The organism is Lacrimispora xylanisolvens, assembly GCF_002934545.1.
GTDB lineage: Bacteria > Bacillota > Clostridia > Lachnospirales > Lachnospiraceae > Lacrimispora > Lacrimispora xylanisolvens.
Genome location: NZ_PTJA01000012.1, coordinates 1 through 57,671 on the forward strand (window position 1 = coordinate 1; position 57,671 = coordinate 57,671).

General features: G+C 40.3%; 58 protein-coding genes (1 of these 58 running past the window's edge). 10 read left to right on the forward strand and 48 right to left on the reverse strand.

Going from position 1 to position 57,671, the window contains the following annotated elements:
* Positions 1-232: 232 nt before the first annotated feature.
* The 10 genes from BXY41_RS19470 to BXY41_RS19515 form a co-directional block, all read right to left on the reverse strand.
* Positions 233-1,990 (reverse strand): methyl-accepting chemotaxis protein, encoded by a 1,758-nt coding sequence (locus BXY41_RS19470; RefSeq protein ID WP_104438549.1) that lies wholly within the window; start codon positions 1,988-1,990, stop codon positions 233-235.
* 25 nt (positions 1,991-2,015) lie between these two features.
* Positions 2,016-4,070: a methyl-accepting chemotaxis protein gene (locus BXY41_RS19475; RefSeq protein WP_104438550.1), complete on the reverse strand. Its 2,055-nt coding sequence runs from the start codon at positions 4,068-4,070 to the stop codon at positions 2,016-2,018.
* Between the two features lie 613 nt (positions 4,071-4,683).
* Positions 4,684-6,372: a sulfate adenylyltransferase subunit 1 gene (locus BXY41_RS19480; protein ID WP_104438551.1), complete on the reverse strand. Its 1,689-nt coding sequence runs from the start codon at positions 6,370-6,372 to the stop codon at positions 4,684-4,686.
* Complete coding sequence (gene cysD / locus BXY41_RS19485; RefSeq protein ID WP_104438552.1) at positions 6,372-7,274, reverse strand: sulfate adenylyltransferase subunit CysD; 903 nt, start codon at positions 7,272-7,274, stop codon at positions 6,372-6,374. The genes BXY41_RS19480 and cysD overlap by 1 nt, the downstream gene beginning before the upstream one ends.
* 13 nt (positions 7,275-7,287) lie before the next feature.
* Positions 7,288-7,599 carry a ferredoxin family protein gene (locus BXY41_RS19490; RefSeq protein ID WP_104438553.1) on the reverse strand — a complete coding sequence of 104 codons (312 nt, stop codon included), beginning with the start codon at positions 7,597-7,599 and terminating at the stop codon, positions 7,288-7,290.
* Positions 7,580-9,268, reverse strand: coding sequence for an adenylyl-sulfate reductase subunit alpha (locus tag BXY41_RS19495; protein WP_104438554.1), 1,689 nt, complete (start codon positions 9,266-9,268; stop codon positions 7,580-7,582). Before BXY41_RS19495 ends, BXY41_RS19490 begins: the two co-directional genes overlap by 20 nt.
* Positions 9,269-9,303: 35 nt before the next feature.
* Positions 9,304-10,368, reverse strand: a complete 1,065-nt coding sequence (locus BXY41_RS19500) for an ABC transporter ATP-binding protein (RefSeq protein ID WP_104438555.1) — start codon at positions 10,366-10,368, stop codon at positions 9,304-9,306.
* A gap of 20 nt (positions 10,369-10,388) precedes the next feature.
* Positions 10,389-11,225: a sulfate ABC transporter permease gene (locus tag BXY41_RS19505; protein ID WP_104438556.1), complete on the reverse strand. Its 837-nt coding sequence runs from the start codon at positions 11,223-11,225 to the stop codon at positions 10,389-10,391.
* 12 nt (positions 11,226-11,237) lie between these two features.
* Entirely contained in the window at positions 11,238-12,089 is an 852-nt protein-coding gene (gene cysT, locus BXY41_RS19510; protein ID WP_104438557.1) for a sulfate ABC transporter permease subunit CysT, read from the reverse strand.
* 15 nt (positions 12,090-12,104) lie between these two features.
* Positions 12,105-13,136, reverse strand: coding sequence for a sulfate ABC transporter substrate-binding protein (locus BXY41_RS19515; protein WP_104438558.1), 1,032 nt, complete (start codon positions 13,134-13,136; stop codon positions 12,105-12,107).
* Between the two features lie 190 nt (positions 13,137-13,326).
* On the opposite strand from BXY41_RS19515, the gene BXY41_RS19520 reads away from it, so the two are divergent.
* From BXY41_RS19520 to BXY41_RS19540, 5 genes are all read left to right on the forward strand, one after another.
* Complete coding sequence (locus BXY41_RS19520; protein WP_104438559.1) at positions 13,327-14,208, forward strand: LysR family transcriptional regulator; 882 nt, start codon at positions 13,327-13,329, stop codon at positions 14,206-14,208.
* A gap of 83 nt (positions 14,209-14,291) precedes the next feature.
* Positions 14,292-15,002 carry a response regulator transcription factor gene (locus BXY41_RS19525; protein ID WP_104438560.1) on the forward strand — a complete coding sequence of 237 codons (711 nt, stop codon included), beginning with the start codon at positions 14,292-14,294 and terminating at the stop codon, positions 15,000-15,002.
* A complete protein-coding gene (locus tag BXY41_RS19530; protein WP_104438561.1) occupies positions 15,003-16,415 on the forward strand; it encodes a sensor histidine kinase in 1,413 nt (470 codons plus the stop codon).
* Between the two features lie 108 nt (positions 16,416-16,523).
* Positions 16,524-19,001, forward strand: a complete 2,478-nt coding sequence (locus BXY41_RS19535; protein WP_185140379.1) for an ABC transporter permease — start codon at positions 16,524-16,526, stop codon at positions 18,999-19,001.
* Positions 19,002-19,025: 24 nt separating this feature from the next.
* Complete coding sequence (locus BXY41_RS19540) at positions 19,026-19,712, forward strand: ABC transporter ATP-binding protein (RefSeq protein WP_104438562.1); 687 nt, start codon at positions 19,026-19,028, stop codon at positions 19,710-19,712.
* A gap of 97 nt (positions 19,713-19,809) precedes the next feature.
* Here the strand turns inward: BXY41_RS19540 and BXY41_RS19545 are convergent, their stop codons facing one another.
* Both BXY41_RS19545 and BXY41_RS19550 read right to left on the reverse strand, forming a co-directional pair.
* Positions 19,810-20,592 (reverse strand): CAP domain-containing protein, encoded by a 783-nt coding sequence (locus BXY41_RS19545; RefSeq protein WP_242980251.1) that lies wholly within the window; start codon positions 20,590-20,592, stop codon positions 19,810-19,812.
* A 147-nt stretch (positions 20,593-20,739) separates the two neighbouring features.
* On the reverse strand, positions 20,740-21,615 hold the full coding sequence (locus BXY41_RS19550) for a LysR family transcriptional regulator (protein ID WP_104438563.1): 876 nt from the start codon (positions 21,613-21,615) through the stop codon (positions 20,740-20,742).
* A 130-nt stretch (positions 21,616-21,745) separates the two neighbouring features.
* Between BXY41_RS19550 and BXY41_RS19555 the strand changes: the two genes are divergently transcribed.
* Both BXY41_RS19555 and BXY41_RS19560 read left to right on the forward strand, forming a co-directional pair.
* Entirely contained in the window at positions 21,746-22,468 is a 723-nt protein-coding gene (locus BXY41_RS19555; protein ID WP_104438564.1) for an AzlC family ABC transporter permease, read from the forward strand.
* The gene (locus BXY41_RS19560; protein ID WP_104438565.1) at positions 22,461-22,775 is read left to right on the forward strand and encodes an AzlD domain-containing protein; all 315 of its coding nucleotides are present in this window, start codon (positions 22,461-22,463) and stop codon (positions 22,773-22,775) included. The genes BXY41_RS19555 and BXY41_RS19560 overlap by 8 nt, the downstream gene beginning before the upstream one ends.
* A gap of 56 nt (positions 22,776-22,831) precedes the next feature.
* Here BXY41_RS19560 and BXY41_RS19565 read toward each other — a convergent pair whose 3' ends face one another.
* The 21 genes from BXY41_RS19565 to BXY41_RS19665 all read right to left on the reverse strand — a co-directional run bounded on the left by BXY41_RS19565 (position 22,832) and on the right by BXY41_RS19665 (position 40,753).
* A complete protein-coding gene (locus tag BXY41_RS19565; RefSeq protein ID WP_104438566.1) occupies positions 22,832-23,515 on the reverse strand; it encodes a flavin reductase family protein in 684 nt (227 codons plus the stop codon).
* Positions 23,516-23,584: 69 nt separating this feature from the next.
* On the reverse strand, positions 23,585-24,496 hold the full coding sequence (locus BXY41_RS19570; protein ID WP_104438567.1) for a helix-turn-helix transcriptional regulator: 912 nt from the start codon (positions 24,494-24,496) through the stop codon (positions 23,585-23,587).
* A gap of 140 nt (positions 24,497-24,636) precedes the next feature.
* Positions 24,637-24,801: a hypothetical protein gene (locus tag BXY41_RS19575; protein ID WP_341457866.1), complete on the reverse strand. Its 165-nt coding sequence runs from the start codon at positions 24,799-24,801 to the stop codon at positions 24,637-24,639.
* A gap of 46 nt (positions 24,802-24,847) precedes the next feature.
* Entirely contained in the window at positions 24,848-25,369 is a 522-nt protein-coding gene (locus tag BXY41_RS19580) for a folate family ECF transporter S component (RefSeq protein ID WP_104438568.1), read from the reverse strand.
* On the reverse strand, positions 25,366-27,225 hold the full coding sequence (locus BXY41_RS19585; protein WP_104438569.1) for a glutaredoxin domain-containing protein: 1,860 nt from the start codon (positions 27,223-27,225) through the stop codon (positions 25,366-25,368). Before BXY41_RS19585 ends, BXY41_RS19580 begins: the two co-directional genes overlap by 4 nt.
* 24 nt (positions 27,226-27,249) lie before the next feature.
* The gene (locus tag BXY41_RS19590) at positions 27,250-28,065 is read right to left on the reverse strand and encodes an energy-coupling factor transporter transmembrane component T family protein (protein ID WP_104438570.1); all 816 of its coding nucleotides are present in this window, start codon (positions 28,063-28,065) and stop codon (positions 27,250-27,252) included.
* A complete protein-coding gene (locus tag BXY41_RS19595; protein WP_341457867.1) occupies positions 28,059-28,967 on the reverse strand; it encodes an energy-coupling factor transporter ATPase in 909 nt (302 codons plus the stop codon). The genes BXY41_RS19590 and BXY41_RS19595 overlap by 7 nt, the downstream gene beginning before the upstream one ends.
* Positions 28,939-29,787, reverse strand: coding sequence for an energy-coupling factor transporter ATPase (locus tag BXY41_RS19600; protein WP_242980253.1), 849 nt, complete (start codon positions 29,785-29,787; stop codon positions 28,939-28,941). The genes BXY41_RS19595 and BXY41_RS19600 overlap by 29 nt, the downstream gene beginning before the upstream one ends.
* A 4-nt stretch (positions 29,788-29,791) precedes the next feature.
* A complete protein-coding gene (locus tag BXY41_RS19605) occupies positions 29,792-30,304 on the reverse strand; it encodes a folate family ECF transporter S component (RefSeq protein ID WP_104438573.1) in 513 nt (170 codons plus the stop codon).
* 16 nt (positions 30,305-30,320) lie between these two features.
* Complete coding sequence (gene ggt / locus BXY41_RS19610) at positions 30,321-32,078, reverse strand: gamma-glutamyltransferase (RefSeq protein WP_104438574.1); 1,758 nt, start codon at positions 32,076-32,078, stop codon at positions 30,321-30,323.
* Between the two features lie 39 nt (positions 32,079-32,117).
* Entirely contained in the window at positions 32,118-33,383 is a 1,266-nt protein-coding gene (locus BXY41_RS19615; protein ID WP_104438575.1) for a bifunctional folylpolyglutamate synthase/dihydrofolate synthase, read from the reverse strand.
* A 13-nt stretch (positions 33,384-33,396) separates the two neighbouring features.
* Complete coding sequence (locus tag BXY41_RS19620) at positions 33,397-34,176, reverse strand: N-formylglutamate amidohydrolase (RefSeq protein WP_104438576.1); 780 nt, start codon at positions 34,174-34,176, stop codon at positions 33,397-33,399.
* 23 nt (positions 34,177-34,199) lie between these two features.
* A complete protein-coding gene (gene folK / locus BXY41_RS19625) occupies positions 34,200-35,060 on the reverse strand; it encodes a 2-amino-4-hydroxy-6-hydroxymethyldihydropteridine diphosphokinase (protein ID WP_104438577.1) in 861 nt (286 codons plus the stop codon).
* 11 nt (positions 35,061-35,071) lie between these two features.
* Positions 35,072-35,884, reverse strand: a complete 813-nt coding sequence (gene folP / locus BXY41_RS19630) for a dihydropteroate synthase (RefSeq protein ID WP_104438578.1) — start codon at positions 35,882-35,884, stop codon at positions 35,072-35,074.
* A gap of 18 nt (positions 35,885-35,902) precedes the next feature.
* Positions 35,903-36,382 (reverse strand): HD domain-containing protein, encoded by a 480-nt coding sequence (locus tag BXY41_RS19635; protein WP_104438579.1) that lies wholly within the window; start codon positions 36,380-36,382, stop codon positions 35,903-35,905.
* A 40-nt stretch (positions 36,383-36,422) separates the two neighbouring features.
* The gene (gene folE, locus BXY41_RS19640; RefSeq protein WP_104438580.1) at positions 36,423-36,989 is read right to left on the reverse strand and encodes a GTP cyclohydrolase I FolE; all 567 of its coding nucleotides are present in this window, start codon (positions 36,987-36,989) and stop codon (positions 36,423-36,425) included.
* Positions 36,990-36,991: 2 nt separating this feature from the next.
* Entirely contained in the window at positions 36,992-37,483 is a 492-nt protein-coding gene (locus BXY41_RS19645) for a dihydrofolate reductase (RefSeq protein ID WP_170072472.1), read from the reverse strand.
* A gap of 313 nt (positions 37,484-37,796) precedes the next feature.
* Positions 37,797-38,228, reverse strand: a complete 432-nt coding sequence (locus BXY41_RS19650) for an RrF2 family transcriptional regulator (RefSeq protein ID WP_104438582.1) — start codon at positions 38,226-38,228, stop codon at positions 37,797-37,799.
* A gap of 58 nt (positions 38,229-38,286) precedes the next feature.
* A complete protein-coding gene (locus tag BXY41_RS19655; protein ID WP_242980255.1) occupies positions 38,287-39,489 on the reverse strand; it encodes a rhodanese-like domain-containing protein in 1,203 nt (400 codons plus the stop codon).
* Between the two features lie 20 nt (positions 39,490-39,509).
* Entirely contained in the window at positions 39,510-40,277 is a 768-nt protein-coding gene (locus tag BXY41_RS19660) for a tRNA threonylcarbamoyladenosine dehydratase (protein ID WP_104438583.1), read from the reverse strand.
* A gap of 131 nt (positions 40,278-40,408) precedes the next feature.
* Positions 40,409-40,753, reverse strand: a complete 345-nt coding sequence (locus BXY41_RS19665) for a metal-sensing transcriptional repressor (RefSeq protein ID WP_104438584.1) — start codon at positions 40,751-40,753, stop codon at positions 40,409-40,411.
* A 334-nt stretch (positions 40,754-41,087) separates the two neighbouring features.
* Between BXY41_RS19665 and BXY41_RS19670 the strand changes: the two genes are divergently transcribed.
* Positions 41,088-41,636: a GNAT family N-acetyltransferase gene (locus BXY41_RS19670; RefSeq protein WP_104438585.1), complete on the forward strand. Its 549-nt coding sequence runs from the start codon at positions 41,088-41,090 to the stop codon at positions 41,634-41,636.
* 122 nt (positions 41,637-41,758) lie between these two features.
* On the opposite strand, the gene BXY41_RS19675 is transcribed toward BXY41_RS19670, so the two are convergent.
* From BXY41_RS19675 to BXY41_RS19690, 4 genes are all read right to left on the reverse strand, one after another.
* On the reverse strand, positions 41,759-42,079 hold the full coding sequence (locus BXY41_RS19675; protein ID WP_104438586.1) for a DUF3784 domain-containing protein: 321 nt from the start codon (positions 42,077-42,079) through the stop codon (positions 41,759-41,761).
* 313 nt (positions 42,080-42,392) lie between these two features.
* Positions 42,393-42,902 carry an NUDIX hydrolase gene (locus tag BXY41_RS19680; RefSeq protein WP_104438587.1) on the reverse strand — a complete coding sequence of 170 codons (510 nt, stop codon included), beginning with the start codon at positions 42,900-42,902 and terminating at the stop codon, positions 42,393-42,395.
* Between the two features lie 131 nt (positions 42,903-43,033).
* Positions 43,034-43,510 carry a GNAT family N-acetyltransferase gene (locus tag BXY41_RS19685; protein WP_170072473.1) on the reverse strand — a complete coding sequence of 159 codons (477 nt, stop codon included), beginning with the start codon at positions 43,508-43,510 and terminating at the stop codon, positions 43,034-43,036.
* Between the two features lie 111 nt (positions 43,511-43,621).
* Positions 43,622-44,272, reverse strand: coding sequence for a class I SAM-dependent methyltransferase (locus BXY41_RS19690; RefSeq protein ID WP_104438588.1), 651 nt, complete (start codon positions 44,270-44,272; stop codon positions 43,622-43,624).
* A 462-nt stretch (positions 44,273-44,734) separates the two neighbouring features.
* Between BXY41_RS19690 and BXY41_RS19695 the strand changes: the two genes are divergently transcribed.
* A complete protein-coding gene (locus BXY41_RS19695) occupies positions 44,735-44,932 on the forward strand; it encodes a UDP-N-acetylmuramoyl-tripeptide--D-alanyl-D-alanine ligase (RefSeq protein ID WP_104438589.1) in 198 nt (65 codons plus the stop codon).
* Between the two features lie 173 nt (positions 44,933-45,105).
* On the opposite strand, the gene BXY41_RS19700 is transcribed toward BXY41_RS19695, so the two are convergent.
* Positions 45,106-47,697, reverse strand: coding sequence for a glycosylhydrolase-like jelly roll fold domain-containing protein (locus tag BXY41_RS19700; RefSeq protein ID WP_104438590.1), 2,592 nt, complete (start codon positions 47,695-47,697; stop codon positions 45,106-45,108).
* 2 nt (positions 47,698-47,699) lie between these two features.
* Complete coding sequence (locus tag BXY41_RS19705) at positions 47,700-49,088, reverse strand: PTS transporter subunit EIIC (protein WP_104438591.1); 1,389 nt, start codon at positions 49,086-49,088, stop codon at positions 47,700-47,702.
* A 178-nt stretch (positions 49,089-49,266) separates the two neighbouring features.
* Here BXY41_RS19705 and BXY41_RS19710 point away from each other — a divergent pair, with 178 nt between their 5' ends.
* On the forward strand, positions 49,267-50,304 hold the full coding sequence (locus BXY41_RS19710) for an AraC family transcriptional regulator (protein ID WP_104438592.1): 1,038 nt from the start codon (positions 49,267-49,269) through the stop codon (positions 50,302-50,304).
* A gap of 74 nt (positions 50,305-50,378) precedes the next feature.
* On the opposite strand, the gene BXY41_RS19715 is transcribed toward BXY41_RS19710, so the two are convergent.
* The 9 genes from BXY41_RS19715 to BXY41_RS19755 all read right to left on the reverse strand — a co-directional run.
* Positions 50,379-51,182 carry a ChbG/HpnK family deacetylase gene (locus BXY41_RS19715; protein ID WP_104438593.1) on the reverse strand — a complete coding sequence of 268 codons (804 nt, stop codon included), beginning with the start codon at positions 51,180-51,182 and terminating at the stop codon, positions 50,379-50,381.
* Positions 51,175-52,365 carry an N-acetylglucosamine-6-phosphate deacetylase gene (locus BXY41_RS19720; protein ID WP_104438594.1) on the reverse strand — a complete coding sequence of 397 codons (1,191 nt, stop codon included), beginning with the start codon at positions 52,363-52,365 and terminating at the stop codon, positions 51,175-51,177. The genes BXY41_RS19715 and BXY41_RS19720 overlap by 8 nt, the downstream gene beginning before the upstream one ends.
* A 17-nt stretch (positions 52,366-52,382) precedes the next feature.
* Positions 52,383-53,201: a PTS system mannose/fructose/sorbose family transporter subunit IID gene (locus BXY41_RS19725; RefSeq protein WP_104438595.1), complete on the reverse strand. Its 819-nt coding sequence runs from the start codon at positions 53,199-53,201 to the stop codon at positions 52,383-52,385.
* Positions 53,201-54,007 carry a PTS mannose/fructose/sorbose/N-acetylgalactosamine transporter subunit IIC gene (locus BXY41_RS19730; protein WP_104438596.1) on the reverse strand — a complete coding sequence of 269 codons (807 nt, stop codon included), beginning with the start codon at positions 54,005-54,007 and terminating at the stop codon, positions 53,201-53,203. The genes BXY41_RS19725 and BXY41_RS19730 overlap by 1 nt, the downstream gene beginning before the upstream one ends.
* 13 nt (positions 54,008-54,020) lie before the next feature.
* Positions 54,021-54,512 carry a PTS sugar transporter subunit IIB gene (locus tag BXY41_RS19735; protein ID WP_104438597.1) on the reverse strand — a complete coding sequence of 164 codons (492 nt, stop codon included), beginning with the start codon at positions 54,510-54,512 and terminating at the stop codon, positions 54,021-54,023.
* Positions 54,513-54,527: 15 nt separating this feature from the next.
* Entirely contained in the window at positions 54,528-54,935 is a 408-nt protein-coding gene (locus tag BXY41_RS19740; protein ID WP_104438598.1) for a PTS sugar transporter subunit IIA, read from the reverse strand.
* 129 nt (positions 54,936-55,064) lie between these two features.
* A complete protein-coding gene (locus BXY41_RS19745) occupies positions 55,065-57,038 on the reverse strand; it encodes a BglG family transcription antiterminator (RefSeq protein WP_104438599.1) in 1,974 nt (657 codons plus the stop codon).
* 120 nt (positions 57,039-57,158) lie between these two features.
* The gene (locus BXY41_RS19750; RefSeq protein WP_170072475.1) at positions 57,159-57,563 is read right to left on the reverse strand and encodes a hemerythrin domain-containing protein; all 405 of its coding nucleotides are present in this window, start codon (positions 57,561-57,563) and stop codon (positions 57,159-57,161) included.
* A gap of 42 nt (positions 57,564-57,605) precedes the next feature.
* Positions 57,606-57,671, reverse strand: the final stretch of a protein-coding gene (locus BXY41_RS19755; RefSeq protein WP_104438601.1) for a hemerythrin domain-containing protein. 483 nt of this gene lie beyond the right edge of the window; the window shows 66 of its 549 coding nt (coding positions 484-549); its start codon lies beyond the right edge, outside the window; its stop codon occupies positions 57,606-57,608.

Consider the following 57,671-nt stretch of genomic DNA (forward strand, 5'->3'; position numbering starts at 1 on the left):
ATGGCGAAGTCACACCTTCGCTCTTTTGCTATGCTATTTTTTATTTCAATACTATTATACACTATTTTTGACTATTTGCGGAATTTCCTATAAAGCAAAAAAGAGGGAGATCACTCCCCCTTCTTTTTTTACATCCAGTATATTCCTTTTTTTCCAATGTGTCAAAATGGTTTTGCAATTTTCGACAAAATTTTTGATAAGATCTATCAACAAAGGAGGGCAGGCATACAGTTTAATACTTGTCGCTGCTATAATCAATCTTTGCAGAGGTTACAAAAGCAGGTTTCTCAAACCGGTTTATTACAGGTTCATCGTCACTAAGGCTGAATCTTCCAACTGCCTGATTGAGCATTTCCGCCTGTGCCGCCATCTCTTCACTGGAAGCAGAACTTTCTTCGGCAGTTGCGGCATTGGTCTGGACGACGGAGGATACCTGGGTAAGACCCTGGTTAATCTCTCCTATGGCCAGAACCTGACTGGATGAGGCCTCTGAAATCTCATGAATGGCAGAAACCGCCAAAGATGCTTTTTCGGATACTACTTTTAAAATCACAGCTGTTTCCGATGCATATTTTTCCCCATCTGTAATTCTGTTGACAGACTGTTCAATCAGTTCTGCTGTCTGTCTTGCAGCCTCGGAAGATTTGGTTGCAAGATTGCGGACTTCATCCGCCACCACTGCAAACCCCTTTCCCGCACTTCCTGCTCTGGCAGATTCAACTGCCGCATTGAGAGCAAGGATATTGGTCTGAAACGCAATATCTTCAATTACCTTCGTAATGCTGGAAATCTTATGAGAAGAAGCTCCGATCTCTTTCATCGTATCATTGAGTTTCTGCATATGGATGTTTCCTTCATTTACACCATCCCCTGCTTCCCGGACATAGACAGTGGCTTTCTCCACATTTTCGGCATTCTGTTCCGCCTGTCTGGCCACACCAGTCACAGAGGCGTTTAACTCTTCTATGGTAGCCGCCTGTTCCGTTGCTCCGGAAGCAAGCGCCTGGGCACCGGAAGATACCTGTTCGGCTCCGGTGTGAACCTGCTGGGCAGCCGTTCGGATGGTAAGCAGTGTCTGGTTTAAATCATTTTTAATCCGTTCCAGTGCAAGTCCCAGGACATCGCCTTCTGATCTTACGGGAACTTCCCGGGTAAAATCACCCCGGCTGATGTTCTCTGCTGCAGCGGTCTGGCTGCGGATGCTCTCTAACATGCGTTTAAAAGATTCTGCCAGTTTTCCTGTCTCATCCTCTGAATCGATATGACCCAGATTCACATCTGTATAACCCAGTGAAATTCTGTCTGCTGCTTCCACCACATGACCAATTGGTTCACTGATCATTCTGGAAATCCTTATTCCAAGATATATGGCTGCTGCGGCTCCCATGATTACAAAAGCAATCAGAATAAAAGAGGCAAATGCGGCAGTCCGGTCATTATTTTCACTGGTAGAACGGATTCCGTCCATACGGTTGCTGATCAGGGTATTAAAGTTATTATAAATGGTCTGGATCTGATCAGAACTCTCTGTAAGTGCGGCAGATGAGGTTTTCTGATTTCCTCCCTTTGCAGCCTCCAGGCATTTTAAGACAGCTGGATCATAAGTATCCGTAAACAGTTTCACACCCTCGTCAATAATTCCGTGAGATTCAGAATCCGCCGGATCAATGGATTTTTTGTATGCTGCTGCATGATTTAAAAATTCTTCTTTTTGTGTCTTATAATTTTGCTCCAGTTCACTTAGCTTCTGGCTGTCTCCTGTCTGGATCACCATATCTCTGGAATCAGACTTTATCTGATATAAGTTCTCGATGGCAAGAATCAAATCATTCATGGGAGCAGTTTTTACCTGATACATGTAGGTATCCATTGCGTCAATGCGCGCCATCCCCAGGAGACCCACTGCACCAACTAAAAGCATGATAACAGTAACGGTCAGGAAGCCTGTAATGAGTTTTTTTGAAATACTGTAGTTTTTAAATTTTTTCATTTGTATCCTCACATTAGTAATATTCTCAGCTAAGTTTAAATTTTCCCACTTCATCCCGAAGTGTCTGTGCCTGAGCTGCCAGTTCCTCACTGGAAGCAGAGCTTTCCTCTGCAGTTGCAGCATTGGATTGTACCACTGATGATACCTGACTGAGGGCCTGGTGCATCTGGATTGCTGCTTCCGCCTGTGATCTGGAGGAAGCTTCAATTTCTCCAATAACCTTCTCTACAAAACCAGAGCTTACCGCAACATCATTTAACGTTTCTGCAGTAATAGCCACCAGTTTTTCTCCCTTTGATACGGTTTCTGAAGAATGTACAATAATGGCTGCCGTCTGCCCGGCTGCCTGGGCTGACTTTTCAGCAAGACTGCGGACCTCATCTGCCACCACTGCAAATCCCTTTCCTGCTTCTCCTGCCCTTGCAGCTTCCACCGCTGCATTCAGCGCCAGAATATTGGTCTGGAAAGCAATGTCTTCTATTACTTTTGTAATGCTGTTTATTTTATCGGAAGAGCTGCTGATCTCCCTCATAGCTGAGCTTAACTGTTCCATAAATTCATTACTCTTTAAAAGTCCCTGTGACGATACCTGGACAGAATCCGCAGCTTTCTTTACCTGCTCTAAATTCTGCTGTGCCTGATCAGACATCGATTCAATGGATGCACTTAATTCTTCAATGGTCGCCGCCTGCTCCGCAGAACCGGAGGCCAGGGTCTGGGCCCCCTGAGATACCTGATCTGCTCCGATTCCCACCTCATCTGCACTGGTCTGTATGATCTTTAATGTCCTGTTTAAAGACTGGGAAATGGTTAAAAGGGCTTCTTTTACAGGAGCAAACTCACCTTTATAATCCTGATGAAGTTCTATCTGCATAGTTCCATCCGCCATTACCTGAAGCACCTGAGTGATTTCATGGATATATCCGATATACCTGTTTAATTGGATCACGGTGCGGTTAAGTGCAAGAGCCATCTGCCCTGTTTCATCATTGGAGCTTACATCTGCCGATATATCCAGCCTGCCGTCTGCAATCAGGTTGGCCGTTTTTGTCAGCTTTTTAAGAGGTGCAACAATCATTTTGGAAATAATCAGAATCATGACGATTACCACAAGTAATGCAACCCCAAAAACTCCGATCATCGATGCCGTAATCGTCCTGTATCCTTCATAAAACTCTTTTACCGGAAGACCTGCGGCTACGGTCCAGCCGGTATCCCCTACCTTACGTACATATCCTTCAACCTCAGACTGATTTGACGTAAAGGAAAGAAATCCTTCTATAGAAGAAGAAAGGGCGTCTTTCATGTTCTGGGAAATAGTGAGATCTGCAATCTTTTTATTTACCATGTCCTTGTCCGGATGATAGATCACCTGTCCCTCTTTTGATGTCAGTATGTAAAATCCGGTTTCTCCAAGCTGGTATGAACCAATGGTTTTCACCAGTCCATCGAGAGAAAAGTCAATTCCTACTGCTCCAATCATTTCTTTCCCATCTGCTGCAAACACAGGTGCTATAATACTCACAATCTGAGCCTTAGTCGCAAAATCCTCAAAAGGCTCCGTCATAATGGTACTTCCGGAATTTACAAGAAGCTGATACCACGGACGTTCTTTCACACGATAGGTCTGATCTGACACAAAGCCATCGGACTGTGCCAGCTGGCTGGAATCAATATCAGCAACCCAGAATGCTACTACGGATTCCTTATCCTTCTCATATGACCGGACCATCGTCTGCTTGATATCATCAAAGCCCGACGCTGATGATATGCTTGTCCCAGGCTTTAAATCCTGAAAGAACTTTTGAAATGCGATTGTGTCTGATAACTGTCCGGTTTTCTGTTTATATTGATTAAAATAGCCTTCCATCTCCACAGCCGCTGCCTGTGTTCTTGCAGTCAGTTCTTTTTCTGTCATTTCTTCCACACTGGATTTAACCAGAAACAAGATGACAGCACCTACGATGCAAAAAGATAAAATGACAGGGATTCCAACAAAAAAAAGTATTTTAGTCAGCAGGCTTTTTAAACCATATTTGTGAACCTTTTTCCCGCTTTTTTCAGAAGTATGCTCCGACATAGTTTTCTCCTTTTTTTCAACTTATTTCTGGGCGCTCAGACATTATCTAATCCGGTTTTATTTAGAAAATTACTGCTAAACCATGATTGGAATTGATGTATAAAATGCACGCCTATCATATTCGCAGTATACTTGATACTGCGTAATATCAGATAAAACCCTTTTATTATCTGTATAATTCGTGTACCGGACGCGCGGAATGACGGAATTAAAAATTATTACTATGCATAGATATAAATTTTTTTAATATATTTATTCTCTATTTGGAGCATATAATTTTTAATTAAAATGACCAATGATTTGACGGCTTAACTCAATGTTTTTAATAAAACAACCCAGTTCAGGCTTGAAATCGCTGTAATAATTTTGATAATATACATATTTCTACATAATATACTAATATTTGACAAATAATTTCGTGTGATGTATAATAAAAAAATATTATATTTTCACAAATTTTCACCACGCAGTATCAAGTATACTGCGCCATTTTTGTACAATATGTCCAATCAAACTATTAAAAAAATATGTAATTAATACTTTTATATTTAAATATAAAAATAGCCTGCAAACTGTAAATTCTAAGTTTGCAGGCTATTTTTATTACTCCATTTTAAATAATCCAGAAATTTTCGTTACATACAATCCGTCTGTACGTTTCGAATTTAGACCATTTATTATGAAAAGCGATTTTATTGTCAGCTCCCAGATCATTAAATTCACGCAGACAGTTTGACAGATCTTCTTTGGAACTGATTTTTAAGGCAAAGCCTCTTTCATCGAGAATTGGTAACCCCGAATAACTATAATCATCAAGGCTTATGATATCCTGGATTGTCTGGTTTCGCACAAGAACTGCCACGGAGTCATCCAATGATATTACATCAAAAAAGTCGGGATAATGGAAGCTGTCTCCTGAAACAGAAACGACGTCGCCCTGACGATAGGTGGTCTCTTTTGTCTTCTGTCTGGAGAGGAACGCATTTTCCAGGTTAAAATAGAATTCTTCAAAAATATATCCGCCAGCCCGTAATCCGCCTTTTTCAAAATATGGTTTTTCGTCCCCGTTTTCCACCTGCTCCACCACTCCGCAGGCCGATGTCATATGACTCACCCGGTCTATTAAAATCAGCTCTCCCAGTGTTTTATTTCTTTTAAATTCATCAACCGGAATCCGTTGGGAAAATTCAAGCAGACAGGACGCAATTTCATTTTTACTAATCTCATGGGCAGGTAAATGCTCCCCTGTATTAATATCCACCTGGTACTCAATGCGTTTGACCACTGCCGGAAGCATTCTTGTTCCCAGTTTCAGCAGATAATCGTTTCCTTCCTTAAGCGGAACTTCATCCATCCATAAGATAGAAGCTTTTACTTCTTTGCTTACAGGCAGCTGATCCTGATCCGTCAGAACGTTTCCCCGGCTCACATCCACTTCTCTGTCAAGCTGTATGGTAACTGCCTGACCAACACTCGCCTGGTCAGAGGACCGGTCTCCCACCAGGATGCTCTTTACTTTTGCAGTTTCATTTCCGGGAAGTACCGTAAGGCTTTGTCCGACCGTGACGGTTCCTGATTCCACCTGGCCCTGAAATCCACGAAATTCATGGTCAGGGCGGCAAACTCTCTGGACTGGCATATAAAAACCGCTTCCTTCATCTTCAGTAACCTCTGTCTGCTCCAGACAGGAAAGGAGGGTTTCTCCCTGATACCAGGGCATATGATCTGATTTTACCGTTACATTATCTCCTTCCGTAGCGCTGACAGGAATAATCGTCACATGTTTTAAAGACAAATCCTCAGTAAGAACCCGGATGCTCCGGCTGATCTCTTCAAATCGCTTCTGACTGTAATCTGCCAGATCCATTTTATTCACTGCAAAAATGAAATGGCGGATTCCCATAAGGGAACAGATTCTTAAGTGGCGCCTGGTCTGTACCAGAACCCCCTGCTTCGCATCCACCAGAATGATTGCCAGCTGGGCGAAAGAAGCTCCCACCGCCATGTTTCTTGTATATTCTTCGTGTCCCGGTGTATCCGCGACAATAAAACTACGTTTCTCCGTTGTAAAATACCGGTATGCCACATCAATGGTAATTCCCTGCTCCCGTTCTGCCATCAGACCGTCTAAAAGAAGGGAATAATCAATCTCACCGCCTCTGGAACCTACCTTACTGTCAAGCAGCAGCGCTTTTTCCTGATCTGCATACAGCAGCTTGGAATCATAGAGTATATGACCGATCAAAGTGGATTTTCCATCGTCCACACTTCCACAGGTAATAAATTTCAGCAATCCGTTCATCAGAAATAGCCCTCCCTTTTTCTCTTTTCCATACTGGCGGCTCCGCCGTCTTTGTCAATCACCCGGCTGGTCCGTTCTGATTCTACGGAGCTTAACGTTTCATCAATGATCTGATCAATGGTAACCGCATCGGATAGAACGCCGCCAGAAAGGGGATAACAGCCCAGCGTCCGGAAACGAACCTTTTTCAGCTGTGGAACCTCTCCGGGATAGAGCCGCATACGGTCGTCATCCACCATAATAATATCATCATCCCGATAAACCACTGGCCTTTCTGCTGCAAAATACAATGGAACAATGGGGATATTCTCCTGTTTTATGTACTGCCAGATGTCCTTTTCCGTCCAGTTGGAGATAGGAAATACCCGGATGCTCTCTCCTTTATAAATCTCTGTGTTGTAAAGCTTCCACATCTCCGGCCTCTGATTTTTTGGATCCCAGGCATGGGCAGCATTCCGGAAGGAGAAGATCCGTTCCTTTGCCCTGCTCTTTTCCTCATCCCGTCTTCCTCCCCCAAAGGCTGCTGTAAATCCATACTTATTTAATGCCTGCTTTAACGCCTGTGTTTTCATGATATCCGTATAGGATGAACCGTGGTCAAATGGATTGATCCCCCGTGCAACGCCGTCTTCATTGATATATTCCAGCAGCTCGATTCCCAGTTCCCTGGCTGTTCTGTCCCGAAATTCAATCATCTCTTTAAACTTCCAGGTGGTGTTCACATGGAGAAATGGGAAAGGCGGTTTTTCCGGATAAAAAGCCTTTAACGCCAGATGAAGCATGACGGAACTGTCCTTTCCAATGGAATAGAGCATAACCGGCTTCTCACACTGGGCGGCTACCTCTCTGATAATATATATTGCCTCTGCTTCCAATTCATCCAGATGGGTTAATCTGCTCATAATCATCTCTCCTCTAATACTTATTCGAATTCTTACCGTTGACCTCAATGATGCGAACGGTACCATCGGGTCTTGTGACTTTCCAAAGAAGGAGATCACCATGTTCTGAAACGTTCATCACAGTACCATTTCCTCCCATATCGGCTCCTAAGTAAAAATCAATGGCTCCAAACCCACATTCCTTTACACAGGAAGCGCATCCCCAGCAGTCTCTGTCATATTTTATAAATGCTTTCCCGTCTTTTTCCTTAATCAGACTCCCCGGACACACTCTGGTGCATGCCAGACAACCCACACATGCTTCTTTAGATATCCGTATGCTCATAATCGCTCTCCTTTCCTATGTCACGGAGTCTTAAAACCAGCGCTCCATCTTTCATTGTGGAGTTAACAAATTTATGATAAGCCTCATCTGACCCGGGAAAATCCAGATTTTCCTGGAAGGAGTGCCACCTGGTCTCTTTTCTGAAACCTAAATGGGCAATCACTGACCGGCATACAACCAGGCGTTCCAGCAGCTCATACACAAACATCAGCTCATGCATGTCGGAGGCATTCAAATATCTGGTCAGCTTCGTGATTTCCAGTATTTTTTCTTCCCCAAGCTTCAGCTGCTTTTCATTATACTGATAATTGACTGAAATCCCTCCTGCATACTCATCCATCACCTTCTGCATGGCTTCTTCCAGTTCCTCTGCTGTAAAAACAGCCTCTGAGCCATTTAAAATGCGTTCATACTCCCGGAAGGTTTCCTCGGCAAAGGACAAAGCTTCATAGGAAGAATCCATTTTCCGGCCTTTTTTAATAATATCAAGTGCGGCGATCTCCCCTTCCGCCAGGGCGCCAGTCACATACTTCTGGGGACAGCCGCCTGCTACGTCACCTGCTGCATACAGACCGGTTACAGTGGTTTCCCTGTTGGTATTAATCCAGTAACCGCTTGCAGTGTGCCCTCCAACGATATAAGGCTCGGTTCCGGCTATTTCCACATCCTCTTTTCCAGGGGTCCTGTCACTTTGCAGCCACCGAAGAGTCTGGCTGGGAGCCATATTTAAGTACGCTTTCAGTAAATCCTCCTCTGTTTCTTTGTCAATTCCCTCTGTGTGAAGATAGCAGGGGCCATTACCAAGCTGATTCTCCCTTACGGTTCCATAGACCCGTTCACTGGTGGTAATTCCGTATTTTTCTTCGTAAATCTCCCCTTTTGAATTGATCTGTTTTGCTCTGACTCCCTGAGCAATGGTTCCGGTAGGTGCTATGGTATCCTTGCAGCGGAGTGCAATAAACCGCATCTCAAAGGAGGTCATTTCTGCACCTGCCTTAATTCCCATGGCATAACCTGCACCTGTATTAAAAGGAGGATACCACATCTTATGGCGGGAAAAACCCGGATTATTGGGTTTATATAGCCCAGCCGCACCTCCGGTAGTCACAATAACGGCTGCTGCCCGGATCTCATAAGCGGTGGTCTCTTCCATATGAAACCCTACGGCTCCTTTTACTTCATTGTCAGTTACAAGAAGATCGGTTATATTTACGTGCTCTAAAACCGTGACATTTGGTGCCTGCAATACGGCATCGGCAAGAATAGGCTTTATATTCTCTCCATTAATCTTAATATTGCGTTTTCCTCTGGTCACATAATTACCCGTTTCATCCTTTAGGATCACAAGCCCCAGCCGTTCTAAATCGGCTGTCACTTTATTAAATCTCCTGGCTGCCGTTAACAGAAGATCCTCTCTGGCTATGCCCGCCGCATCTTTCATTGCATAGTCCACATAATCCTCAGGGGTCTGCCCGTCAGTAATATAGGCATTGATGGCATTCACCCCTGCTGCCAGACAGCCGCTCCGCCGGATCCCTGCTTTTTCGGCAACGATAACCTTTAAATCAGAATGGTTTGAAAGAGTCAGCGCCGCATAACAGCCAGCCGTCCCTCCCCCTATAATCAGGACATCCGCCGTCATAACTTCCCGTTTTAACCTTATACTCATGTTTGACTCCTCTGTAAGATCTTTATTTTCTAACGTCAGAATGTGACGATATTGGCTCCGTTTAACAGTGAATTTTCCAGCAGATACGCTTTCTTGTCATCGTAAGCATAAATACGGTAAACAATCACATGCATCTTTTCTCCAACGGAAACATGACGCCTTTCTAAGGATCTGCGGGTTGTCAGGGAAACTCCGTTTACATTCAGACGGACCTCCAGATAATTTCCGCGGAATGAAATATCTTCAATGATTCCCTCTTCCGAACATCTCATCACATCCTGAAATTTCAGATTGTCACTTTTAAATGCTTCCACAAATTCCGGCCGTATAATTGCACCTTTAAAATCACCCTTTTCAAATCCCTTCAGCTTATGATATCTATCCATTCTGGCGGACTGCCCGATAAACTCAGCTACAAAGGGAGTAGCGGGATTTTTATAGATCTGAAACGGATCTGCAATCTGTTCAATTCTCCCCTGATTGGTGACAATAATTTCATCTGCCACTTCCACCGCCTCATCCTGATCGTGAGTGACAAAGATGCTGGTAATACCTACCTTATGAATCATCTCCTTTAACCAGCTGCGAAGTTCCTGTCGTACCTTTGCATCAATCGCCGCAAATGGCTCATCAAGGAGCAATAGTCCCGGGCTTGGTGCCAATGCTCTGGCAAATGCAACCCTTTGACGCTGTCCGCCGGAAAGCTGATTGGGATAGCGTTTTTCTAACCCCTCCAGTCCTGTTAAGGAAAGCAGTTCCATCACACGCTCTTTTATCAGCTTTTTGTGAATCTTTTTCACTTCCAGACCAAAAGCGATATTTTCATAGACCGTCATATACCGAAACAGTGCATAATTTTGAAATACAAAACCGATTCCTCTGTCTGCAGCAGGGAGATCATTGACTCGTTTCTCATCGATCATGATATCACCGGTATCCGGTGTTTCAAAACCGGCAATCATACGAAGGATTGTTGTTTTCCCGCTTCCGCTGGGTCCAAGAAGGGCTGCCAGTGTTCCTTTTTTCAGTCCAAAATTCACCTCTTTGGAAGCCTTAAAATCTCCGTATGATTTCTCAATATTTCTCATTTCTATGTACATAAGACCCTCCTGACTTTACGTTAATGGTTTTCCTCATTCTTTTTTGCCTGATGCTCCGCTATGTTTCGTATGATCAGCACTGCGACTGCCATAAGAACCAGAATGGATGAAACAGCAAATGCCGAGGTAATGGACTCCGATGAATTGGAAAGATAGAGGGCATCGATTTCCAGAGGAAGGGTAAATGTCTCCCCTCTGGTTTTTGACAAGGCATGGACAGCGCCAAACTCTCCAAGTGCTCTTGCCGTACAGAGAATTACCCCATAGAGAAGGGCCCAGCGGATATGAGGAAAGGTTATTTTCCGGAATATGGTAAAGCCATCTGCTCCCATAAGTGCCGCGGCCTCTTCCTCTTCTTTTCCTACGGAAAGAAGTACGGGTATAATTTCCCTTGATACAAAAGGAAATGTGACAAATACAGTGGCGAGCACCACTCCTGGAATGGCAAATACGATCTGGATATTCGTTCCAAGAGCCTCATTCAGTCTTGCAATCAGACCGCCTGCCCAGCCCATTCTCCCAAATGTCATTAAAAAGGCAAGCCCTGCAATGACTGGAGAAATGGAAAATGGGATGTCAATGACTGCTGAAAGAATCTGTTTTCCTTTAAAAGAAAATCTGGTGATCAGCCACGCTGCCGCAATCCCGAAGATGGTATTGACCACAACCGCAATCACAGCTGCCAGAACAGTAACCCCAAGCGCTGATACTACAGTAGGGGATGCCAGTGATTGGAAGTAAAAGCCGAATCCCTCTTTTAGAGAATTAATAATAACGGAAATGAGAGGCAGAACCAACATGAAAAAAAGAAATACCCCACTGATTCCTATGAGAATCCACTTGCTTTTTATTTTCATACATGTTCCCTCCTATAAGCAGCTGGTACGCTTTGCCTGATGTACCTGAACCATATTTACTAACAGCAAAACCAGAAAGGATAAAAAAAGCATCACAAGAGCAATAGCCGTTGCTCCCGGATAATCCACATAATTGAGTTTCTGCATGATTACGTAGGAAACCACCTGTGTCTGATTTCTGGCATTGTTCCCTGATATGTAAATTACGCTGCCGTATTCCCCCACTCCTCGTGCAAATGCAAGACCAAAGCCAGTTAAAAGCGCAGGTCCAAGCTCAGGCAGAATTACCTTTCGAAAGGTATGGAACTTCCCGGCTCCAAGAATTGCTGCTGCCTCTTCATACCGTGGATCAAGTGTCTCCAGAACCGGCTGAATGGACCGGACTACAAATGGGATTCCGATAAAAATCAGGGCAATGGTCAGCCCGACCTTGGTATATGACGCTTTTATCCCAAACAGTCCAAGGAATCCGCCCATAACTCCGGTATCGGAATACAGCTTAGACAGTGTGATTCCTGCTACTGCAGTGGGGAGGGCAAAGGGAAGTTCAATAATTCCGTCCATAATCCGTTTGCCGGGAAACTCATACCGGACAAGAACCCAGGCGAGAATCAGGCCGAACACACTGTTGACAAGTGCGGCAAAAAGGGAACATAGCAGGCTGGTCTTGAACGCATTTACCACATTGGTCTTTGTGATCAGTTCTAAAAATTCACGGGGTGACAACTGGAAGGAATATACCAGGACTGAAGCAAGGGGAATGAGTATAATAACCGAAAGCATAAAAAGAGTGATCCCCATACTCAGTCCGAATCCTGGTATGACACGCTGGCTTTTTTTCGCCCGAACTAACTGTTTCGTCATGTGTGGTTCCTCCCTCTATTTATCATAAATCTCATCAAAGATTCCTCCGTCTGCGAAAAAGGTCTCATAAGCAGCATCCCAGCCGCCAAAATCATCAATGGTACAAAGATTTACATTAAGATCAAATTTTCCAGAAAATTCAGATAGAATCGTTTTATTTGAGGGTCTGTATCCATATTCTCCGATCAGTCTCTGGGCCTTATCGGAATAGAGGTATTTTAAGTATTCCTCTGAGGCTTTCTCTGCTCCGTCTTTGCGGGCGTTTTCATCCACTACCGCTACACTGGGTTCGGCAAGAATACTGATGCTGGGGGTGATTATTTCATACTGATCCGGATACTCTTTCACCGTATTGATGGCCTCATTTTCCCAGGCAATCAGCACATCACCCTGCCCATTTTCTACAAATGTGGTGGTGGCTCCTCTGGCTCCTGAATCCATGACAGAAACATTTTTATAAAGGTCTGCCACAAAGGCTTTCATCTTCTCCTCATCTCCCTGAAATGAGACCTTTGCATACTGCCATGCAGCCAGGAAATTCCAGCAGGCACCGCCGCTGCTCTTGGGATCCGGGGTAATAACCTCAACACCTGGTTTGGTTAAATCAGACCAGTCTTTTATGTTTTTTTCATTTCCCTTCCTCACAAGAAATACGATTGCTGAGGTATAAGGTGATGAATTCCCCTCAAATTCCTTAATCCAACCAGAATCGATGAGACCAGACTTTTCAATCATGGTAATATCATGAGCCAGAGCCAGAGTCACCACATCTGCTTTTGCTCCTTCAATGACGGAACGCGCCTGGCCCCCTGATCCTCCGTGAGACTGGACCACAGTTATTCCGGTTTTATAGGTGTCCCTGTAATAGTCTTCAAAGATTTTGTTGTATTCCTGATAAAACTCTCTGGTGGGATCATAAGAAACATTGGTAATTGTAATTGCTCCGTCTTTTCCGGAATCCGTCTGCTTTGCACATCCTGCCAGTATTCCTGCTGCCACTATCATCAGCACAAGGGCTGCTGCCCGCTTTTTTCCTCGTTTTCTCATTTATGAACCTCCGCATGCTCCGTGTGTTATCTGGAAGTTTAATCCCCATTTACATATTTGTAAAGTATGTTATTGTTTTTTCTTTATCTATATGGTAGAATTTCCTTATCTATTCCCCTAAAACCATATTTTTTTACTTATATATCATATATCACCGGTATGTAAATATGATATCAGTCAGGAGGAAGTCATGTCCATTAAAACATTGATGATCTTTGTCACCGTCTATAAGGAAGAAAGCATTACTGCTGCTGCCAATAAGCTGAATATCAGCCAGCCTGCCGTAAGCCTTGCAATCCGGGAACTGGAAAATGAATATTCCATCCAGTTATTTGAGCGGGTTGGAAGGGGCATTCAAAAAACCAGTGCAGCCCGTCATCTGTACGAATTCGCGTCCCACATTACCTCTCTTTATATGGAAATGGATCTGGAATTTAAAAAGCAGAATCAAACCACTCCGCTGCGCATCGGTTTTTCAAGCACCATCGGAGCCTGCCTGATGCCTGAGCTCATTCATTGTTTCACAAAAGACAATCAGATTCCCATGCCTTACTTAAAAGTTGACACCTCAGAAAAAATAGAAGCTGCCATTCTGGAAAACCAGCTGGATCTGGCTCTCACAGAAGGAGTCAGCAGCTCGGATAAAATTCTGACGGAACCGTTTGCCAAAGAACAGTTAGTGCTGGTGTGCAGCCCTTCTCACCCTTTTGCCCAAAAGGAGAACCTTACGCTGGCGGACTTAAGGGAAGAACGTTTTCTTTTGAGAGAAAACGGAAGCCAGACCAGAAAGCTGGCGGAAGCTGCCTTTCACCTCCAGGATTTCATTCTCCGCCCTGTCCTTGAGAGCACCAGCAACGAAGCAATTATATGGGGAGTTCATACAAATCTTGGAATTGCCATACTGCCGGAACGCCAGGTGGCCCAATACTTGGAAAAGGGATCACTTCTTGCCCTGCCCCTTACGGGAATTGAACTGAAGCGGGAATACCAGATAATTTACCATCAGAATAAATATTTAAATCCGGAAATGCTGCGTTTTATGGAACTGGTGAAAAGTAAATCATTACCGTAAATATAGCCTGTTATTAAATCGCTGTTGCTATTATCTGTTTGACCGTTTATGATGGTTCTATCAGGATAAATGCGGGGGATATTATGGAAATAAACAGCAAATTATTATTGGTTGATGATGAAAGGGATATTGTTGATCTGATACAGGAAGTGTTGCAGCAGGATGGGTTTCGTGACATCAAGCGGGCGTATTCCGGGCTTGAGGCATTACGCATCTGCCGGGAGTTCCAGCCTGACGTTGTTGTGCTGGATGTGATGCTCCCGGATCTTGACGGCCTGGAGGTATGCAAAAAAATCCGGGAATTCTCCTACTGCTCCATCCTGTTTCTTTCTTCTAAGAATGATGATATTGATAAGATTCTGGGGCTTTCCTGCGGAGGTGATGATTATATTACAAAGCCATTCAGTCCAAGAGAATTGGTTTTCCGCATCAAAGCCCAGCTTCGCCGTCAGCAGTATCAGGCCTCACCCTGCCTGGGGGACAGGGAAATTTTAAATGCCGGGGCTCTTACTCTGAATAAAGAAAGCTGCCGTGTCTATAAGTCAGGGCAGGAAATCTATCTGACAGGACGTGAATTTCTGCTACTGTCTTATCTGATGGAAAACACGGATAAAATCATCAGCAAAGAGCGCCTGTATGAAAAAGTCTGGGGCGAATACAGCAGCATTTGTGATAATACCATTATGGTTCATATCCGCCATATCCGCGAAAAAATTGAAGACACTCCTTCAAATCCACAGCAGCTGATTACTGTAAAAGGCCTGGGATACAAATTAAAGAAGAGGACTGAATAAATGAAAAAATCCGGATACTGTACCATTTTTCATATTTATCTGATTTTCTTTCTATCGCTGCTTGGAACAGTTATCACAGCTGCATCCCTCTTTTACTTATTAATTACGGTTAAAACACCTGCCGGCATAAACACAAGAAGCGACTGGCCCAAAACAATAACGGAGAATTTCAAGGAATACATTGTTTTGACAGATGGAAACCCACAAATCCTGCCTGAGGGACTGGAACTGCTTCAGGAAAATGAGATCGGACTTCAGATTATCGATCATTCTGGCAATGAACAGTTCAGCTGTCAAAAGCCGGACCAGGCTCATCCCAGTTACTCTGCTCCTGAACTTTTTAAGCTTTACCAGACAGGAACATTAAATGGCAGCAAAACAACCGCTTTTGTGGGGACAGTTACTGACAATGGGAATGACTATGCCTATATACTATATTTTCCAATGACAATTTCCAAAATAACCATGTATCTCAATGGAGACCGGTTTACAGACGGAAAAACAATTGTATTCTTTATCCTGGGAATGCTGTTTTCTGTTATTTTAATTTCCGGTTTGATTTATGGATTCTGGACAACACACATCATGAACCGCTTAACAATCTCCATCAGAGAAATTTCATCCCGCAACTATCTTCCAGTTCATGTTAATGGTGCTTATAAGGATCTCTACCTTAGTCTGAACACTCTGGATTCAGAAATTAAAGAAAGCGACAGACTGCGGGAACAGACGGAAACAATGCGGAAAGAATGGATTGCCAATATTACCCATGATTTAAAAACACCTTTATCCCCTATAAAAGGATACGCTGAACTATTACAGGAAGACGGTATTAAAACAGAGGAACAACGCAAGCAGTACTCACAGGTCATCTTAAAAAATGTCTCATTTATGGAATCGCTGATTCATGATCTGAAATTAACCTATCAGCTGGATAATGGTATGATTCCTCTGAATCTGCAGGAACAGAATTTCATACGCTTCCTGAAAGAGCTGGTGATTGAACTCTTAAATAATCCAGAATATGAACAACGTACCATAGGCTTTGAATCTTCCGTGGAAACATTTTTATTCACTTTCGATCCCGTACTCTTAACAAGAGTATTTCAGAATATCATTCTCAATAGTTTTGTCCATGGAGATGAAAATACCGCGGTTACTCTGCAGATATCCGTTTCTGATACCATGCTTTTGATCAACGTATCTGATAATGGAATGGGAATGTCAGAAGAGGAAACCCATTCCATCTTTCAGCGCTACTATCGGGGAACGAATACCGAGCCTAAGTCTGGTGGAATGGGCCTGGGGCTTGCCATTGCAAAAAGCATTACAGAACTTCACGGAGGAATCATTACCGTGTCCAGCACGCCTTTAATTGGAACATCCTTTCATATACAGTTTCCCATTGGTTAAGGTTAATTAAGGTTGCCTGAAACGCAGATTAAGGTTGATAGTCTATCATTTCATTATGATAGCTGTCAGCCTATTTTTATGCCATTTAATCAGAAAGCAGGTGTTTAGTTGAGAATTATTATAAAATACATTTTAATCAATGGGAAAGAGCACAAAGCAAGAACTGCAGTTATGCTTCTGTCAATCCTTATTTCTTCCACATTGCTGTTTGTGTCTTTTTCTCTTGCTTCTTCCTATGAAAGCGCACAGGAGAAGATGGCACGTGGTATGTCAGGAAGTGCAACAGTTTCTATTCATGCTCCAGGGGAATCAGATTCCTTAAAAATTGAGGATATACCCGTCTTACCCCTGATCAGTGCCAAAGTCGGTATGCTGAAAGAAAGCTGTTTCTATCACGAAAATGGCTATTATGAAACAGTGGACTTAATTGCAGCAGATCTGTCACAGCTTGATGAGATCAATAAGCCTCGTCTCCTGGATGGCAGAGAACTCAAAGACTTCTCCGGCAGAAAAATTATTCTTCCTGACCGGTTTACTTTAAAGTACGGCATTAAAAAGGGCGATAAGATCACCCTGCAAATCGGAGGAAATCCAGTTTGTTTTGAGGTAGCTGAAATTGCTGCTTATGATACTGTTTTTCTGAGAAAAACAAGGGGGGCAACCGCACTTTTACCGCTTTCTACGTTATCCGGGCTTTTTAATAGAACAGATGGATACAACGAGATTTTAATAAAACCTGCAAAAGGTGTTTCTACAGCAGATCTGATAAACGGGCTGGAGTCCGTGCTGCCTGACGGCAGATTTCAGGTCTCTGAGATTATAAACGAAACACAAATAAAAGCCGATGCAAGGCAAAAGTCCATGCCATTTTTTCTGATTAGCTTTTTTTCCCTCACAATCAGTGTTTTTATCATTTACAGCAGCTACAAGGTAATTACACTGGACCGGCTGCCTGTGATCGGAACGTTTCGAAGCATAGGTGCAACTCAAAAAGCGGTTACCCGTATTCTTCTTTTGGAAAGCCTGTTATATGGCAGTATAGGCGGACTATTTGGCATTCCAGTCGGAATGGCTGTGCTGAAACTGATTTTGCACGGTATGGGAAAGTCTCTGCCACAGGGAATTGAAATCCCCGTTGTTATAACACCGTTCAGTATCATAGCCTCTTTCACTACAGCTTTTGCCATTTCTCTCCTTAGCGCATGGATTCCGGTTTGCCGGGCAAGCCGCCTTCCCATTAAGGAGGTTGTTCTTGGTACTGTTGAAGAGCCCTCCCCTCCCCGGCACTTAATCATTGGATCAGGAAGTATTCTGTTTCTAATATCAATATTTGTTCCAAAGCTTGTTCCTGAAAACATGTTGAATCTGGCTGGCGGGTTTTCCTTATCAGGGCTGATTGCAGCAACCATTTTAATCATTCCCCTTTTGACAAATCTGGTTTCCATAGGGCTTGAATGGGTTTACGGCCTGCTTTCTCATAATATAGGCAGGCTGGCTGCCAGAAACATGCGGGACAACAAAAACATCACACAGAACATTACACTGCTTTTTATCAGTATTTCCGCAGTGATCGCAATCAGTGTTGTGGGAGATTTCGTAAATACCTATATCAGTGATGTATTTAAAGGCGCAGAATTGCAAGGCTTTGCAGACGGGCAAATGACCCCTGAGTTTGTAGATCAGGTAAAAAATATAGATGGGGTTCATAAGGTGCTCCCACTCTTTGTGTACAAGAATGAATTACATGGAAACGGCGTTCTATTTTCACGTCTTGAGGCGACAGACAACCTGGAATGGTATAATTCCATGCTGGCACTTCATTATACAAAACCCCTTATGGAGGAGCAGGCTGTTTCTGCATTTGCCGCCAATCGATCCATCCTATTAAGCGAGAGTTGTCTGAAGCGGACAGGACTTACTGTGGGAGATACTCTCACACTATCCAATGGAAGCGCTGCTGCCTCTTATGTTATAACCGGCAGTTTTAAATCCAGGGCAACTGATGTGGAAGCCGTGATTCCATGTTCTTATGCAGCCATTGATTTTGGCATGAAAAACTATGGCTTTTTAGCTTATACTGCCACTGATCCTGATGGGGTCATGATTCAAATCCGTGATCTGTTTGGCAATACACAAAACTGGAGCCGGACAGTGAAAGAATTTAATGAAGACGCCCATTCTACAGTAGGGGCCTTTTTAAAACCCATGCACAGCCTGACTTACTTTATTTTATTACTGGCTGCAATTGGTGTTATTAATAATCTGCTCATTAACTATATGCAGAAACGCCGTACCATCGCCATGTATCATTCAATCGGTCTAAGCATCCGGCAAAACAGGAGAATGACGGTAATTGAAAGTTTTTCCTGCGGCATGTTGGGAGCAGCAATTTCCATATTTGTTTCCTATATGGAAATAAGAACAATTTTTATAGTGGCTGGTCCAAAAATCACTATGGAACCAGCACTTAGTGCCAGAACATTTTTAATGGCAGGGGCAAGTGGGATATTAATCACCCTGTCTGGTTCTGTCATTCCGATTATTAAAAGCCGGCAGATGAAAATAATAGAAGAGATCAAATTTTAAAGTCATAAAATGGAGGTTCTGAAAATGAAACCATTAACCAGTACCATAGCTGTTGAGGGCAGACATATTGTAAAAGATTTTCGGCTTGGCGAAACCATAACCAATGTATTAAAAGATGTGTCTTTGGAAGTAATGCAGGGAGAATTTGTATCCATTATGGGACCTTCCGGTTCCGGGAAAAGTACGCTCCTTTATATACTTGGCGGCCTTGACTCTCCCACCAGCGGCACCATACGTCTTAACGGTACCGATATCTCCCATCTGAAAGATGAACAAATGAGCCGGTTACGCCGTCAGAAAATAGGATTTGTATTTCAGTTTTATAATTTAATCCCTAACCTGAATGTGGAAGAAAACATCATGCTTCCTTTGCTTTTAGATGGCAGGAAATGGAAGGACTATAAAAAGAAATTAAGCTACATTCTGGAATTGACAGGGTTATCTGACAGGCAAAAGCATACTCCCCGTGAATTGTCAGGCGGACAGCAACAGCGTGTGGCAATTGCCCGTGCCTTGATTGGAAGCCCTGAAATTCTTTTTGCAGACGAGCCCACTGGAAATCTGGACAGTAAAACCGGAGCGGAAATTATGCACCTGCTGCACCAGATCAATGAGGAAAGTAAACAAACGATCATCATGGTTACGCATTCAGCAGAGGCAGCCAAAAGCAGCAGCCGGATAATCACTGTCCGGGATGGAATGGTTGAATAAGTTTTTCGTCTATGATCGCTTATCAGCAAAAACTCCCCGCCAAACACAACGTCTGGAGGGGAGCCTGATGTATGGAGTCCGGTGAGGACTTATTTTATTAGTATGTAAACAACTGTACCCAGTACTGTGTACCTGCACTGTTTTGTAAATTACCAACACCGATATGTGTAAAGTTCTTATTTAAGATGTTAGCGCGGTGTCCGGCACTGTTCATCCAGGCATTCATAACTTCTTCTGGTGTTTTCTGTCCCCAGGCAATGTTCTCGCCTGCGCCCTGGAAGTTAACGCTCTGCTCTTTTAATGCAGTGGAGAAGGAGCCGCCGTTAGGACGTACATGATCAAAAGAGGTCTGAATTTCATTGGCTCTTACATTAGCTGCTTTTTCTACGTTAGCATCGATGGTAAGAGGAGCAAGTCCAGCTTTTGCTCTTTCTGCATTTACCAGATCAACAACCTGCTGAGTGTAGGTCTTGTTGGATGTGGAACCGTTGTTGGTATTGCCATTGTTTGTGTTACCATTATTGGTATTACCGTTGTTGGTATTACCGTTGTTGGTATTACCGTTATTGGTATTGCCGTTGTTGGTATTACCATTGTTTGTATTTCCATTATTGGTATTGCTTCCGTTACCATTGTTGCAATTAGCATTATTATTACCATTGCCGTTGATTAAACTTGACCAGTCAAAATTGTTTGAGTTGATCCCAAGCTGCTGAAGCTTCGCCTTTAAATCACTGGCATTGCAGGAGCCATAAATTGCAGTCACGTTTCTTCCGCCATAGCACTGTTTGTATGAGTTATTCACCGCTGCATTTGCTGTTAATGGAAGCATGCTTGTTAAGGTTAACGTAATCAATCCAATTGCCTTTAGTTTCTTCAATGTTATTTCCTCCTTTTGGGTTTGTTACAATTTTATTACATTTGTGTTACAAGAATATGATAGCACTCTCACTTCCATTTTTCCAGTGGTAATACATGGTAATTATTTTACCAGATTCCCAGAATCGGAAAAAGGTATTTTCCATACTCATTCCAATTCTTTGTATGCATCTGTCAAATAGTCCAGAAAATGCCTGCTTGCAGCAGGTAAAATCCTCTGATCCTTAAATACAACTCCAATGGTTCTGCTAAGCGGCGGTTCCATATTTCTTATAGCATTTTTGTAATCCACCCTGTTTAAAATTAAGTCGGAAAGAATCCCCACACCCAGTCCTTTTTCAATCATCGCCATAATTGTATAATCATCATGAACAATATATTGAATGTTTGGCTTGATTCCATGCTGCTGGAAATATTCCATAGGCTCATTCATACTTCCCTCTTCCAGCAATATAAATGGCTCCTGCGCCAATTCCTCTATTGGAATATTATCTTTCGCTGCCAGGGGATGGTTGATGGGAAGAACTGCAAGCATGGGATCTTTTTTTAAGGGAATGGTTTTCAGTTCCTGATCGGTTACTGCCTGGGGATTAATGAAACCAAAGTCCACGCTTCCTTCCTTCACCAGCTCCTCGATTGCCGTGTAGTCTCCCTGATAAAGCTGAAAGCTGACAGAGGGATATTGTTCTTTGAATCCTTTCATCAGTCCCGGAAGCCAGTGACAGGATACACTGGCAAATGTTCCAATACGGATGGATACATTCTGAATTCCTTCTATCTCACTTCGTTTTTCCATCAATTCCCTGTATGCATGGCAGATATTTTTTATGTAAGGCATAAGTTCTGCACCGTCCGGAGTCAGTGTTACTCCTTTTTTTGACCGTACAAAAAGGACTGTATCAAGTTCCTCTTCCAGAGACTGAACCATCTGGCTGACAGCAGACTGTGTATAACCCAGCTCCCTTGCCGCTTTCGTAAATCCCCCGCATTCCGCAATTTTAACCACTGCCCGGTACCGGTTCATTCATCTGCCCCCTTATCCATCAGTTTTCCTAATGTTTCCATTATAAACATTTGTTTTACTGATGTAAAGAACCGTGGTATATTTTTCTTAGTTTACCAAAAGGCTACTGGCCATTTTACGGAGGATTTTTATGAATCAGCGCAGCTTACAATATACTACCGGAATAAAGGACGGGATTCCAATTGGGCTTGGGTATTTTGCAGTATCCTTTACCTTTGGCATCATGGCAGCTAACACAGGGCTTACACCATGGCAGGCCATCGTGATGTCACTTACCAACTTAACCTCAGCAGGACAGTTTGCCGGACTTGGGATTATTAAAGCAGGGGCATCCCTTGGAGAACTGGCACTTGCCCAGTTTGTGATCAATTTAAGGTATAGCTTAATGTCCTGTTCCCTGTCCCAGAAATTGAAAGAAGATACTCCTTTTATCCATCGTCTTCTTATTGGATACGGCGTAACAGATGAAGTTTTTGGTGTTTCAGTGTGCAAATTCGGAAAAATAGATCCACTGTACTGTTATGGACTCCTGTCTGCAGCCGTACCTGGCTGGACGTTTGGGACTGCTTTCGGTGCAGTGTCAGGAAGCCTGCTTCCAGACCGGATTATTAGTGCATTAAGCGTGGGGTTATACGGCATGTTTGTGGCAATTATTGTACCGCCGGCAAGGGATAACCGGACTTTGGCGTGGGTGGTAGCTGCTTCCATGATTCTTAGTTTCCTGTTTTCCTGGCTACCATGGCTGCGTATGATTTCTTCTGGTATGAGGCTTATTTTTTTGACAGTTGTGATTGCAGGTGCAGCTGCATTTTTATTTCCATTTCCAACCAACGAGGAGGATTGTTATGAATGACCGTATCTATGTATACATTTTGGTAATGGCAATTGTGACTTACGCCATCCGCGTACTTCCTCTGACTCTGATCCGGCGGGAAATAAAAAATACATGGGTACGGTCATTTCTCTTCTACGTTCCTTATGTAACCTTGTCCGTGATGACGTTTCCGGCAATTTTGTCAGCTACCAGGAGTATCTGGTCTGCGGCGGCGGCATTGGCGGTGGCGGTGGTGATGGCTTATAGGGGAAAGTCGTTAATCTTTGTTTCCCTGACGGCTTGCGGGGTTGTGTTTTTGATGGAGTTAGTGTCGTTTACTATATAACGATTCTAATTAGAAACGAGAATATTTAATGTCAAGAAATCACCCCAGGTTTATGTTTATTTCGTGATCCACTCAAGGTGAGCGCCCGGTTCCACTGTTCCGTAATTTATTGGCGCAATTTCTCCTGTTTCAGGATTGGTCGGCTGGTCAATTTGATATAAATATCCGTTTTTTCCGTATCTTCCAAACGCACTTTGGTCGTAGCGTTCGCGATCCATACAAATGTTGACGGCTTTCAATCCAACCACCACTTCTTTGCTTCCCTCAAAAAGCTCATGTTCCCATAGAAACTCACATTCCATATTTAAAAAGCACTCTTTGATTCGAGGCGCATTAACCTTTGAGGCTTTCTCTGCCGTTAAACCAGATGCGGTGATTTCATCTGTTTCAAACTCATTATTACCAATTGTTTTAATACAGCGGTCATAAATATCTTTTGAAGGAAAATTCAACACGCAAACCTGCGTCTCTTTTAATGATTGATACATATGCCCGCCTTTATCCACTTTTCCCATGATACAGATGAAGTTATCAGCCCCGCTGCCCGCAAAGGATGACCAGGAATGCAGACAGGCGTTTTCTTTACCGTTGGATTTCCAACCTGTAACGACGAACACCAGTGACGGCATGGCTGTCACTAAATCAAACCAGGACAAATTGCCGCAGGCTTCCAGGTATTGCTTTGTATCATACCCGTTAAGGCTTTCCGGCCTTTCAAAAATAGAAATTTCCTTTTTCATACTTAATTCCTCCCTTTTATTTGATCTGTGTATAGAGTAACAAATAGAATAAGACAACTGTATGTCGTATTACTTATATTGATTTAATATATTTTTTGCATTCAGGCAAATTTCATCCATTAAATCGAGAGGTTCTATGACCTTTACGGCATCACCATAACTTAGTATCCATTGTAGTAAGTAATTACGATTTGTAAAATTGTTTTCAAATATTAATTTGCCGGATTGATTATCAAATGTTATACATTCCGGACCATATTCATCAATTAATCTATATTTTACACTTATATCAAAAAGGGCTGTCAGTTTTATATCATCGCTCCAAATATAATGATCAAAATCAAGTTCTTTCTCTGAAATAACTCGTTCTTCATAACTTGTTTTAAGATTTTGTAATTTGCTTAAACGGTTCAATTTAAAGAGCCTGTAATCCTCTTTCGTTAGACAGTACCCATAAACATACCATGCAGACCATCTAAATATGATGAAATAAGGTTCTATCGTACGTTCGCTTTCTCCTTTTTCAGAATAATATTGGAATTTAATTAGTTCCTGATTATTAATAGCCTGTTTTATCAACTCTATTTTTTCAGTCAGGCTCACTTGATAAAATGAGGCTAAATCAATAATAATTCTATTATGGCCAGAAAGGACAGCACGCTTTTTATAAGCGAATTTCTCCATAAGACTTTGAGTATAAGTATATTTTGAAACGCTGTCTGCGCTCTTAAGTCCCATAAAAATTGCACTCAGTTCTTCTTGTGTCAGTATTGTCTGATTGATTTTATACCCTTCAGCAATGGAAAGCCCCCCTCCATATCCCTGCATGGACACAATCGGGATTCCAGCTTTGCATATATGATCAATATCACGCTGGATCGTCCTGCTTGAAACTTCAAACCGCTCCGCCAACTGGGATATTGTTGTTTTCTCCTTCTGCAAAAGAATTGTAATAATACCGATTAAACGATCTATTTTCATATGCTCACCCCTATCCCATTATAACATAAGAATGGGAAATTAACCTCTTGCACAGGTTAGTTTTCTAAATCCGGCAAAGACATGTCAGCATAGCTTTGTTTATATGAATATAATAAAACATGGCAACATTCCCCCCAATGTCACCATGTCCTTCCCGCCTTAAACTTGTCGCCGGCTTTTCCTGTGATTTTTCCTTCTACCAGAGCCATAGAGGTATATGCTCCCAAAGAACCTACGTCAAGAGGATTCCACAGATACATATATGGACAGGAATGTGCTTCATCATTCCCTATGTATTCTGCCATTTCATTGTTATCACCGGATGGCTGGAAGAGAATGCAGCTGATCCACTTAATCTTCTAATTGATTGACTACAGCCTTTTGTCTTAACTCTGCAATAGGATAAACAACCAATCTAATTACAATAACTTCTATTGGTATCATAACTACATTTTGGAATACCCTGGTTGGAAGTACAGCAAGGTATCCTTGTCCCGTTAACATATATAACCAAAATGAATTTAAAAATATACTGACAGCAATATTAGCGAACGCTACTACCCCCAACACACGCCAGGTCTTTTTGGGTTTTTGATACAAAAACAAACCATATAAAGCTCCTTTTAGCAATGCAGATATTGTAAATCCCGGAAAATATCCAAACGGATTAAGCATGGCTATTATAATATCCCCTAAAGCTGCATTAACTGACGCATAGAAAGGACCATACAAGATTGCGGTTAACGCAAGAGGAACAAATCCGAATCCAATCTTCATATATAACGTTGAAATAGTTAAAAACCTGCCTGCGATTATCTGTAATGCTAACAAAACACCTAAAACAGCTATTTTCTGACCAAACTTTTCTTTCATCTCATTTTGCCTCCCTTAACTTGTAGTTTTTCTTCTATAATGTTATCTAAGGTACCCGAATCTAACATCTCCGGCAGTACACTTCCGGAAGCGATAAAATCTCCCCAAAATAGAATCTGCGGAAACCTGTTCCACCCCGTTCTTTTAACTACTTCTTTTCTCATTCCATCATTATTAGAAAGATCAATTCTAATATATGGTAGATTGTATCGTTCCAATAGCATACTGTCTCTTTCAATATAATATTGGGTACATTCTTTACTGTCATCTATAAATAGAATAACATTTTTCTCAAAAAATTCATTTTTCATTATACTCTCTGGCTCACTTATTAGTGTCAGCATATTACGTTCTTCTTCAATAACTACTGGATATCGTTTCATCTCTCCCTTTTCATTTCCAGTAAATAAAAAATCATTGGTCAAAAGGCAGGTAGTTACTAAATCATTAACAGATATGGAAGAAACGCTATTCTTGATTAACTCGTCACATATTCCAATCTTCATACTGGTAGATATGTAGGCCAGCCTGCTATTATCCGAACAATAAGATACTTTCCAAATACGGCCCTCTGTTATTTTCCTATAACAAATTTTATAATCCTTTTTAATATTCACTATCAGGATAGTACCTTCAAATGTGGAAATATAGATATATTCCTTTGAACAATTATAAGCCATGGAGGTAAAATGATAACCGTCGCATTTTATAATCTTCTCGATCAGGTTCTTCTGGCGATCCCAGATTATAAGTTCTCCTTCGACACTGAGAATGGCTATTTTTTGCTGTAATTCCAAAGAACAAATATCAATTAACTGATTGCAGCTGATCTTAAATGTTTCTATTTTTCTTGTATTCAGATCATATAATAAAAATATACCTTCTGCCGACACAGCATATACGGTTACATTTATAATGCATAAATTATTGAACCATAGTTTTACTCGTTCCAGTAGTTTTATATTTAATAAATTATTATCTATTTTAATAATTTCGCCTCTGCTGGTAACTGCAATTAAATTATCCTGGGAAACGGCTGCAATTGCATTAAGCCAACCCACTGAGCATTTCAGGTAATTTGATACGCTTTCGGACATATTGTATCCCACAACCTCACCATTTTCTGATACAGAATACAACATACCCTGGTGTACATAAAGATTCCATATTGCCCCGCCGTTTATTCCAATGTCTTTAATATCATTATAGGGAACAGAGTATAGCTCACCATACTCTGTTCCAATATAGAAATTGTTTTTTATATAGGCAATTGACAATATCCATCCTTTTTTTACTGGATAGGCACCTGAATAAATACCTGATTTTAGATTCCACTTTCTGATATATCCATCATAGCCCGATGTAAATAAACTATCTCCTACAATACAGGCATCTGTTACCCAATTCGTGTGATTTCCTGTAAACGCTTTCTCCTCTCCTCCTTCCTTCTTCACATAAATGTCAAATGAATTTCCATAATAGACTCTCATATATGTAGTCTCTGAAATGTATATCTGCTTCCTTATCTTTTTCCCAGAGTTTGCTTCATTATTTTTTAAAATGACATTTTGTGGTATAGATGTTCTTCCTATTTTTTGTTCTATTTTTAAACAATTATCTTTATATAAAATATTAATCGTATAATGTTCAAAAATCAGAACTAACGTTTGTTTTTCCTTCCGGATTTCACAAAAGCTGCGGGAGTCAAAAAATCCCAAATATTCTCTATTAAAAAATTGAGGGTTGTATATCTCTAATCTATTATCCGAAAATCCCAGTACTAAGAAATCAATGAAATCTTCCATGAAAATAATAGGTCGGTCCTCAGAAAAAAGTGAAGTGACTTTTTTTGTCATATCTGTTACTTCCTCCTATAATAATCAATAAAAAACTTTAGGTATTATTGTGTTTATATATATGACCAAAGCTCCTGTTACCCCTGTAGTTATAAAAAGGAAGAGATCATATTTTTTATATTTTAGTTTTTCTAAATAAGTACGTGTGTTTTTGCTGTCATAGCAACGGCAGCTCATGGCTAATGTAAGTTCGTCAGCACGTTGAAAGGATGCCATAAATAAGGGGATTAATATTGGAATGCGGCTCTTTACCCGCTTTATAATACTACCCGAATCCATATCAGCCCCTCTTGCTTTCTGCGCGGAGATGATTTTATCCGCTTCTTCTACTAAAGTGGGTATGAATCGTAAAGCTATCGTCATAGTCATAGCTATCTCCTGGACAGGAAAATTTAATTTATTCAGGGGATTTAAAAGCTGCTCTAACCCATGTGTTATCTGCATTATAGATGTTGTATAAGTAAAGATATAGGTACCGATAACCAGACAGACAAGTCTGATACACATAAAAATAGCCGCCCAAACACCTCTGTCAGTGATTTTAAGAAATCCGATTTTCCACAAAACATTGCCATCTGTTAAAAAAATATTAAAAATCAGTGAGATGCCTAATAAGGGAATCATAGGATCTATACTTTTTTTTAGTAATTTTAATGATACTCCTGACAATATAATTGCACCAATAATAAAAGCCACGCCTGATAATAGTGATAGAAAATTTGAAGCTGCAAATAAAATAAAGATGTATATAAGGCCAACTATTATCTTAGCTCTGGGATCCATTTTATGAACGATGGAATTACCCGGAAAGTATTGTCCAATCGTAATATCTCTTAACATTTTTGTCCGTCCTTTTCTTTGAGTTTAAATAGATCTATGATCTGATGAACAGCATCTTCAACTGAGGTTGTTAATGGATCGATAGGAATCCCTCTTTCATTTAAACCCAGGCAGATCTCCATAATCTGGGGGATAGATAATCCTATTTCTTTGAGCTTTTTTGCATGGCAATATACATCTGAAACACTTCCGTTTAATACTATTTTTGTATCATTCATAACCAATATTTTATCCGCATAATTCGCAACATCTTCCATATTATGTGAAACTAATATGATTGATACATTATTATTCCGATGATACTCATTTATTTCTCTTAATATCCTGTCTCTTCCCAGGGGATCCAATCCTGCAGTTGGTTCATCCAGAATAAGTACTTTGGGATTCATTGCGACAACGCCAGCAATTGCTGCTCTTCTTTTTTCTCCCCCAGATAAATCAAATGGTGATTTAGATAAGATTGTTTTATCCAGTCCAACAAAGGAAATAGATTTCATCACTCGTTCATTGATCTCTGACTCCGGTATTCCAATATTCATCGGACCATATGCGATATCTTTATACACAGTTTCTTCAAACAGCTGATATTCGGGATATTGAAATACCATTCCTACCATAAATCTATATTTTCGAAGATTCTTTGGATCGGACCAGATATCTTGTCCTTCTATAAAGACTTTACCTGATGTCGGTTTTAAAAGTCCGTTTAAATGTTTAATTAAAGTTGACTTTCCTGAACCGGTATGTCCAATTAATGCAACAAATTCTCCCTGTTCAATCTCAATATTAATATCAGAAATTGCAGTCTTATGAAAAACACTTCCTGAGGAATATTCATAATTCAAATGTTCCGTCTTGATGATAGGCATATTATTACACCTCCAAAAGCTTGTATATTTCATCAATGCATTGTGCTTCTGTAAGACAATTCAAAGAAATATCAATTCCTTCTGATCTCAATAATTGCATTAATTGGATTGACTGGGGAATTTTCAAACCTGCATTTTTAAGTTCTATGTCCCTGTTAAAAACTTTTGACGGAATATCATCCATCAACACCGTTCCGTGTTTCATTACTATTACTCTGTCACACTCCACTGCCTCTTCCATAAAATGCGTAATCAAAATTACAGTAATACCAAATTTTTTACGTAATTGCTGTATGACAGCCATTACTTCCTTTCTGCCTTGCGGGTCCAGCATAGAGGTTGGCTCATCTAATACAATACATTCTGGTTTCATAGCCAATATACCCGCTATTGCAATTCGCTGCTTTTGACCGCCTGATAATTTATGAGTGTCCCAATTTGCATAATCTTTCATAGAAACTGCTTCAAGCGCCTCATCAATGCGTATGCGTATTTCTTCTGATTCCAACCCCAGATTTTGCAGGCCAAACGCTACATCTTCCTGAACTGTTGACGCTACTATCTGATTGTCTGGATTTTGAAACACCATACCTATATGTTTTTTTATCTCTATCCGCATATCTCTGATTTTTGAGTCATTAAAATATAATTCTCCGCTTTTTGATACCAGGACTCCATTAAAATGCTTGGCCAGCGTAGACTTACCAGATCCATTATGTCCTAAAATAGCAATGATGCTTCCAGGGGTTATGTCTAAATTGATATGGTTTAAAATAGTTTCCTTTTGCTCTGAATTCTTATAATAAAATGAAACATCATCACATTTTAAAAAATTTTTCTTTTCATCACTCACAATTCTATTCATCTCCGCTAATTGTCTTTTTGTTATATCTTAATTCAATAATTTTATATCCAAGTACCCATATCATAAGAATCATAATAGGTGCCATAAGAATATTCTGAACAATTCTTATTGGAAGAAGAGCGCGTATCGCCTGCCCTGTCATTTGATACACCCATATGGTACTTAAGCCGCAGCTTATTATAAAATTGTTAATGAACACTGCACATATGATTCTCCATATTTGCCTGGTTTTGTTATGTAATATGGCTCCGTAAACGATTCCTGACAGAACTGCTGACAGAGTAAGTCCTGGATGAAATCCCGCAACAGGATACAACAACAGGCCAATTACATCGCCTACACCACCAGATATGCCTGCCCACATCGGACCATACAATATCCCAGTCAAAGCCAATGGGAAAAAGGCAAAGCTGATCCGCATGATAGGAGTTGTAATTGCCAGATAACTCTTTAATACTATCAGCAAGGCTGTCAGCATTGATGTTACTACTATTTTATTTCGCATTTCTTACCCTCACTTTCTAAGCCGCTGGAAGCAGTTTCTCGTATTCACTATATTTTTTCGTAACTTCTTCGTATGAAATAGATTTATAATTTCTTCTCGGATCAGCGCCACCATGGTATTTTTGTGTATTTGTATCATAATACACAGCTGCAATTCCCCCTAAGGCGGAATTATATCTGCTTACATCATTAAACACATATCCTAAATTTAATAATTCGTTTTTTACGTCTGGTTCGAAATAGCTACCTTCTATTGTTAATATTGGATTATATAAATCCAGAACAAAAGCGCGGGGCAAATCAATAGCCTGCTGTATATTCATATCAAAAATCAAAACATTATTTAAAACTGCTAATATAGCAGGTGGAATTGAACTATTGCCCGGTGAGCCGATTGCCATAACTGGATCACGATCTTTTAAAACAATCGCCGGTGTAATAGTACTTCTGACCCGTTTCCCTGGTATAACATAATCCGGACTATCAGCTTTTAAAGGATCATGTTCTAAATTACTTATATGGCTATTATAAAAAAAGCCTAAACCAGGAGCCATGTATTTACACCCCCAGGCGCTCCCGATCGTATTGGTTGTTGAAACTAAATTCCCATATTTGTCCATTACAGAAATATGACTTGTCTCCTTACTATCCTCTCCACCTGATTTTACAGGATTTGTTATTAAGTCACCGTGGGGCGGATTAATCATAGCTTTATTAACAGGCATACTGGCAAGTCTTTTCTTTGCATAATCTTTAGATACAATGGTGTCTGTCGGAATATTAAAAAAAGCCGGGTCTCCCAAATAAGTGAATGCATCTGCCATTCCTAAACGCAATGCTTCATTTAGCGTAAATAAATATTCAGAAGAATTGACTCCCATTGATTTTAAATCGTAGTTTTCCAATATATTTAGAGATTCTAACAGCCACTCTCCTCCATTGGATGGCATGGAAGGCACTATAATGTTATAGCCATGATATGACGTTTGAATAGGAACCCGTTCAATAGCTCTATATTTTGACATATCATCTAAAGTAATTAAATTGTTTCCATTCTGCAATCCAGTTACAATTTCACCAGCCAGTTCACCTTTATAGAAACCTTCTATACCTTGCTCTGCCAGTTTTTCCAGGGTATCTGCCAGTAATTTATTTTTTATTATATCTCCTTCTTTAATTGGCTTTCCATTATTCAAATAAATATCTGCAAAATCAGGGTTTTGAGATAAGATATCATAGTTACTTTTAATTGAATCTGCTAATCTTTTATCAGCTATGAATCCATTTCTTGCTAATTGTATCGCAGGTGCCATTACTTCTTCCCGACTCATTGTTCCATACTTATCAAGTGCGGTTAGTATTCCATACACCTGACCAGGTAAGGCAGCATTCTTAGCAGTATTTTTGTCTGTTTGTGGATTAAACCAGCCTGCTTTCATATTAGATGGAACCGTCTCCATATACTCGATGACTATACACTGATCATTTTCTTTCGTATATATTGTCATAATGCCACTCCCCCCAATTGAACTCAAATTAGGTTCGACTACACCAATTGTAAAAATAGTTGCCACTGCGGCATCCACAGCATTTCCACCCTTTTTTAATATATCTATCCCTATTTGTGATGAATATTCGCTGGCACTTGAAACGACACCTCCGTTTCTGATAGCTCCGCTATCACCGCTGGCAAAAACTGAAACATTATTTAAGAGCATTAATAAAACCGCTAATAAGAACATTTTTAACGGTTGTATCCCGACATGCTTTTTCATGCTTTTCACCCCATATATCGCTTACATTCATATTGTATCCTAACGTCCATAAAATGAACGTATTTCACTGGCGATTGAAAATGAACCTACTACACAAATGACATCCTCTTTTTGTGACCCTTCAAGTGCTGTTTTTATTCCATTTAAGGGAGTTTCGCAATTAACTATAGTGGAATTGTATTTTCTTAAACAGTTGGTTAAATCTTCTGCGTTTAAAGCTCTCGTATTATTAGGGGTGATAGTATAGAATTTTTTTGCATAAGGCGCGATTATATCAATCATTGAAATGTAATCCTTGTCAGCTAAAACACCAAATACAAAAGTTATTTTTTTTCCTGGAAAGTATTGGATCAAACCTTCTTTCAGAGCCTGAAAACACTGTGGATTATGTCCCCCATCTAAAATTACAACCGGATTCTTCTGCAACACTTCAAATCTGGCTGGCCATGTGGTTTTTTTCAAGCCTTCTTTAATATCAGCATCGCCGATTCTCCACCCCCGCTTTTGTAATGCAAATACCGTTTCTAAAACAACAGCAGTATTCTTAAGCTGATGGCATCCTAAAAGTTTAATAAAAATATTTTTCATGTTTTTATAATCAAACATCTGACCATCTAAATCTGAACTTACTGGAATTAATTCTGAGAAATCTGCAATGAATAAATCTGCATTTACTTTTTTGCAGGCTTCTTCCACAACATTAACAACCTCTTGCCCTTGCTGATACAAAACAACCTGGCAATCTCTTTTTATAATTCCGGCTTTTTCCCTTGCGATTTCAGAAATAGTATTTCCAAGTTGTTCCATGTGGTCCAGACCAATTGAAGTTATTACAGCCACCTCTGTATTTTCAATGAAATTTGTACAATCAAGTCTTCCGCCCATTCCGACTTCAAATACTACGATATCACAGCACTTACGTTTAAAATATTCAACTGCTATCATTGTAATCAGCTCAAATTCAGTGGGACCCTCCTTCATTTTTTCAACAAAAGGTTTTATAAATTCAACGATTTCAATCAATTCAGAATCTGTAATGCAGCGGTCATTAACCTGATAATACTCATTAAATGTAGATATAAATGGAGACGTAAACAGTCCTACACGATAACCAGATTCATTTAGTATATTAGCAAGCATTCTGGAGGTTGAACCTTTTCCATTTGTACCTGCGACATGAACAAATTTTAGTTGTTTTTGTGGATTACCAATTAACTCATTAAGCTCTATAATTCTGTCTAATCCCAGTTTAGTTCCTTTCCATGACTTGCTATGTATAAATTTTATTGCTTCCTCATATATCATCTTTATCCACCCTTCAAAGTTTACTCCAAATATTAAACGTCTCTACTAAAGCTTTTTCTAATCTGATTTTCGCACTCTTAAATAATTTTTCATTATAGGCAGAAACTTCCTCCTCTCCAAAATACCTGTTATCTATATACGCCCTATAATTTATTTCGAATATTAACCCCTGAAATACGTCACCATACAGCGATCGATAATACTTAATTGTATTTCCACCTTTAAATATTGAATCAATGTTAGTAGAAAAATCATATAACTGCAGATTTTCTTCAAACACTTTTACGGTTTCTCTGTCAGAAGTGGCTCCATCTGAATTTCCAATGCAAATATCCTCATTATATTGCTGAAAAAAGCTGTGTATATCTATTAAATATACCTTCCCAAATTGTAGAATCTTCTCAGACAGCTGTCTTTTCAATTCCTCATGATAAGGCTTATAGTATGTTTCTATCCGCTCAGCTATTTCCGTTTTGCTTAAAGAGCTTTCATATAATCGTGTTCCAAAGGTATTGCTTTCATAAACAACTGATTGTACATAATTATCTGATTTAAACTGATTGGGTGCTCTATTTAAATCAACCACATACCGGCTGATATTGGAAATGATTTGTGTTACCCCATATTCCTTTAAGAAATCAAATAACTCCGGCAAAAACCAATCCATATTGGTCATCACTGCTGACTTTTTCATCCTGTTTCGAATGGAATCAGGCAGATATGTACCACTATGTGGAAAGCTTACAACAACAGGATATTGGCTGATTGTATTTAACACATTATATAAATCCATAATTGCTTTAAATAACCCCCTTTTTAATCCGCCAATGTAATAATTTCTAATGATTTAATTCCCTCCAACTGCTCTTTTTCCAATTTATCTTTTAATTCTTGCAGTCTCTTATGTAAAATAGGATGTACATAATTAGCTTTCATTTCGCAAAGTGGTTTCAGAACAAACATTCTTTCATGCAATCTGGGGTGTGGAATGATTAAGTCTTCATTTTCATATATTTCGTGATTAAACAAGAGGATATCAATATCTATTGTCCTTGGTCCCCAGTGGACAGTTCTAACACGTTTTAATTTGTTTTCAACCTCCAAAACATGGACTAATAGTTCTTCCGCTGTCAGTAGTGTTTTAAGTTCTACACAACAATTAAGGAAATCATCCTGTTCAACGCCTCCCACAGGTGACGTAATATAAGAAGAAGATTTGCTTATTATCACATTTCTGGAATCACTAATCAGCTCCAGTGCTTTAACAATGTTCTTGTTCTTGTCACCCATGTTGGAACCTAATCCTAAAAATGCTGTACTCCATCCTCTCTTTATCTTTACCGATACATAATTTACAATGCATCCGATAGGTGCCCATGGTTTTTTTATTTCTACCACTATCTCCTTAACCATCTGATATTTAAGAAGAATTGCATCTGCGATTACTTCTGCACAGCTTTCAATTAAATCATAGGATTTGGCGCCAAATATATCAGAAACCAGGTTACAAATATCCGCATAGTTTACTGTGGAGCCTAATTCATCATTCACTCCTGCTTTCCGGACACATAATGACAATTGCAGGGATATCAAAAACTTCTGTCCCAACTTTTTTTCTTCTTCCAGAACTCCATGATAAGCAAATATCTCTAAATCTGTTATACTTATAGTATCCAAACAATTACCTCCTAATGGCGTCCTCTCACGATTTCATCAGTTATAATGCATACCCTTTTATTTGCTTTTACATCATGAACCCTTATAAAATCACAGTGTTTGGATATTGCTAATGCGGTCGTCGCTAAAGTGGCTTCCAGTCTTTCCTCCAGAGGCAGATTGAGTATATTTCCTATAAATGATTTTCTTGATGTACCTATTAAAACCGGATATTTTAATTTTGAGAATTCCTCCAGATTTTTAATAACGGAAACATTTAACGCAACTGTTTTTGCAAAACCAACTCCAGGATCTAAAATGATTTTATCATGAGGTATGCCTGCATTTAGTGCTATATCTAAAGCCTCATTTAAATCAGATATAACATCTAAAATAAAATTATTATAATTCATATTGTCTCTGTTATGCATTATGCAGCATGCCACATCGTATTTAGAACACACGGACGCCATATGTTCATCTTTTTTCATACAGCCGAAATCGTTTATCATTGATGCTCCTAAACAAATTGACTGTTCTGCAACTGAAGCTCTTCTTGTGTCAATCGATATGGGTACATTTATATGTTTTTTCAGTTCCTTTAAGACCGGCAGAACTCTTGACAATTCTTCTTCCTCTTCCACTGGTATTGCTCCAGGCCGTGAAGATTCCCCTCCAATTTCTATAATGTCAGCCCCTTCACTAACCAATTTTTCTGCATACGATATTGCCTGATTTATTGAATTGTGTTTTCCTCCATCATAAAAGGAATCTGGCGTTACGTTTACGATACCAACTATATAAGTTCTTGCTCCAATATCAAATTTTGTGTTTCCAATAATCATTTCCCCTACCTCCAAAATTTAGTAAATTAATTTTTTATTCATTTTTTCCTGACTCCAATTGCATGTATCCTTAGCTTCGCAAAGAAAGCACAAGCGTGATAATTTATCTGCTTTATATAACAAACTTGCGAAGGAATTATTCTCATCTTCTAATTTGCGATGCTTGATTATCGCATTCTTGCACATTTCTATTTCTTCATCGTTAAATTTGCATGAAGCGAGTATACTATCTGCTATTTCAGCTGCTGATATGTGATGAGGCACTCCCTCCTCATACTGCCGCCACTTTGTTATATCGTGCATTAATGCAGCCGCATAGATTAATTCTTTATCATACCCCCATTTATTTTCAAGATTTATAATATATGCAATTCTTGCCACATCTATAGAATGGTTTAGATTATGCTTGCAGAACACTCTTTCTTTTTCAGCAATCTCATTTCTTTTTAAATATTCTTTAAAAACTTTATTATTTAATATATAACTGATGCGTTCCATCGTTATTCTCTCCCGGAATATTTCAAAAATATGATACTGATCAATCTTTTTCCAATGATAATAACTGCAATGCTTCTTTTCTTGCTTTATCATCCGTCTTAAAAATTCCTGCAAAACAAGTGGTTACCGTTTTAGTGCCTGGTTTTCTAATTCCTCTCATATTCATACACAAATGCTCTGCTTTGATAAGTATTGCTGCTCCAATTGCCTGTGCATCATTTTCTAATATATTAACAATTTCTGCTCCTAACCGTTCCTGTAGCTGCGGTTTTTTTGCACATATATCTACCACACGAGCCAGTTTGCTTAACCCTAACAGTCTCCCCGGCGCTGGAATGTAACAGATACTTGCAGTTCCATAGAAAGGCAATAAATGATGTTCGCACATTGAATAAAATGGTATATCTTTTACAACCACCATCTCTTCAGTACAACTCTCACCGAAATACTTCAGTACACTTTGTGGAGACGTCTCTAATCCTGCAAATATTTCACTATACATATTAGAGATTCTTTCCGGTGTCTCTTTCAACCCTTCCCTGTCGGGATCTTCGCCTATTGCAATCAGCAACTCTCTTACAGCAAATCTAATTCGTTCTTTATCCATAACTAAACCCCCTTTGTAGCCCTTTTATATTTTTTAATACTTATTTCTTCATCTTCATAAAATACCTGCTCCAGATAAAAATCACTTTCAAATTCAGGAAAGTATCGATTGCCTTCAAAACTCTTTTTTATCTGTGTTATGTAAATATATTTGCATTTTCCAATTGTTGCTTTATATATCTCACTTCCACCGCATATCCACACCTTCTTACCTTCAGAGCCAGTATCCGGAATTTCTTCAATTTTATGAATAACCTTTACATTTACTTGATCTGAAGTATAATTTCTATTTCTTGTTAATATATAATACTCATTCTCTGGGTATATCTTTTTCATAGATTCAAATGTTTTCCTGCCAGTTATCAGGATATGCCCCTTTGTTGCAGTTTTAAACCAAATCATATCTTTGGGAATATTCCAAGGTAACTTATTTCCACTTCCAATGACTCTATTAATATCCATTGCAGCAATAGAAATCCACTCACATTCTTTCAAGGTTATATCTCCCATCTATGTATAATTATATTAACTATTTATTATTTTTACTGTCTTAACAATAATACACTTTAAAAGACATGTCAATGATCATTTATTGTATAATTAATGATACATTATTTTAAAAAACATGTCGTGTTAGTTCTCTGGGGTATGGGGAAACCTATGACGGCTTCAGATATACACTATTTTTGACTATTTGCGCAATTTCCTATAAGAAAAAAACAGACACCTTTCGATGTCTGTTTTCCGCTATATATAGCAATGATACAAAACTCCTCCCACTAAATCCTATAAGAGTTTTCCAATTCTCCTATATCACATAATTATTCATATAATCATTCTTATGAATCAAATCTGCAATGGTTATCCCGTCAAAGTAATCATTAATCAGCTTATTAAGTCCTTCCCACATCTCCAGAGTCTGGCACTGACCGGCTCTGTTGCAGTTATTGGTCTCCCCTTCCAGACAGGAGACTGGCGCAAGTGATCCTTCAGTTAACCGTAAAATGCTCCCCACGGTATAAAGCTCCGGATCCTTGGCAAGCTTATAGCCGCCGCCTTTTCCCCGTAAAGAGATAAGGAGATTATTCTTACTTAAAATAGAGACTATGGATTCCAAATACTTTTCTGATATCTCCTGCCTTTGGGCAATGTCCATCAGTGTGATAAATTCTCCGTTATTGTGCTCTGCCAGATCAATCATGAGTCTGATGGCATAACGGCCTTTCGTTGAAATTTTCATATGCATAACCTCCTATTCATAATTTACCACAAGGTTAATATGTTTTTCAAGCCTAATTCTAATATTCTTTCAGATTTTCTTTTTTATCAGTCTTTTTCTCATCATAGTCATCCAGGAAATGATGAACAGCCCCATCCTTTTTATAAGCAATAATGGTGCTTAAATTTACATTCTCCACACTTTTAAACAAATTGCCTTCAATGTAGGGGTTGGTCTCCTTCAGCTGACTGATCAGATTCTTAATCTCCACCCGCTTGGAACCGGTATTTCCATCTGTCCTGCAGGTAGTGCAGGTATCAGTAAACCGGCAAGCGCACTGGATGAAATGAAGGTCATTGTAATCCCGCCACCGTTTGATGTCATCTTCTCTGATGAGATACAGCGGACGGATGAGCTCCATACCTTCAAAATTGGTGCTGTGCAGCTTTGGCATCATGGTCTGGATCTGGCCTCCGTACATCATTCCCATGAGAATGGTCTCAATCACATCATCATAGTGATGACCAAGTGCAATCTTATTGCAGCCCAGTTCCTTCGCCTTGCTGTATAAATGACCCCTTCTCATTCTTGCACATAAATAGCAGGGGGATTTCTCCACTTCATAGACTGCATCAAAAATCTGTGTTTCAAAAACGGTAATGGGAATATTTAAAAGTCTGGCATTGTTTTCAATTACCTGACGGTTTGTCTCGTGATACCCCGGATCCATAACAAGAAATACCAGTTCAAAAGGAAACTTATTGTGGCGCCGGATCTCCTGAAACAGCTTCGCCATCAGCATGGAATCTTTGCCGCCTGAGATGCACACGGCTATCTTGTCATTTTCCTTTACAAGTTCATATTCATTGATTGCTTTGGCAAATTTACTGAATAATTCCTTGTGAAATTTTTTTCTAATACTTTTTTCAATCTCTTCCAGCCTGCCCTGACCCTGTTCTTCTTTCTTCATGGTCTGAATAAGCCATGCTCCGTAGCCTCCTGCCAGGCTGTAGGCCGTATATCCTTTTTCTCTTAAAGTCTCTGCCGCTTCCTCGCTGATCACACCCTTTAAGCAATACAAAACAATCTTTTTCTCTTTGGGAAGGGTGCAATCTTCTGCTGAGACTGCTTCCATATCCATGTGAATGGCACCGGGAATAAATCCGTGCTGATAGGCTCTTTCCTCTCTGATATCCACCAGAACATATTCTGACTGATCCATCTGCTCCAGCTGTTGCAATGACAGACTGCATTCACAAGTATCCATGTATTCTGAATCCATATCCTTATCTCCTATTCCTTTTACGCTTTCTGCTGTCCGCCTGCAAGGTCTTTAATAACCTCTCCAGCGATGATCAGACCTGCAACAGATGGCACAAATGCCAGACTTCCGGGAATATCCCTTCTCTCTGTGCACTTATGGGCAGCTCCAGGAGGGCAGATACAGTTTGTCCGGCAGCTGATGGACATATCCTCGATGGGCCTGGTTGGTATTTCCTTTGAATAAACCACCTTAAGCTTTTTCACTCCCCGCTTCTTTAACTCTCTTCTCATAACCTTTGCAAGGGGACAAACTGATGTTTTATAAATGTCAGCGACCTCAAATTTGGTGGGATCTAACTTGTTTCCTGCACCCATGCAGCTGATAACTGGAACGCCTGCCTCTTTTGCCTGCATCACAAGCTGAAGCTTGGCTGTTACCGTATCCACCGCATCCACTACATAATCATAGTCCTGAAAGGAAAAATCTCCTGCATTCTCCGGTAAAAAGAAGCATTTATGCATCTCCACTTCAGCATCAGGATTGATCTCTAAGATCCGCTCCTTCATTACTTCTACCTTATATTTGCCAACCGTTTTTCTGGTGGCTATAATCTGCCTGTTAATATTGGTCAGACATACCTTATCATCATCAACAAGAACAAAGGAACGGACTCCGCTTCTTACCAGAGCTTCCACAACATATCCGCCCACTCCGCCTATTCCAAATACTGCAACTTTCGCTTCTGACAGACGCTTCATAGCGTCTTCCCCCAGTAACAGCTGGGTTCTGGAAAACTGATTTAACAAATGAATCTACCTCTTTCTACATTTTCTGCCTGTTGGTATAAAAAAACACACTTCAAGTAATTATACTTCGAAAAGTGTGTTTGGGCAATTCATTTTTACTGGATAAGGTTTCCTGCCGATAGGAATTTGTTTTATTTAATGAAACGGTCAATTGCCTTGTTTAAATCCTCAATTGCCTGCTTGTCTCCTGATTCCACCGCATCCACAATACAATGTTCAATATGATCCTTGATAATTACCTTTCCAGTTTGATTTAACGCTGATATAACAGCTGACAACTGGATCAGTACCTCACTGCAGTCCCGTTCCTCACTGACCATACGTTTCACAGATTCCAAATGTCCGATCGCACGGGACAGCCGGTTCATAACCACCTTTGTATTGGTATGCTTATGAGGGTGTCCGGGTAAATGGGAATGGGTGTATTCCGTTCCATCCTCTGCTTTATGTGTGTGAAAATCCATGTTCTCGTTCATATTTGCTACTCTCCTCCATACTTTTCTATTGTACTCTAAATTTTTTATTTTCACAATATGGAAGGGGAATTCTTGTAAAGATTATACTTTAAATTCTTTCATATAATAAAATCATTTTAATATGTTCGGTACAAAATCATCAGTTAAATGATACACCTTTCATCTCTTTAATATTTTTGAGATTAGCACATGGGCCATTGCATAACAAATAGTTGTATCACTTTCTTCTATTTAATATTTCAAGACATCACGGTCATCTTTTAAATTTCCTTGACACGTTCTCCCAATCATGCTATACTTTCACTCCAATTTTTTAATACAACAGGAGGAAAACATGTCAACATTTTATGAAACCCAACGGCTTTTACTAAGAACACCGGAACTGTCATTTGCACCCATGATCACGGACTATTATATAAAAAACCGGGAATTTTTATCGGAATGGGAACCTGTAAGACCCGAGGAATATTACACCACGGAATATCAGGAGAAACAGCTGGAAAACCAAATAGCAGATAACAATTCATTAAAACTGTGGATCTCCAAAAAAGGGGAAGAAGACAAGGTGATCGGCGCCCTGACATTCAGCAATATTGTAAAAGGAGTATTCCTCTCCTGCTTTCTTGGATATAACCTGGATAAAGATGAAATAAATATGGGCTATATGACAGAAGCTGTGAAAAAAGGAATTGAAATTATGTTTCAGGACTACGGTCTTCACCGGATTGAAGCCAGTATTATGCCACGGAATATCAGATCCCTGAAGGTGACACAAAAGCTTGGCTTCCAGGAAGAAGGTCTTTCCCCACAGTACTTAAAAATTAACGGGAAATGGGAAGATCACCTTCATATGGTATTATTAAACCATGATATGAATGAATAAGGGACATTTGCAAAATGGCTGGTTTTCGTCATTGGGCAGCACAGATGGAAACCGCCGAAAGCAATGCCTGGGGCGGTTTCTTGTTAAATTCAAGGATTTCGATTCAACAGACTAAAATACATTTAAAATAATCCATGATTATATTTTATTTGCGCGTATAACATCATGAGGATACCAATTGTAAAGGAGCCACCAAACACAATAATACTTTTCCCACCACCGATAAACAGGCTTGCCACGCCAGATAATAAGCACCCAATACCTATCACTATCATTGCAATTCCCATAATTCGTGTATATGGCTTTTTATCAGTTTCCTTAACTTTTGTATAATGATAATCATGCATAATATTTATCTTCTCTTTTATCCATAGAAGTAATCCTAAATACACAAATAACAATCCAATTCCACCCACGATTAGCAGAAATAGTATATCATCCAAATTAAACCACCCTTTATTTTACAAATTATAGTTAGTAATTTTTGCGAATTTTATAGTGGAAATCTTGCCGCCACAATGTTTTTTGAGGAAAATCTTGTACAGACGCCCGGTTTACAGTGTGCAGTAATCCATAAAATGCGTACATTTAAAAATTAATATTGATAGGTAATGAATTAATGGTATTCTGTTTAAGAAGAAAACTTGGAATTGTTTTTCATCGCATCAATGTTAGCACAATTTTACCCAAGCCTATAAATGTAGTAATTTCCCTGTTTATTTTAGTTCCTCTCGTAATAAATTCTAATTATCCTCTTCAATCCTGTCGATTCCCTACACTTATGCTAATATATTTCTTTAGAGTATCTATATGCATTGGATAAAAAATTTCTGGTGAATCTTCTAATAATCTCCTTATTACAGAAACAGGTGTCCATTTGTAATTTTTTGACTCATCTGAAAAAGGAAGCATCTCTCCCTCTGCCTTACAAATAAACACAAAGACCATTATAGGATAGTTTCCGACTAAATTCTGAGCGCAAGAAAAAGGCATAAAATTTAAGACCATATATGAATTACCTTTATAGACTGTCGATAAATTTTCCCCTTGTATTTCAGTAATATCAAGCCCTGTTTCTTCTTTAACCTCTCTTCTCAGCGTATCAAAAATGCTCTCAAAAGCCCGTATTTTTCCGGCGGGTATTTCTATAAGCCCATCTTCATATAAGGCCTCTGGTTTGACACGAGTTTGCATAAGTATATTATCTTCACCATTAATCTCTCTGACTATTATCCCGCCTGCTCCAGGAATAGAGAATTGTTCCATGAAAAATACCCCCATTAATATTAATCTACAAATACAATTTTTCGATAAACTCTATTTTTTAATACACCAAACATTCCATGAGGCGATACGTTTCTTGCTTCCATGATTTCTACTCAAAGGTACTTTTGATGCTACTTTACCTTTTCCATTCTATAATGTCCTTCTCCATCTAATTGCTTTACCCCGTTTTTATAGAGATATCCCATCTTCTCATAAAATGCACAAGCCGTTTTAGAGGCTGGAATCTCAACTCTACTGGCTCTAGTAAATAACTCATCATTCTCTAATGCCTGTATAATTGCTTTTCCTATCCCCTTCCTTTGCAGTTCAGGTAGAACGAATATTGTTAATAATATACTCTCTGTCATACTTCCAAAGAAACTACTTATAGAGCCAGTTCCCACAATCGTATCATTCTTATCAACTGCAACATAAGTATTTGCATACGAAGCGGTTTTTCGTATTTTATTAGAATCAAATTCTTTCGCGAGTTTTTCCATCTCCTCTATTGAATAGTCATGAATATTTACTTCTCGAAAGTTTCGCTGCACCAAGGTTGCTATCGTTTCAGCATCTGAATCTTTGAACTTTCTAATTTTAATTTCCATATTAGCCCCTCCATATCATATTATTATACTCTTATTATGATACAGCTTAGCTCATATTTCACCAACTATCAATATTCAATTATCAAGGAATTATGTCAGTTTGTATTTTGTTTATTTTCTACACAAGCAATGTAGTACGACTCCATCTTCTGTCTTATGTATTTTTCCATGTTCGCAAAGCACCACAGAAAATCCAGCATTTTCAACGAAACTTAAAAGCTCTTGGGGTAAAAATGCTTCCCAATAAATTTCAGTATTGGCATATGGATAAAACTTTCTTCCGCTTAGATATTGCTTATGGTGTTCCATTAAATAATCATAATCATGACCGGAAAAACTTAGTAAGCCATCTTTTTTAAGAACGCGCTTACACTCATTTAGGAAGTTACTCTTATACGTATCCCCATACAATAAGCCAAATGTTTGCGCCCATATAATGATTACTTCAAATGAAGCATCATCAAATGGTAATGTATACCCATCATATACCAAGAAATCAATATCATAACAGTTTTTTAAGGATAATTTTGCAACTTGTTTTATAACTTCTTCTGAAATGTCAATGCCTATAATAGAAAATCCCAAATCGAAAAGCGCAAATGCCTCTCTCCCCATTCCACATCCAATATCAAGAATTTTTGCTTCTTTCGGAAAAAAGTCAGCGACTGCCCGTTCCCATTTTTTAAGTTCTCCTTTGTTCCAATAGACCATTTCATCTACATTTTTCTTATCCTCATACCACTTGTGCACGATATCACTCATGACATATTCACCTCACTTATTGCCAATAATTTTCTTACTTTATATTATATTACTGGAAAAGCTACTAACTATCAATATTAAGTTTCAAAGTACTGTAATCCATCAAATTCTAATTGTAAAAGAATCTTAATACTCGACCTGCTATTATTTTCAAGCAATTTGTTATATACTTAAAAAAAAGGAGACTTTAAAATGTATAACTTACTCGATATAGTCGTAGATATAATTGGCTTTTTTGTTGATCTCTGGATAATACTCGTCCCTCCAAAGAAAGAATAAATAGATTGTACTATTTATTCAGCCTTAATGATGTTCTTGCATATTTTAACGATTAATATTAAAGCCAATATAATCAATCAGATTAATAATTGTCACAAAACTATCCATAGCCAACTGCCCCACTGTTTGCTTTATTTCTATTTTTGTTCTATACTCTGTATAATCTATATAATGGAGGCGTTTATGAAGAGAGCACAATCTGGCAGTATTACACTTATTGGGGAAGGATTCCTTCCAGTAAAGGTATGTGACATCAAAAACGGTAAACCTAATGTGAAACAAATTGAAACAGACAAACATTTCGAATTTATTCTTACCTACTCACTGTTTCACAAGGTTCATAAAAAATACGATAAACTAACATTCAAAGAGATAATTTAATATTTACCTCTATGCTCCTGGAAATATTAATTTAAGGGTAAAACAGTAAAAGGCGAGTGCCGAAGCACCCGCCAACAAAATAATTAAGTTATGACAAAATCTGATAATAGATGCCTTCGCTCACAATAACGAGACCAGTCATATTGAAACAGTACCCTTCCAACCATTTAAGTCTAAGTATTAAGTATAACCGGCCCCTCTATACCAAATGGTTCAATAACCAGATATTGAGACAAGCCATCCCTGATCTGCGTCCCCAACGTATTGGTCACTTCCACCCTCAGTAAGTTCTCCCCCTGCTCCACCAATCCAGTTAAATCAAAAACATAGGGAGGGCACAATTTCACCCCGACAGATTTGTTATTTACAAATACTTCTGCAATTTCATAAACAGTCCCTAAATCCAGAAACACATCACCAGACCCTTCCTCAACGGTAAAAACTGTCTCATACGATACAGTCCCGCACTTATCCTCATATCCGTCAATTGTATTAACCGTCACCACTTCTTTAACCGGCAACGTCTCTTTAAAATCCGGGTAAGAAAAACTGTCTGTGAAAGAAACCTTCCACTCCGCCATCAACTCCTGCGTTTTTCCATGGCACATCGGTTTTACACTTTCTTTCGCATCTTCAATAGGATCTTCCGAAAAAATCCAGACACAGGATTCATAAGGAGCCAGTTTAAGCCGATAACCAGACTCTTCCTTCTCCAATTGATAAAGCGTATTAGAAAATGCATCATAGGAGTATGCATAAGCAGCTTCCGGCATCTCAATCGTGGTATCAACAGTTCTTGACAAATGTTCATTAAAAAACATCCAATTCTCTGTCCCCTGCTCATAATGATAATAAACCAATTCACGATAAGGAATTTTAAGCCTCATTTCTGCCAGATCCCTGCAAAGATCCGCCAATTCACTGACAGCTCCTGTCAGGCAGACTTGCTTCAGCATAAGCCATTCTTCCTCTGTCAGTTCCCCTCCAAGCGTTCCTGACGGATAATCCTGAAGAAATATCACCCGCAACCCTGACTGTGCATATTCCATTGCTTTTCTCATTACGTTTACAGGGATCGCCTCACCATAAGGGATAATTAAAGTCTTAAAATACTCCTTATGAATCTTCAGCCTATTCTCTTCCACCACCGCATCTAAAAGATAATCAGCGGATACAATATCACAGTCAATCTGATGCTCCAGCAGTTCCCGCACCGGTTTTTCCACCGGCATATAGTTCCCTGCCCATTCCTGCTCTGCCGGATATAAAACCGCGGCAGGTGCTTTATGAACTCCATTTTGAAACAGGTTCATAAGACGGTTTGCATAATTACTATAAACACTAAAATACCGAAACTGCGGATTATTCCCCTGGGCATAAAAATGAGGCGGGCAGTCCCAATCCGGAAATTCTTTAGGACTAAATGCATGGGGTACCAGATAATTAATCCCTCTCACAATCAGATGATCGGTAATCCATTTCATCAGCTTCAGCCCCTCATTCCAGCCGTACGCACCAAACGCCTCGCACATTGCCCGGCCTTTTTTCACCGGATCCAGATGGGCAGCGGAAGCCCCCAGTTTTGCAAGGGCAAAATGATAAAACTCCCCGTCACAACCACCAGTGGAAAAAGAATCATGATGATACGGCATTCCTGGAACAATCTGGGTTCCAATCACATCGATTCCTGAAAAATCCTGTTCTGTCTGCCCCCGGAAGTAATGACCGGTTCCATATCCCAGTCTGGCATGGGCACCGTTGTCTTCAATATTGTGTCCCAGGTAGCTGATCCCTCGGTCATGACACCATTTTGCCAGCACTCCTGTGAAGTTCTCATGATATAATCTTGTAATAAGATTCATGTACTGATAGCGTATTTCCCCTTCCAATCCCTCTCCCTGCACCCAGAGTAAAGGAAGGAACTTCATTTCAAAAGGAAGCTCCTTTTCAAGCCCAAGCCTCCATGGAAGAACCATATCCTGTCCTATGCCTGCCATAAATCCCTTTTTATTTCCGAACCTTGGCTCATCAGAAAAAAATCCTGTAATTGTTTTACCAAAATCCTCTTTATATTTTTCAAAATGAGGTTCATAAACCGTTTTGACCAGAACTTCAGTGGCCGCCGCAGATATCGGATTCAGGTAATCAGCTGTCGATTCCTCTCCCCCGTTTCTGGTATAATATACTGTAAATATGCGATAAGCACCTTCTGGAATATCAATGGTTATAATACCAGCCTTGTACGCACCCGTTATATCCTTCAGCGTAGCAATCATAATCTCTTCTTTACCATTATTCCGGTCGCTCACGCGTTTTGCCATGTAAACGCCAATTACATGATTGATATCCTCACTGACACCATCCCATGGGCGGCCTGCGAGATAACTGATGTTAATTCTGGCTCCCTTCACAGGCCCGGCAGCATCAAAACAGCGCATGTAAAGATACCATTTTCTATGTTCCGGGTATTTTTCTTTTATGGCTCCATTGGCATATCCAGTAGGAAAATGGGAATCATCAAGAATCCAAACTTTCATATCCCGTTTTCTTGCTTCATCCAATATAATATCTAAATCAGTCCACCATTTTTCACCCAGGAAATCCGGATGTGGTCTGGCTTCGATACAAACCGCATTCATTCCGCTTTCCTGTATCTTTTCCATATATTGGCGGAGCACAGTCTCTGTTTCCCCGTGTTGCCAGAAGAATGGAAAAAAACTATTTTCCACCTTCCCATTTAAAATATCGTTTATTTTACTGTACATGATCATTTACTCCGATCCGTTTTATTTGTATCCTCTCCGGCCAGTATAAATGCCAGGACTGCTGATACTACAAAGGATATAGCTGCGCATACGATAAAACCATAAAAGCTGATATCCAGGCCTTTGGGATTAATCATTGCCGGGATACGAAAGATTCCATCCCCAATAAATGAATACATTCTGCCTCCCAGTCCTGCCATAATTCCGCCTCCAATGCCTCCTCCCACAAAAGCTGCAATAAATAATTTAAAGTTAGGAAGAGCAATGGAATAAATGGTGGGTTCTGTGATACCAAATAAACAGGATACCAGATTTCCAAACCCCAGTGATTTTTTCTCCTTATCCTTTGTCCTTAACGCATATCCCAGTGATACCCCGGCCAGTGCCCAGACAGTAAGACCTAATACTGCATTGACTGGATCACTTCCCAAGGTAAATAAATTGTTCATCAATACCGGTATAAAAGCAGAATGTAATCCCAAAAGAACAATGAGCTGCCAGAATGCGCCAAACAGTACGCCACCCAGAACTGGAACATGATTAAATATGAACATCACTCCCGCACTCAGGACATTGGATACATAGGTCATAACAGGTCCGATTACCAGATAGGATAGCGGCACAGTAATCATAAGAACAATTGTCGGTACAAAAAACAGCTGTACCATCTGAGGAATAATTCTTTTTGCTCCCTTCTCGATTTTAGAGGCAACCCAGGATGCCGCCACAACAGGAAGTAAGCTGCCGCTATAATTAATGAGAGTAACCGGTATCTTTAAGAAGGTCAGTGCTGTGCCCGCTGTCTGGGCTGCAATGATATCCGGATAAATCAGAGAAGCGCCGATGATTGCAGTGACAAACTGATTGCAACCAAATACCTTTCCTGCGTTGAAGCCAACAACGACTGGCAGAAAATACATGATAGAATTGGCAGCTGCGTATAAGATCAGATATGTTCCATCTGTGGCCTCAAGCACTTTAACAGTTGTCAGAACTGCAAGCAGACCTTTAATCATACCGGAAGCAACCATAACTCCAATCATGGGCATAATACAACCACTGATGATTTTAAAGATCCGGTCAAACAGATTGCCTTCCTTTAAAAGCTTCATATCAGTTTTTTCTTCGCCCTCCAAGATCCCCGCCTCTTTTTTTACATCTGCAATCACCGTGTTAACATGAGTGCCAATAATAATCTGATACTGTCCTCCCTGCCGGACTACCCCTTTTACATCCTTAACTGCTTTTATCTCATCTGTTTTAGCAGCATTCTCATCCTTTAAAACAAACCGCAGCCGGGTCATACAATTGGTGACACTGATTATATTATCCCTGCCACCAACCAGTCTGACAAGATCTGATGCCAACTGAGTATAGCTGATTTTTCCCATATTCATCTTCTCCTTCTCTCTCTAAAATAGTGTCTGGGTACATTGTATTTTTATACTACCATACGCAAATGCTTATAATAATAACGGAATCAATTTTGTTTATTGACCAAACTAACGATGGAGCATATACTTATCCTATACACTATTTTTTCATACAGTCACCCCTGAGGAGAATCATATGGATATAAACAGCCTTGATCTGACACTTCGAAGCCTGAGCTCAAGTGAGGAAAAATATAAAAGCGGATACATTCCTGACTTTTGGGACCACATGCCGAAAATAAGGATCGGTGGAGAAAACGTCAATTGCATCTACTTTGAAGAAAAAAATAACAGATTAGGAAAACAAGGCGTTTTATCCGGATGGCAATCCACTTCTCTGGATATCAGCATTAAAAAGAATTCCCGGTTTATTCCGGTACCAGTACACGTCCACGATTATGTTGAGATTAATTACGTTTATTCCGGCATTTGCTCTCAGACTATTAAAAACACAGATATCACCTTAAAGAAGGGGCAGGTGCTGATCATTGAACCAAATGTCCCCCACTCCATAAAAGAGACAGGTGAAGATGATATTATGATCAGTTTCATGGTATCAAAAAAATATCTGCGGGAAAATCTTCTGGATCATTTCTCCACAGACAGTATCCTATCTCATTTTTTTATCAATGTCATGAACGAAAAAAGCCATGAAAACAAATATCTGTTGTTTCAATCGGAAAACAGCAGAAGAACGCAGTTATTTACTCAGGAACTTTTATGTGAATGCTTTGACCCTTCTGTCAATTCCACCGATTTTATAAAAAATCTGTTCAGTTTGATTATAGCCGAGCTGATCAATGTATATAAAAACCAGCTGGTACGGGAGGAAAGTGAATCGGATACGCCTTCTATTCTTAGTATCATACGGTTTATTGAAATAAATTTTAAAAGCTGTTCGTTAAATTCAGTCGCCGCATTTTTCCATTTAAGCCCCAACTATCTCACTTTCCTTATTAAGAAACATACCGGTATGACCTACAAACAGATGGTACAGTCTCAGAAATTAAAATACGCTGCTAAATTTTTGAGAAATACAAATATGTCGGTTACGGAAATTGCAAATGAAGCCGGCTATGAGAATATCAGCTTTTTTTATCAGAAATTTCAGGAGCACTACGGCTGCAGTCCCAAGGAATATCGAACGAATAAAACCAGCGGCATTATAAATTAAGATCACCTGCAAACAGAGGCTTCCCCATTGATTCAGGAAACCTCTGTCTGCAGATGATCTTTCTTCGTACTTTTTTACTTATATATAGCCGTAAAATCCACCAGCTCCACATCATGATCCCTCAGCCACTGTCTCACAGCAGGATCACAGGCTGTCTCTAAATCCCTGCATCTTGCTGTTGTCAGGGAAGAATGATCCAGAATGTAGGCGTCCACATATCCCGGGTGGAGATGAATAATATTAAATTCAAAGGGGCTGGTCAGAATCCCAAACCGGTCTTCAATAAAATCCTGGGGCGTACAGCCTCTGTTTAAAATTTCCATAGCCATCGGATTGCCCGTCATAATCTCATGAACCGGATACCACCGGTCTGTCTCCACCTCCGGTTCTGTCATGCAATGGATCTGAAACACTTCGGCCGCCTGATGAAATCCCTTGCAGACGTTTTTATTAATAACTGAATGACCTTCAAAATGATTGGGCAGATGTCCGGTCAGTTCTTTAAACCGTCTTATCTGGGCAGCTGTTTCCTTATAACAATCCTCTGCGGTTACCACAATATCTCCCACACATTTCTGGTCTGATTCATCCTCCCCCTTCCATTTGTAGGAGCGGTAAAACTCCCCGTTTTGATCCACAAGTGATGGAATCAAATCCGGATTACTCACCGGCTTTCCCTGAACAAAATTAGTATGGACAACCAGATTTGCCTCCGGTACCTCCTTCTTAGCAAGCTCTACTCCGTGAATCGCTGCCTCCATATTGCTCATAAGAGAGAGTACCGTTACGATCCCTTCCCGGTAAGCATTCACCGCCCCATAGTTATAGCCTTTGCTGAAGCCGAAATCATCGGCTGATACAATCAGTTTTTTACTCATGCGGTATCTCCTCCCGTCCCCATTCCTTTAAGAAATCCGGATTAAAAACAGGTCCTTCTTCCATATCGTATACCTTTCTGCCCATGACAAATGTTGCAGCAGCCCGGTAATCATTGGTTATGACTGTAAAATCTGCATCTTTTCCCGCTCTTATGGAACCTTTCTCTTTATCAAATCCATACTTTCTGCAGGGATTTAAGGAAAACATGGGCCAAACAGTTTCCATGGGCATTCCCAGTTTTTCTGTCAGCACACTTATACCGTATAGAACAGGCTGGCTGGAACCCATCAGACGTCCGGTATCTGTTAACACAAACCCATCTTTTGATACATTGATCGTCATCCCCTGTTCAAAGCCCAGGTAGCTGCCTTCCGGAGCACCGGAAAACGGCGTACAGTCCGATATCATCATGAAATGTTCCGGTTTCTTAATCCTGAAATAAATCTGAAGCATCTCCGGACAGATATGCATTCCGTCGCAGATCACCTCGCTTGACACCTCATTATCCAAAAGCGCCGCTCCCAGCCCTCCCACATCTCTGTGGTGCATGCCGGTCATTACATTACCCGTATGGGTCGATACGGAAAATCCCTTTTTATATGCCCTTTTTGCCTCTTCATAATTGGCGTCACTGTGTGCAAGAGCAAGGGTAATTCCTTCTGATAAGAAATATTCGATCACCGAATCAATTCCCGGAATCTCCGGTGCCAGGGCAACCAACCTTAACAGTCCCTTTCCATCAGAAACCATCTGCTTTGCAGTATCAATTGACACCTCTGGCCAGCCTGTCTTAATTCCCTTTTCCCCCGTGCGGTTTAACCACGGTCCTTCACTGTGTATCCCCAGTATCTGAGCTCCTTCTAAATTCTCTGCCGCCGCGTCGGCGACAGCAGAGATCATGGAAAGACCGGCGGTGGGGAATACACCGGTGATTCCCTGGGAGGCACAGCCTTTTAAATATCCGGCTATTGTTTCCCTTGTTCCTTTATCCATCAGTCCGTAGCCACAGGTTCCGTGATTGTGGGTGTCAAAAATCCCTGGTATAATCCTCATGTTACCATAATCGATCACGTCCTCTGCGTCAGTGCTTCTCATAAATTCTTTTATTTTTCCTTCCTCAATTACAAGGAAGCCATCCTTTAAGCCATCCTCCATATAGATTCGTTTTGATTTGATTATCATTGGCTGTCCTTTCTGGATTAGAAAATCCCAATAAAGGCTCCGATAAAGGCAATGGCGAAGATTCCAACGATCAACTGCACCGGCCGTCTTCCCTTTTTAATGAGACTCATCAAAAACAGTACCAGAATGATGCTTAAAATACCTGGGAAGATGGAGTTTAACACATCTGCCACTACTACGGAAGTCTGGCCCATGTGAATCGTCCAGTTAAGTGGAACATTGACAATTCCCGCTGTCATGGCTCCGACCATCATAACTCCTAAAATAGAAGCTGACTTTCTAAGAGCCGGCATTAATCCGGAGCTGAAAACCTTGTCTATAAATGAAGTTCCATAAATATATCCGAATTTCACACAGAAATATTTTAATACAGACTGGGTCACTCCATAAAGGAGAATGAAAATCGGAACTCCCAGGAAATTTCCCTGTGAACAAAGTCCAATGGCTACTCCGGCTGCAATGATTCTAAGACAGTTAAAAAACAGGGAATCGAACATGCCTGCCGTTGGTCCCATCAAAGCCGCCTTAATGCTTTCAATGGTTTTTCCATCAACAGAGTTCTTTTCTTTGTGCTCTTTCTCCATGGCATAGGATAACCCTGCGATAAAGGAGAAAGGAACTGCATGGGTATTAAAAAAGTTCTGATGGCGTGCATAAGCCTCTTTTTTTCCATCCGGATCGTCCTTATAAACCTCTTCAATGGCTGGCTGCATCGTAGTGGTAAAGCCATTGGCCTCCATCTTTGTCATATTGAAAGACAGGAAGGTTAAGTGAGATCGGATAAACATGGATTTTAATACTTTCTTTTCTGTATGGTCCAATAATCTCTTTTCCATTAGAAGAAATCCTCCTCTTCCTCAGATGGCTTCTGCTCGGCGGCCACCCTCATATTTTTCATATCGATCAGCTGCTTTTCATAGAAGAACATGGTGATTGCGATGGCAGCGCCGATAATGGCAATTGATAAGGAATCCATTTTTAAAATCTTCGCCATAATATATCCTACAAAGAAGAAGCTGGCTACTTCTTTTGACCAGATCATGGAAATCAGGATTGCAAATCCAACTGCAACCATCATACTGGAGGCAGCTGTAAGGCCTGTCATAAAGAATGCAGGAAGTGCATTTAAAGCCTGGTTTAAACCGGTTACTCCATAAGCAATGCCAAGGAAAATGATAATGACATTGGGAAGCGGATAAATAAGTCCGGAAAATACAAGGTTCTGGGCAAGAAAGCTTCCTGGTTTCCCGGATACTGCAAGTCTTTCCCAATATGGTGCCAATGCGGAACTGACCGATAGGAAAATACTTGATAAGGAAGCCATAACAGTTCCGATAGGAAGAGCAATGGCAAGTCCTGTTTCCACGTCAGAGCCGGTTAATACGGTATAGCAAACGGCAACAATACTGGCGGACAGCGCATCTGCAGGAACAGAACCTCCGATGGCTGAGATCCCCATAAATATAGACTCTAAGGATGCCCCCATGATAATGCCGGTATGAAAATCACCCAGTAAAAGTCCCAGGATCGGAGCCACCACAATGGGACGGTTCAGACACTGCCATGATAAAATATAAGGATCCATAACATAGAAAAACCAATACGTAAGAGTACCAATGATTGCAACTGTCATAACGGACATAATCCTTCCCTCCTTAGCTAAGTACTTTTAATAGTTCCTCCGGAGTATCATCCGGAACGGTCTGGTAATTACATTTGATGCCTGTTTCCACCACCTTCTTTAAATCCATAATCTCATTGTCATATGCATATAAATTCTTCCGGTAGGTTTTCCTTGGCTCTCCGTTCGCTTTCGGTGCAACCCTTCCGTAATTTCCTACATTTACAAGGGGAATATCAGCAACCTGTGTCACTACTTTCAGAAGTGCCGAGGGATTGCTTACAATTACAAGAATCTTATGATCTGCTGCCTTGGGATTCTTTAACAGTTCTATGGCTGCGTCCACATCTTTAATTGCGGTTTTCGCTGTGGGCGGAGCCGCCATCATCAGGGATTTTTGAATCAGGGGATTGGCTGCTGCCTCATCGTCCGCCACCACAATCCTGTCCACTCCCGTATGCTGGGACCATTTAATTGCTACCTGTCCATGAATCAGTCTTTCATCCAGTCTAATCATTACGATCATAATTTCACGCTCCTTTTAAAAAAAATCTTCCTCCTGGGAAATCGTTTCTTTTTCCAGATCTACAATACAAAGCATTTCTCTGCTCTGTGCGATTAATTCATTCAGTTCTTCTCTTGAAATACACTCTCTGCCAGCCAGCCCGATCATCAGCGCCAGGTTTGCACCGGCAATTAATGTGGTATCCGGCCGGTCAAGGAACAGGCTCATGGCCTGGTTCACACTGCTTCCGTAAAGATCAGAGATAAGTAAAACCTGTTCTCCTTCATTAACCGTTTCAAAAAACTTTTTAAGCTGTTCCTGAACGGAACGTTCATCCACATATGCGTCAAAAACAGTAATGTTGTCACATCTGCCATACAAAATCTCCATGGAACTTTTTAAACCGCTTGCCAGATGACCATGTGACGATACGAATAGTTTCATCTTTCTCTCCTCCTTTGATAGCTTTATTATAATACTGAAACTTCCTTTTTTCTATGCTCACATTTGTTCCAAATAAGTGAAAAGCACTAATTACCGAATGGAATTAGTGCAATTTTTAGCATAGATTTGTTATTCATATTTGATGCATTTTTCAATCATCTCAAACAATACAGGCCTTCCCCGTTCAGAAAAGGCTTTCATATTAGAATTCTCCCAAAACAGCTTTCGAAAACTGTTCTCATATGCCTTTACTCTCTTCCAATCACCCTTCCAGTCTGCAGAAATAAACAACAGATACTCCACTTCTTTTCCTCTCCAGGTACCGGATTCAGTCAGACAGTACAGTTCCATACACTCTTTTTCACATAGGGAAACGGGAAGATAAAGCATTACCGATTTTGCCGATAAATATCCGGTATCGTAAAGGCTTGCTTTCTCTAAATATTCCTGAATCCTCTCCCTTTCCAAAACAGTTTTCCCATGACGGAATGCAAGAAACTGAAGGAATTGCAATTCATCGGTATAACGGTAATTTTTGTTGATTTCAATTTGGCTGGATGGCGGAATCAGTGCTTCTGTCTGGTACGACCTGATTAACTGCCGGTTAAAGAGCTGGTCCATTTCCTTTTCGCTGCTTAAGGTATGGATGACACAGCAGGGAAGATCATAGTGATAGGCTATCTCGCTGGTATCCGTTAATACAGCATCATACTCCTCCTGATTCATACCGCGTATCTCATAGAGTTCTGCGATTGTAAAGGACTCTACCAGATGTTCATATCTTTTTACGATTCTTTTTTGAATAATTTCATTCAGGCCTAACCCATTGGAATTGACTAAAAGCAGTCTCTGGGGTTTTAAGTCATATTCGGTGAGAGACGCCATTTTAAATATCAGGGAAGCCATCTGGGAATAAAATGATACCGAAATGGTAACATTCAGACGATCCTGCAAAAAACCTGCAGCTGTACAGGCCAGTGCGGCTGATACCGGGCTGTTAAACGCCTGATTTTCGTAATCATACCAGAAACGGTACTGCCCCTCCAGACCAAAGTGGATATTGATGTAAAGGGAAATCAAAAGGCTTAACAGTTCTTTTTCTGCCCAGGGAAAATGAAGAAGATCGATTCCGCAGGTATGTTTCATATAGTCTTCAAGTTCTTTCATCATATTCAGAGCATCATCATAAAAGTGAGCGTATTCCTCCCGGGGCTGCTTAACATTCCACATATCCCTGCAGGACATCAGATATACTGCCAGAAATACAGTCTCTTCTTCTGGTAAATCAAAACCCGTAAAACTGCTTTTTAATTTGTTATAAATCTCACTGGCTACTGCAAACTCTTCTGATCCTTTCACCTCTTCTTTCCAGGCATCCGGCAGCTTTAAACGGTACCCCGCATTGCAGCGGTTCCTGACGATAATAAAATAAATGGCAAGGCGCTGGGTGTTGGTGTCTGTCACTTTGATCGGGGATTCTCTTAATACTTTAAGAAAAACGTGGCGGATATCCTGCCGTTCCTCGTATCCGCATTCCGTCCACTTGGCATACTCCATTCCGGCATTGTCTAACAGTACCTTATGAAAATGGACAGCAAACAGCTCTGTCATGGCAATCCGCATGTGATATTCTGTACCAAAAGCACGTATTCCAAGGCCAGGCTTGCTTTCCGTCTCAAGGTGATAGCTTTTCAAAAAATTCATTACATTGTTGACCGCTTCTCTAATGGCACTTCTGGATAAATAAAGCTCATCTGCAATGTCCTCAAGCTTTGCAAAGCGGGAGGAAGAAACCAGCTTTCTTGCAATATAAAGAAATCTTGCATTATCATCGGAACCGAAGTTATTGGTCAGACTGGACTGAAGCGAGAGAGGTTCAAAATACCGGTCAAACAATTCCCGGTCCTTCACCAGAATGGAATATCCTTCATTGCGCTTGGCTAAAAGTTCCGCTCCATGCTTTGGCAAAATGGATTTTACTTCTATCATCTCATACTTTACAGTTCTTGCGCTGACAGACAGTCTTTTGGCCAGCTCATCCGTGGTTAGAGGACCTTCACTGACTGCCAGCTGGTAAATGATGCTTTCCTGTCTCCGTTTCATTTCTTCACCTCCTGTATCAATCCATTATATCAAAAATAATCCATTGCAGCATGAATTTTTAAACACAAAAAAGAATGGAATAAAACAACTGATCCCAGTTATTTTACCCCACTCCGCTTTTTATACCAGCCGGTATAAATCTTTTTCTTCTTTTTCCATACGCTGCTCGATGGACTGTATAATTCCTTTTGATTCATTTAAAAATCGATCTCTGTCAGAGAGTATTTTTATTTTTGTATTAAAGCTGTTTTTAAAATCTGTGAAAACAGCCAGAAGATTTCCCATCTCATTTTGGTATTCATGGGCTTTTCTTACCAATACTTCATCGCTCCCCCGGAAAAAGGAAGGGTATAGATACTGATCTTCGGAAGTCAGATGAATGTTTAACTTACCGGCAAGGCCGCTGACGTGGAATGCCAGTTCTGTGGCATTCTGCTCCAGATCCTGCTTTGCCAGAAGTTTTTTCAGTTCTGCCAGCTCTTCTCTGATTCTGTCATGCTGCTCTAAATAATGCTTTAATTCCATGGGTAACATTCCCCTCTTTTGTATGATAGAAGCCGGGTGCTATTATGCCAGCTTACTGCGAAGCCAGTTCTCATAGTGGTCCTGCACTCCGTCTTTTCTCGCCTGAAT

Bases quoted from the DNA above. Each gene is read 5' to 3' on its own strand.
- BXY41_RS19470 (WP_104438549.1), bottom strand. From the start codon at position 1,990: ATGAAAAAATTTAAAAACTACAGTATTTCAAAAAAACTCATTACAGGC.
- BXY41_RS19475 (WP_104438550.1), bottom strand. From the start codon at position 4,070: ATGTCGGAGCATACTTCTGAAAAAAGCGGGAAAAAGGTTCACAAATAT.
- BXY41_RS19480 (WP_104438551.1), bottom strand. From the start codon at position 6,372: ATGAACGGATTGCTGAAATTTATTACCTGTGGAAGTGTGGACGATGGA.
- cysD (WP_104438552.1), bottom strand. From the start codon at position 7,274: ATGAGCAGATTAACCCATCTGGATGAATTGGAAGCAGAGGCAATATAT.
- BXY41_RS19490 (WP_104438553.1), bottom strand. From the start codon at position 7,599: ATGAGCATACGGATATCTAAAGAAGCATGTGTGGGTTGTCTGGCATGC.
- BXY41_RS19495 (WP_104438554.1), bottom strand. From the start codon at position 9,268: ATGAGTATAAGGTTAAAACGGGAAGTTATGACGGCGGATGTCCTGATT.
- BXY41_RS19500 (WP_104438555.1), bottom strand. From the start codon at position 10,368: ATGTACATAGAAATGAGAAATATTGAGAAATCATACGGAGATTTTAAG.
- BXY41_RS19505 (WP_104438556.1), bottom strand. From the start codon at position 11,225: ATGAAAATAAAAAGCAAGTGGATTCTCATAGGAATCAGTGGGGTATTT.
- cysT (WP_104438557.1), bottom strand. From the start codon at position 12,089: ATGACGAAACAGTTAGTTCGGGCGAAAAAAAGCCAGCGTGTCATACCA.
- BXY41_RS19515 (WP_104438558.1), bottom strand. From the start codon at position 13,136: ATGAGAAAACGAGGAAAAAAGCGGGCAGCAGCCCTTGTGCTGATGATA.
- BXY41_RS19520 (WP_104438559.1), top strand. From the start codon at position 13,327: ATGTCCATTAAAACATTGATGATCTTTGTCACCGTCTATAAGGAAGAA.
- BXY41_RS19525 (WP_104438560.1), top strand. From the start codon at position 14,292: ATGGAAATAAACAGCAAATTATTATTGGTTGATGATGAAAGGGATATT.
- BXY41_RS19530 (WP_104438561.1), top strand. From the start codon at position 15,003: ATGAAAAAATCCGGATACTGTACCATTTTTCATATTTATCTGATTTTC.
- BXY41_RS19540 (WP_104438562.1), top strand. From the start codon at position 19,026: ATGAAACCATTAACCAGTACCATAGCTGTTGAGGGCAGACATATTGTA.
- BXY41_RS19550 (WP_104438563.1), bottom strand. From the start codon at position 21,615: ATGAACCGGTACCGGGCAGTGGTTAAAATTGCGGAATGCGGGGGATTT.
- BXY41_RS19555 (WP_104438564.1), top strand. From the start codon at position 21,746: ATGAATCAGCGCAGCTTACAATATACTACCGGAATAAAGGACGGGATT.
- BXY41_RS19560 (WP_104438565.1), top strand. From the start codon at position 22,461: ATGAATGACCGTATCTATGTATACATTTTGGTAATGGCAATTGTGACT.
- BXY41_RS19565 (WP_104438566.1), bottom strand. From the start codon at position 23,515: ATGAAAAAGGAAATTTCTATTTTTGAAAGGCCGGAAAGCCTTAACGGG.
- BXY41_RS19570 (WP_104438567.1), bottom strand. From the start codon at position 24,496: ATGAAAATAGATCGTTTAATCGGTATTATTACAATTCTTTTGCAGAAG.
- BXY41_RS19575 (WP_341457866.1), bottom strand. From the start codon at position 24,801: ATGGCAGAATACATAGGGAATGATGAAGCACATTCCTGTCCATATATG.
- BXY41_RS19580 (WP_104438568.1), bottom strand. From the start codon at position 25,369: ATGAAAGAAAAGTTTGGTCAGAAAATAGCTGTTTTAGGTGTTTTGTTA.
- BXY41_RS19585 (WP_104438569.1), bottom strand. From the start codon at position 27,225: ATGACAAAAAAAGTCACTTCACTTTTTTCTGAGGACCGACCTATTATT.
- BXY41_RS19590 (WP_104438570.1), bottom strand. From the start codon at position 28,065: ATGTTAAGAGATATTACGATTGGACAATACTTTCCGGGTAATTCCATC.
- BXY41_RS19595 (WP_341457867.1), bottom strand. From the start codon at position 28,967: ATGAAATATACAAGCTTTTGGAGGTGTAATAATATGCCTATCATCAAG.
- BXY41_RS19605 (WP_104438573.1), bottom strand. From the start codon at position 30,304: ATGCGAAATAAAATAGTAGTAACATCAATGCTGACAGCCTTGCTGATA.
- ggt (WP_104438574.1), bottom strand. From the start codon at position 32,078: ATGAAAAAGCATGTCGGGATACAACCGTTAAAAATGTTCTTATTAGCG.
- BXY41_RS19615 (WP_104438575.1), bottom strand. From the start codon at position 33,383: ATGATATATGAGGAAGCAATAAAATTTATACATAGCAAGTCATGGAAA.
- BXY41_RS19620 (WP_104438576.1), bottom strand. From the start codon at position 34,176: ATGGATTTATATAATGTGTTAAATACAATCAGCCAATATCCTGTTGTT.
- folP (WP_104438578.1), bottom strand. From the start codon at position 35,884: ATGATTATTGGAAACACAAAATTTGATATTGGAGCAAGAACTTATATA.
- BXY41_RS19635 (WP_104438579.1), bottom strand. From the start codon at position 36,382: ATGGAACGCATCAGTTATATATTAAATAATAAAGTTTTTAAAGAATAT.
- folE (WP_104438580.1), bottom strand. From the start codon at position 36,989: ATGGATAAAGAACGAATTAGATTTGCTGTAAGAGAGTTGCTGATTGCA.
- BXY41_RS19650 (WP_104438582.1), bottom strand. From the start codon at position 38,228: ATGAAAATTTCAACGAAAGGCCGTTATGCCATCAGACTCATGATTGAT.
- BXY41_RS19655 (WP_242980255.1), bottom strand. From the start codon at position 39,489: ATGGATTCAGAATACATGGATACTTGTGAATGCAGTCTGTCATTGCAA.
- BXY41_RS19665 (WP_104438584.1), bottom strand. From the start codon at position 40,753: ATGAACGAGAACATGGATTTTCACACACATAAAGCAGAGGATGGAACG.
- BXY41_RS19670 (WP_104438585.1), top strand. From the start codon at position 41,088: ATGTCAACATTTTATGAAACCCAACGGCTTTTACTAAGAACACCGGAA.
- BXY41_RS19680 (WP_104438587.1), bottom strand. From the start codon at position 42,902: ATGGAACAATTCTCTATTCCTGGAGCAGGCGGGATAATAGTCAGAGAG.
- BXY41_RS19685 (WP_170072473.1), bottom strand. From the start codon at position 43,510: ATGGAAATTAAAATTAGAAAGTTCAAAGATTCAGATGCTGAAACGATA.
- BXY41_RS19690 (WP_104438588.1), bottom strand. From the start codon at position 44,272: ATGAGTGATATCGTGCACAAGTGGTATGAGGATAAGAAAAATGTAGAT.
- BXY41_RS19695 (WP_104438589.1), top strand. From the start codon at position 44,735: ATGAAGAGAGCACAATCTGGCAGTATTACACTTATTGGGGAAGGATTC.
- BXY41_RS19700 (WP_104438590.1), bottom strand. From the start codon at position 47,697: ATGTACAGTAAAATAAACGATATTTTAAATGGGAAGGTGGAAAATAGT.
- BXY41_RS19705 (WP_104438591.1), bottom strand. From the start codon at position 49,088: ATGGGAAAAATCAGCTATACTCAGTTGGCATCAGATCTTGTCAGACTG.
- BXY41_RS19710 (WP_104438592.1), top strand. From the start codon at position 49,267: ATGGATATAAACAGCCTTGATCTGACACTTCGAAGCCTGAGCTCAAGT.
- BXY41_RS19715 (WP_104438593.1), bottom strand. From the start codon at position 51,182: ATGAGTAAAAAACTGATTGTATCAGCCGATGATTTCGGCTTCAGCAAA.
- BXY41_RS19720 (WP_104438594.1), bottom strand. From the start codon at position 52,365: ATGATAATCAAATCAAAACGAATCTATATGGAGGATGGCTTAAAGGAT.
- BXY41_RS19725 (WP_104438595.1), bottom strand. From the start codon at position 53,201: ATGGAAAAGAGATTATTGGACCATACAGAAAAGAAAGTATTAAAATCC.
- BXY41_RS19730 (WP_104438596.1), bottom strand. From the start codon at position 54,007: ATGTCCGTTATGACAGTTGCAATCATTGGTACTCTTACGTATTGGTTT.
- BXY41_RS19735 (WP_104438597.1), bottom strand. From the start codon at position 54,512: ATGATCGTAATGATTAGACTGGATGAAAGACTGATTCATGGACAGGTA.
- BXY41_RS19740 (WP_104438598.1), bottom strand. From the start codon at position 54,935: ATGAAACTATTCGTATCGTCACATGGTCATCTGGCAAGCGGTTTAAAA.
- BXY41_RS19745 (WP_104438599.1), bottom strand. From the start codon at position 57,038: ATGAAACGGAGACAGGAAAGCATCATTTACCAGCTGGCAGTCAGTGAA.
- BXY41_RS19750 (WP_170072475.1), bottom strand. From the start codon at position 57,563: ATGGAATTAAAGCATTATTTAGAGCAGCATGACAGAATCAGAGAAGAG.